This window comes from Methylibium sp., assembly GCF_035762065.1.
GTDB lineage: Bacteria > Pseudomonadota > Gammaproteobacteria > Burkholderiales > Burkholderiaceae_C > Methylibium.
Map to the genome: position 1 here is coordinate 1 of NZ_DASTPW010000010.1, position 54,517 is coordinate 54,517.

Consider the following 54,517-nt stretch of genomic DNA (forward strand, 5'->3'; position numbering starts at 1 on the left):
CGGCCATGTTGCCGACATTGGCGCCGCGGAAGCGGTAGATCGACTGGTCGTCGTCGCCCACCGCGAACAGGAAGGAGTTGCGGCCCAGGAGCTTCAGCCAGCGGTACTGCAGGCGGTTGGTGTCCTGGAACTCGTCGATCAGGATGTGGCGGAAGCGCCGGCCGTAGTGCTCTCGCAGAATTTCATTCCTCGACAGAAGTTCGTACGAGCGCAGCAATAACTCGGAAAAGTCGACCACTCCTTCGCGCTGGCATTGCTCGTCGTAGGCGGTGTAGAGCTCGGCGAAACGGCGCGTGTTGTCGTCGGCGGGCGGCACGTCGCGCCCGCGCACGCCTTCTTCCTTGTTGCCGTTGATGAAGTACTGCACTTCGCGCGGCGGGAAGCGCTCCTCGTCGACGTTCATGCCCTTCAGCAGGCGCTTGATCGCCGCGAGCTGGTCCTGCGAGTCGAGGATCTGGAACGCCGCCGGCAGGCCGGCCTCGCGCGCGTGCGCGCGCAGCATGCGGTTGCACAGGCCGTGGAAGGTGCCGATCCACATGCCGCGCGGGTTGATCGGCAGCAGCGTGGAAAGCCGCGTCAGCATCTCCTTCGCGGCCTTGTTGGTGAAGGTCACCGCGAGCACGCCGGCCGGCGAGACCTGGCCGGTCTGCACCAGCCAGGCGATGCGCGTGGTGAGCACGCGCGTCTTGCCCGAGCCGGCGCCGGCAAGGATCAGCGCATGGCCCGCAGGCAGCGTGACCGCGGCCAGTTGCTCGGGATTCAGGTGAGCGAGGAGCCGCGCGTCGACGGGCTCGTGATCGAACTGCGGCGCATCACGGCCGTCGGGGCGGGCTTGCATCGCGGGATTCTAGGAAGCGCGTCGATGCAAGACCCGCGGCGAATGCACGGCGCTCGGCTGGCTATCCTTCGGCCCATGGCGGACGCTTTGTTGATCGGCGTGTCGGCGCGCATCTACCACCCGAACGTGCCGCATGCGGACCTCGGCGGGATCTTCACGAAGACACTGCACTACCTCGAGCAGTCGGCGGCGCACTGGGTGATCGGCGGCGGCGCGCTGGCGCTGATGATCCCGCCGGTCGAGAGCGAAGGCCTGCTGCGCCGCATCGACGTGAGCCTGAGCGACTACGCCGAGCGGCTCGACGGCCTGGTGCTGCAAGGCGGCGCCGACGTCTCGCCCGCCTGCTACGGCGAGCGGCCGCTCGACCCGGCCTGGGCCGGCGACCCGGTGCGCGACCAGTACGAGATGGAACTGATCGACGCCTTCATCACCGCCGGCAAGCCGGTGCTCGGCATCTGCCGCGGCATGCAGCTGATCAACGTCGCCTTCGGCGGCACGCTCTACCAGGACATCGCGACGCAGCTGCCGAGCGCGATCGCGCACGTCGATCCGGCGCGCTACGACAGCCAGTTCCACCGCGTTCGCATCGCGCCGGGCAGCCGGCTCGCCGCGCTGTACCCGGGCTTCACGCATGCGGAGATCAACTCGATCCACCACCAGGGCATCAAGGAGCTGGGGCGCGAGCTGGTGGTCGAGGCGGTGGCCGAGCCCGACGGGATGATCGAAGCGGTGCGCTGGCAGGGGCCGAGCCACGTCTTCGCGATGCAGTGGCACCCGGAGTTCATGGCGCAGCGCGCGCTGCAGCCGGGGCAGCTCGACGGCGGGCCGATCCTGCGCGAGTTCCTCGGCGCGGCGCGCCAGCGGCGCGAGGCGAGCGGCGCCGCAGGCCCCGAAACCTAAAATCGCCGCCCACCCACCGGACGGCGCCTTGCGGGGCGCCGTTCTCCTTTTCGTGCCCGCCATGACCGAACTCGCCAAGTCCTACGAACCCGGCCCGATCGAAGCGAAGTGGGCGCCGTGGTGGGAGCAGCGCCGGCTGGCCGAGCCGACGCTCGATGCGGACAAGCCGTCGTTCTCGATCCAGCTGCCGCCGCCGAACGTGACCGGCACGCTGCACATGGGTCACGGCTTCAACCACACGATCATGGACGCGCTGACGCGCATGCATCGGATGCGCGGCTTCAACACGCTGTGGCTGCCCGGCACCGACCACGCCGGCATCGCGACGCAGATCGTCGTCGAGCGCCAACTGCAGGACGAAGGCAAGAGCCGGCACGACATCGGTCGCAAGAACTTCGTCGCGCGCGTGTGGGAGTGGAAGGAGGTCAGCGGCAACACGATCACCGGCCAGATGCGCCGGCTCGGCGACACGGTCGATTGGTCGCGCGAGTACTTCACGATGGACGCGACGCAGTCGGCCGTCGTCAATGAGAGCTTCGTTCGGCTGTACGAAGAAGGCCTGATCTACCGTGGCAAGCGGCTGGTGAGCTGGGACCCGGTGCTGCGCTCGGCGGTCTCCGACCTCGAGGTGGAAAGCGAGGAGGAAGACGGCTTCCTCTGGCACATCCGCTATCCGCTCGCCGACGGATCCGGCTCGTTGGTGGTGGCCACCACGCGGCCGGAGACGATGCTCGGCGACACCGCGGTGATGGTGCATCCCGAGGACGAGCGCTACACGGCCTTCGTCGGCAAGCAGGTGACGCTGCCGCTGTGCGATCGGACGATCCCCGTGATCGCCGACGACTACGTCGATCGCGCCTTCGGCACCGGCGTCGTGAAGGTGACGCCGGCGCACGACCTGAACGACTACGCGGTCGGCCAACGGCATGGGCTGCCGATGATCGGGATCCTGGCACTGGATGCGACGGTGAACGACCGGGCGCCCGAGGCCTACCGCGGGCTTGATCGCTTCGTCGCACGCAAGAAGGTCGTCGCCGATCTCGACGCGCTCGGGCTGCTGGTGGAGACCAAGAAGCACAGGCTCGTCGTGCCGCGCTGCGCGCGCACCGGCCAGATCGTCGAACCGATGCTGACCGACCAGTGGTTCATGGCGATGAGCAGGCCCGGCCGCGACGGGGAATCGATCGCGGGCCGCGCGGTGAAAGCCGTCGAGCGCGGCGACGTGCGCTTCGTGCCGGCGCAGTGGGTCAACACCTGGAACCAGTGGATGAAGAACATCCAGGACTGGTGCATCTCGCGCCAGCTCTGGTGGGGCCACCAGATCCCCGCCTGGTACGGCGAGGCGGGCGAGATCTTCGTCGCCCGCAGCGAGGACGAAGCGCGCGCGAAAGCCGAGGCCGCCGGCTACCGCGGCGAACTGAAGCGCGACGAGGACGTGCTCGACACCTGGTACTCCGCCGCGCAGTTCCCGTTCTCCACCGTCGGCTGGCCCGGCGAGACGATCGAGCAGAAGCTCTTCCTGCCGTCGAGCGTGCTGGTGACCGGCTTCGACATCCTGTTCTTCTGGGTCGCCCGGATGATCATGATGACGCTGCACTTCACCGGCAAGGTGCCGTTCCGCGATGTCTACATCCACGGCCTGGTGCGCGACGCCCAGGGCCAGAAGATGAGCAAGAGCGAGGGCAACGTGCTCGACCCGGTCGATCTGATCCAGGGCTGCGAGCTCGCGACGCTCATCAGGAAGAGCACGGTCGGCCTGCGCAAGCCCGAGCTCGCGCCGAAGATCGCGGCGCGCCTCACCAAGGAGTACCCGCAGGGCATGCCGGCCTACGGCGCCGACGCGCTGCGCTTCACGATGGCGAGCTACGCGAGCCTGGGCCGCGACATCGCCTTCGACACCAAGCGCTGCGAGGGCTACCGCAACTTCTGCAACAAGCTCTGGAACGCGACGCGCTTCGTGCTGATGCATTGCGAGGGCCACGACTGCGGCTTCAAGGAGCACACGGCCGACGAGTGCACGACCGCTGGCAACAGCGGTCAAGCCGCTGTTCTGTGCGGCTACCTGCACTTCTCGCAGGCCGACCGCTGGATCATGGGCGAGCTGCAGCGCGCCGAGGCCGCGGTCGCGCAGGGCTTCGCCGACTACCGGCTCGATCTCGTCGCCAACGCGGCCTACAGCTTCGTCTGGGACGAGTACTGCGACTGGTACCTCGAGATCGCCAAGGTGCAGATCCAGACGGGCGACGACGCGACGAAGCGCGCGACCCGCCGCACGCTGATCCGCGTGCTGGAGACGGTGCTGCGCCTGCTGCACCCGATCGCGCCCTTCATCACCGAAGAGCTGTGGCAGGCGGTCGCGCCGGTCGCGCAGCGTGCGGTGGCGGGCGGCGGCAAGTCGATCATGCAGGCGCCCTACCCCGTCGCGCAGCCCGAGCGCATCGATGCGAAAGCCGATGCCTGGATCGCGAAGCTGAAGGCCGCGGTCGGCGCCTGCCGCAACCTGCGCTCGGAGATGAACCTCTCGCCGGCCGAGCGCGTGCCGCTGCTGGCGCACGGCGATGCCGGCTTCGTGCGCCAGGCGGCACCCTTGCTGCAGGCGCTGGCGAAGCTCGCCGAGGTGCGCGTGTTCGACGACGAGGCCGCGTTCGCGCAGGCGACCGAGGCGGCGCCGGTGGTGATCCAGGGCGAGGCGCGGCTGGCACTGCATGTCGAGATCGACGTCGCGGCCGAACGCGAACGGCTCGGCAAGGAAGTGACGCGGCTCGAAGGCGAGATCGCGAAGGCGAACGCCAAGCTCGCGAACGAGAGCTTCGTCGCGCGTGCGCCGGCCGCGGTGGTGGCGCAGGAGCGCCAGCGGCTGGCCGACTTCGGCGAGACGCTCGAGCGCCTCAGGCGCCAGCGCGACCGCCTGGCTTCGTAGCGGCCGGCTGGTCGGCTTCGCCTTCGGCCGAGGCTTCCTCGAGCGCGCGCAGCAGCGCCTCGGCGTCGGCGTCTTCGAGTTCGGCCGGCAGCGTGTCGAGCACCGCGTCGCTGAGGGGCGCGTGGCTCGAATCGCGGTAGCTCGCGCCACCGCCGCGCAGTTCGTCGTCGAGCATGCCGAGCGGCGCCGGCTGCGAGACGGGGCCGTGCAGCGGGCTCGAGCCGGTCGACTCGAACGGGTAGGTGGCGCCGGGGGTCTCGTGAAGGATCTCGTGCAGCCGCTGCGCGACGGTCCACACGCTGCGCACGCGCGACTCCTGCGTGTAGCCGGCCAGCCGCGAACTGGCGTGCAGGTTGGGCACGCCGTGCAGCGGCCGGCCCGGATCGAACAGGCCGGGCTCGACGCTGTCGAGCCAGGCGCTGGCGAGCCGGCCGCTCTTCAGCGCCTCGGCCAGCGCCGTTTCGTCGAACAGCGCCGAATGCGAGGTGGCCAGCACCACCTGTCCGGGCTTGCACATCGGCAGGTAGCGTTCGCCGAGCAGGCCCTGGTAGCGGCTGTAGTAGGGCAGCTGGAGGCAGACGGCGTCGGCGGTTTCGAGCAGCTCGCGCAGGCTGATCGCCTCGATGCGCCAGCGGCCCCAGAGCAGGTCGCTGGCATGCACCGACGGGTCGTAGCCGACGAGGCGCGAGCCGAAGCCACTCAGCATCGCCGACAGAGAACGCGCCGCGGGCGCCAGGCCGATCAGCCCGACCGTGGCCGAGGCCAGCTCGCGCCCGACGCCGACCTCGGCACCGTCGAAGCCCGGGCGCATCAGCGCGATCAGCGCGCCGATCATGAACTCGGCTTCGGCCGGCGCGGTGGCCGCCGAGCCGCGCACCACCTCGATCGAAGCCTGCGCGCAGGCTTCGAGATCGACGTTGTCGAAGCCGGGCTCGATGCGGCCGATCGCGCGCAGCATCGGTGCGGCGTCGATCATCCCGGCATCGACGCGCAGGGCCGTCGGCAGGATCGCGGCGCGGGCGATCGCGAGGTTCTCGCGCAGCGCCTGCGGCTGGGCGGCCAGCTCCGGCGCATGGAGCACGTGGTAGCGCGCCTGGAGCCACTGCAGGACTTCGGTTTCTATCGGCTCGACGATCAGCAGGTCCATCGTTTGCTCAGCTTCGCGGCGCGGTGGAAATCACGCGCCGATACGCATGCCCAGGCCACGGCTCGGCGAGGCTACATGGGTGCGATGCCAGAATCAATCGAACTTCGACGGAGTGCAAACACGATGCTGATCAACAAGGCGATCTTCCCCGTGGCCGGACTCGGCACCCGCTTCCTGCCGGCCACCAAGGCGCAGCCGAAGGAGATGCTGCCGGTGGTGGACAAGCCGCTGATCCAGTACGCGGTCGAGGAGGCCTACAACGCCGGCATCCGCGAGATGATCTTCGTCACCGGCCGCAGCAAGCGTCCGATCGAAGACCACTTCGACATGGCCTACGAGCTCGAGATGGAGCTGGAGGCGGCCAACAAGTCGGACCTGCTCGCGCTGGTGCACCAGGTCAAGCCCGACGACATGGAATGCGTCTACGTGCGCCAGGCCAAGATGATGGGGCTGGGCCACGCGGTGCTGTGCGCCGAGCGCCTGGTGCGCAACGAGCCTTTCGCGATCCTGCTGGCCGACGACCTGATGGTCGGCGAGACGCCGATCCTGCGGCAGATGGTCGACCAGTTCGCCGACTGGCGCGCGTCGATCATCGCGGTGCAGGAGGTGCCGGCCGAGCAAACGCGGCGCTACGGCATCGTCGCCGGCACGCCGGTGAGCGACCGCATGATGGACATCTCGCGCATCGTCGAGAAGCCGGCGCCGGAAGTCGCGCCGTCGCGGCTGGGCGTCGCCGGCCGCTACATCCTGATGCCCGACGTTTTCAACGAGATCCGCAACCAGCCGCGCGGCGTCGGCGGCGAGATCCAGCTCACCGACGGCATCGCAGGGCTGCTGCGCCGGCAGAAGGTGTTCGCCTACACCTACGAAGGCAAGCGCTACGACTGCGGCAGCAAGGAAGGCTTCCTGCAGGCCAACGTGGAGCTGGCCTTGACACACCCGCAGGTCGGCGCGGGCTTCCGCGACTACTTGCGCTCGCTGTCGCTATGAGTCGGACCGTCGTCTAGCCGCAGCCGCCGCGGATCCGGCTTCGCCGGTCCGCCTGCGGCGCCCCTTGAGGGGAGCGGCGAAACCGAAACGGGGTGGTCAACGTCTGCGAAGGAAGTGGGTGAATTCGTCGCCGTTCGCCTGCTGCTCGAGCAGCTCGTTGCCGGTCTGACGCGCGAAGGCCTGAAAGTCGCGCACCGAGCCCGGGTCGGTCGCCAGCACCTTCAGCGTCTGGCCGCTCGACAGCTCCGCCAGCGCCTTCTTCGCCTTGAGGATCGGCAACGGGCAGTTGAGGCCCCGGGCGTCCAGTTCCTTGTGCGCTTCCATCGTGATTCCTGGCATCTGCGAACGACCGCGAAATTCTAGGCCGAGGGTTTCAGCGGCTCCATCCAGCGCGGCTCGATGCCGCGCCCACGCAGCCACTGCGCGAGCGCATAGCCGGTGCCGGCCGGCCAGCAGCGCACCTCCTGCGGCGCGAACAGGCGGTACTCGGCGAGTTCGGGCGACAGCACGATTTCGCCGCGCGCCTTCACGTGGTAGGCGACGATCAACTGATTCAGCCGCTGGAAGTCCCAAACGCCGATCGGCGTGACGGCGCCCACGTCGAGCGAGGTCTCTTCGAGGACCTCGCGCGCGACCCCCTCCTCCGGCGTCTCGCCCGCTTCCATGAAGCCGGTGACGAGCCCGAAGAACTTGCCCGGCCACAGCGCGTTGCGCGCGAGGAAGAGCTTGCCGTCGCGGTCCTCGCATTCGATGACCGCGGCAAGCACCGGGGTCGGGTTGTTCCAGTGCGTCCAGCCGCAGGCCGGGCAACGCAGCCGGCGCTTCGGGCCGCCGTCCTCCGCGAGCTCGATCCACTCGAGCGGGGTCGCGCAGTGCGTGCAGTAGCGGTACTCGTACTTCACGCCGGCTCCGGCGATCAGGCAGGGAACACGCCGGTGGAGAGGTAGCGGTCGCCGCGGTCGCAGACGATGAACACGATCGTCGCGTTCTCGACCTCGCGCGCCACTTCCAGTGCCGCCCAACACGCGCCCGCGGCCGAGATGCCGGCGAACAGGCCTTCCTCGCGGGCGAGCCGGCGGGCCATGTCCTCGGCGTCGGCCTGGCTCACGTTGATCGTCTCGTCGACGCGCTGCGGCTCGAAGATCTTCGGCAGGTAGGCCTCGGGCCACTTGCGGATGCCGGGGATGCGCGAGCCTTCGCTCGGCTGCGCGCCGACGATGCGGATCGCCGGGTTCTTCTCTTTGAGGAAGGTGGACACGCCGGTGATCGTGCCGGTCGTGCCCATGGCACTGACGAAGTGGGTGATCTGCCCCTGCGTGTCGCGCCAGATCTCGGGCCCGGTGGTCTCGACGTGGATGCGCGGGTTGTCGGCGTTCGCGAACTGGTCGAGCACGCGGCCCTTGCCTTCGCGCTGCATCTGCTCGGCGAGGTCGCGCGCGTACTCCATACCGCCGGCCTTGGGCGTGAGGATCAGCTCGGCGCCGAAGGCCTTCATCGTCTGCGCACGCTCGATCGAAAGATCCTCCGGCATCACCAGCAGCATCCGGTAGCCGCGGATCGCGGCAGCCATCGCGAGCGCGATGCCGGTGTTGCCGGAGGTCGCCTCGATCAGCGCATCGCCGGGCTTGATCTCGCCGCGTTCCTCGGCGCGGCGGATCATGCCGATCGCCGGCCGATCCTTCACCGAGCCCGCCGGGTTGTTGCCTTCGAGCTTGCCGAGGATCAGGTTGCCGCGGCGCTCGTTGTCCTCGCCGGGCACGCGCTGCAAGCGCACCAGCGGCGTGTTGCCGATGGTGTCTTCCACGGTCGGATAACGAGGCTTCGCGGCGCGTGGCATGGCGTTCTTCGGGCGTCGAAAGGTCGTTTGATTGTGGCAGCGCGACCCAAAGCCCTTGCCTTCGCCACGCCGCCGTGCGCGAGGCCGGATGGCAGAATCCGCGGCGTTCAGACACCGGCCCCGGTGGTGAAATCGGTAGACGCGCGGGACTCAAAATCCCGTTCCGCAAGGAGTGTCGGTTCGAGTCCGACCCGGGGCACCAGCCACCCACCTGACGAAGCCGAGCGCCGCCGCGCGACGCGCGTCGCTCAGCGCGCCCGACGAGCAGCATGCCTTCACTGCCACCGATCACCCAGGCCCTGATCCTGATCAACGTGGCGGTGTTCTGCCTCGATCAAATCCTGTTCGGCCCCTGGTTCACGCAGCTGTTCGCGCTGTGGCCGATCGGCGAGCGCTTCATGCCGTGGCAGATCGCGACCTACGCCTTCCTGCACGGCGGCATCGGCCACCTGTTCTTCAACATGCTGGGCCTGTGGATGTTCGGCGCCGAGCTCGAGCAGCTCTGGGGCCCGCGCCGCTTCGTCCAGTTCTACGGCTCCAGCGTGCTCGCGGCAGGGCTGACGCAGCTGCTGATCGCGGCGCTGCTGCAGTCGCCCTACCCGACCGTCGGCGCCTCGGGCGGGCTGTTCGGCCTCTTGCTCGCGTTCGGGATGCTGTTCCCGAACCGGACCATCATGCCGCTGTTCCCGCCGATCCCGATGAAGGCGCGCACCTTCGTGATCGTGTTCGGGGCCATCGAGCTGGCCCTGGGCTTCGCGCAACCGACCGGCGGCGTCGCGCACTTCGCGCACCTCGGCGGGATGCTCGGGGGCTGGCTGGTGCTGCGCTACTGGCGCGGGCAGCCGCCGTTCGGCAGGCGCTAGGCCGCCGCGCGGCGGCCGGTGCGCTCAGCACGGCCGCCGTTGCGTTCACTTCGTGCCGAAGATCCGATCGCCGGCATCGCCCAGCCCCGGCACGATGTAGCCGTGCTCGTTCAGGCGCTCGTCGACCGCGGCCACGGTGATCGGCACGTCGGGATGCGCCGCCTGCACCGCACGCAGGCCCTCGGGCGCGGCGAGCAGGTTCACCAGCTTCATGCTGGTGACGCCGGCGCCCTTCAGGCGCGACAGCGCGGCAAGCGCCGAGTTGCCGGTCGCGAGCATCGGATCGACGACGATCACCAGCCGCTCGCCGATGTCCTCGGGCAACTTCACGTAGTACTCCACCGGCTCCAGCGTCGCGGGGTCGCGGTAGAGGCCGATGTGGCCGACCCGTGCGCCGGGCAGCAGATCGATCATCCCGTCGAGCATGCCGTTGCCCGCGCGCAGGATCGACACGAGGCACAGCTTCTTGCCGGCGATCACCGGCGCGCGCGTCGTCGCGACCGGCGTCGTGATCGCGATCGACTCGGTCGCCAGATCCCGGGTCACCTCGTAGGCCAGCATCGCCGCGATCTCGCGCACGAGGCGCCGGAAGTTGTCGGTCGTCGTCTCCTGCATGCGCAGGTAGGTGAGCTTGTGCTTGAGCAGCGGGTGGTCGATCACGTGGACGGTCATCGCTCTGTCCTTTCGAGGCGTCATCGAGCCCGCGGCTTCAGCCCTTCGCGCACCGTCGGATGGCGCAGCGCGACCCGCAGCTCGGTTTTCAGCCGCCGGTTGTCGAGGCGGCGCGATTCGCTCAGGAAGCTCAGCGCCATGGGCCCGAGCCGCTCGCGCGCTTCGTCGCGGCCGATGCGCGGCGGGCGCGGCAGGCCGTGCAGGTCGGCGACGAGATCGAAGTGGTCGCCCATGCGCAGGTCGCCGTCGTCGCTGACGTGGACCGCGCGCTGCGGCTTCGCGCGCAGCAGCGCCGCGATGCAGGCGCGCGCCAGATCGTCGGCGTGGATGTGGTTGGTGAACACGTCGTCCTCGCGGCGGAGCACCGGCGTGCCCCGCACGACGCGCTCGCGCGGATCGCCGCCCTCGCGGTCGGGTGCGTAGATGCCCGGGATGCGCAGCAGGCTCACGTTCGCGCCGAAGGCCGCGCCGAACCATCGCAGGCGGCGCTCGGCATCGACGCGGCGGCGCGCGCGGTCGGTCGCGGGCGCGACCGTGCGGGTCTCGTCGAAGCGTGCGCCGGCCGCGTCGCCGTAGACGCCGCTGGTGCTGCCGTAGACGATGCGGCGCACGACGCCGCCGCGGGCCAGCGCGCGCAGCAAGGCGGCGGTGCGCGGATCGCCGGCGCCCTGGGCGGGCGGCGGTGCCAGATGAAGCACGCGGCCTGCCAGCGCCGCCAGGCGCCCGAGCGACCCCGGCGCGTCGAGGTTGCCGAGCAGCGGGCGGGCGCCGAGCGCGCGCAGCGCAGCCGCGTGGGCCGGCTTGGAAGTCAGCGCGCAGACGCGCCAGCGACCGCCGAGCTCGCGCAGCACGCGCTGCCCCACATCGCCGCAGCCGACGATCAGCAGACGCGCCCGGCGGAAGGCGCGTGGCGGCGAGGGCGACGGGTTCAGCATGGCGCCCTGCGCGCTTCGAGCCAAGGCCTCGAGCCGGCGAGCCGCGAGGGCCGGCGGGCACAATTCGAGGTCGTCGAAACACGCATCAGTCGAGGATAGCCAATGAGTTTCAAGGTCACGGTGCAGCCCGCCGGCCGCAGCTTCGACGTGGCACGCGACGAAGCGGTGCTCGCCGCCGCGATCCGCCAGGGCATCGGCCTGCCCTACGGCTGCCGTGACGGCGCCTGCGGCTCCTGCAAGAGCCGCCTGCTCGAAGGCCGCGTGATCCACGGCGCGCACCAGCTGAAGGCCCTGAGTCCGGCCGAGGAGGAAGCCGGCTTCGTGCTGACCTGCTGCGCGACACCGCAGACCGACCTGACGATCGAGGCCCGCACCGTCGCCACCGCCGGCGAGTACCCGGTGCAGAAGGTGCCTTGCCGCGTCGCGACGATCGCCCGTCCCGCGCCCGACGTCGCGGTGCTGACCTTGCAGCTGCCGGCCAACCTCGTCTTCAAGTACCGCGCCGGCCAGTACCTCGAATTCCTTCTGCGCGACGGCGCGCGCCGCAGCTATTCGATGGCGACCGCGCCCGGCGACGCGGCCGGCGGCACGGTCGAGCTGCACCTGCGCCACATGCCCGGCGGCAAGTTCACCGACCACGTCTTCGGCGCGATGAAGGAGAAGGAGATCCTGCGCATGGAGGGCCCGTTCGGCAGCTTCTTCCTGCGCGAGGAGATCGACAAGCCGATCGTGCTGCTCGCCTCGGGCACCGGCTTCGCGCCGATCAAGGCGATCGTCGAGCTGATGCGCCAGAAGGCCATCGCGCGCGACGCGGTGCTGTACTGGGGCTGCCGCAGCAAGGCCGATCTCTACATGCACGACTGGGCCGAGCAGGCCGCGGCCGCGATGCCGAACCTGCGCTACGTGCCGGTGCTGAGCGAGCCGAAGCCGGAAGACGCCTGGTTCGGCCGCACGGGCTTCGTGCACCGGGCGGTGATGGAGGACCTGCCCGACCTGAGCGGGCACGAGGTCTACGCCTGCGGCGCGCCGGTGATGGTGGATGCGGCGCAGCGCGATCTCGTCGAGCGGTGCGGCTTGCCGGCCGACGCGTTCTACGCGGACAGCTTCACCAGCGAGGCGGACAAGCACTAGTCCACCGGCGCGCACGCCCGACGCGCTCAGAACGGGTACTGCCGCCCCGTCGTCTGCACCGTCACCCAGCGCAGCTCGGTGAATTCGGCCACCCCGGCCTTGCCGCCGAAGCGCCCGAGTCCCGAGCCCTTGACGCCGCCGAAGGGCATCTGCGCCTCGTCGTGCACCGTCGGCCCGTTGACGTGGCAGATGCCGCTGTCGATGCGCTTGGCGACTTCGAAGGCGCGTGCGATGTCGCGGCCGAACACCGCGGCCGACAGGCCGAACTCGTTGTCGTTCGCGCATTCGACCGCCGCCTCGACGCCGTCGACCCGCACGATCGCCTTCACCGGCCCGAAGGTCTCCTCGTGGTAGATCCGCATCGCGCCGGTCACCCGATCGAGCAGCGTCGCCGGCATCAGCGTGTTCTCGGCCTTGCCGCCGCAGACCAGCTTCGCGCCCTTCGCGAGCGCGTCGTCGATCAGCGCGTTGCAGTGCTCGACGGTGCCCATGCCGATCACCGAGCCCAGCACCACCGGGCCCTTGCGCGGGTCGCCGAGCGGCAACGACTTCGCCTTCGCCGCGAACTTCGCGACGAAGTCGTCGGCGACCTTCGCATCGACGACGATGCGCTCGGTGCTCATGCAGATCTGCCCGCTGTTGGCGAAGGCGCCGAAGGCGCAGGCGGCGACGGCGGCGTCGAGGTCCGCGTCGTCGAGCACGATGAACGGTGCCTTGCCGCCGAGTTCGAGCACCGCCGGCTTCAGGTGCTTCGCGCAGGTCTGCGCGATGAGCTTGCCCACGCGCGTCGAGCCGGTGAAGTTGACGCGGCGCACCGCCGGGTGCGCGACGATCGCCTCGACCAGCGTGCCCGCATCGGCCGGCGCGTTGGTGAGGTAGTTGACGACACCGGCCGGGAAGCCCGCGTCCTGCAGCGATTCGATGATGAGCTGGTGCGTGCGCGGGCAGTTTTCGCTGCCCTTGAGGATCACCGTGTTGCCGCAGGCCAGCGGCGTCGCGATCGCGCGCACGCCGAGGATCACCGGCGCGTTCCACGGCGCGATGCCGAGCACCACGCCGGCCGGCTGGCGCAGGCCCATCGCGAGCGAGCCCGGCACGTCCGAGGGGATCACCTCGCCGCTGATCTGCGTGGTGAGCGCCGCGGCCTCGCGCAGCATGTCGGCCGCGAGGTGCACGTTGAAGCCGGCCCACAGCGCCGATGCGCCGGTCTCGGCGGCCATCGCCTCGGCGAACTGCGCGGCCTTGGCTTCGAGCGCGTCGGCCGCCTTCAGCAGAAGCGCGCGGCGCGCGCCGGGGCCCGTCTGGCCCCAGGTCTTGAAGGCCGCGGCGGCCGCGTCGGCGGCCATCGTCGCGTCGGCCACGCTGGCCGCGGGTGCGCGGGTGGCGACGCTGCCGTCGAGCGGATTGCGGCGCTCGAAGGCGGCGCCGTGCTGCGCGGTGACGGCCAGGCCGTTGATGAGCATGGAGAGGTCGGACATGGCGGGCTCCTGGGACGAGGGTGACGAGGACGAGGGCGAAGGCGAGGAAGAGGCAGGCGTTGAAGACGGCGCCGGCGTCGAAGCGGCCTGGCCCAGGTAAGCCTGCCTCACGATCGACGACCTTGCGAGCAGCGCGGCCGGCCCGCTCGCGACCAGCCGGCCCCGTTCGAGCACGTAGCCGCGGTCAGCCACCGCGAGCGCACGCCGCATGTTCTGCTCGACCATCAGCACGGTGGTGCCGGCGTCGGCGATGCGCCGGGCGATCGCGAGCAGTTCGGCGACCATCTTCGGCGCCAGGCCAAGCGAGGGTTCGTCGAGCATCAGCAGCTTCGGTGCGCTGATCAGTGCACGCGCGACGGCGACCATCTGCTGCTCGCCACCGCTCATCGTGCCGGCGAGCTGCTTCGCGCGTTCGGCGAGCCGGGGAAAGTCGCGCAGCGCCTGCGCGATGCGCCGTGCGCGCTCGGGCGCGCTCACGAGCCAGCCGCCGAGTTCGAGGTTCTCGGCGACGCTCATCTGCGCGAACAGCTGCCGGCCTTCGGGCACCAGCACGAGGCCGCGCTCGACGATCGCGCTGGTCGCGGTGCCGGGCGCGATCTCGGCACCGTCGAGCCTCACGACACCGCGCCGCGGGATCAGCCCGGCGATCGCCTTCAGAAGCGTCGTCTTGCCGGCGCCGTTGGGGCCGAGGATCACGGTGAGGCCCGGCTTCGCTTCGAGCGTCAGGCCGCGCAGCACCTCGAAGCCGCCGTAGCCGGCGCTCAGGCCGTCGATCTGCAGACGGGCGCCGCTCATGCCGCTGCCTCCGACAAGCCGGACGACATCGCAAGACCGCGCTGTCGGCAGCCCCGCCGCATGGGCTCGCTTCGATCCCCGCGACGCGGGGCCCCTCTTTGCCGGCTTCGCCGGCCCTGCGGAGCGCGGCTCATGCGGCGACCTCCTCGCCGAGGTAGGCCTCGATCACCTCCGCATGCCGCACCACCTGCGCGGGCGTGCCGTCGGCGATCTTGCGGCCCTGGTGCAGCACGAGCACGCGCTCGACGTGCGCGAGCAGCGTGGTCACCGCATGCTCGATCCAGATCACCGCGAGCTCGAGCTCGTCGCGCAGGCGGCGGATCAGCCGGGCCATCGTCTCGACCTCGCCTTCGGTCAGGCCGGCGGCGACCTCGTCGAGCAGCAGCAGCCGCGGCCGCGTCGCGAGCGCCATGCCGATCTCGAGCAGCCGCTGCTGCGAAGGCGTGACCGACGCGGCCGGCGCCGAGGCCAGCGCCTCGAGGCCGAGGAAGCGCAGGATCGCCGCCTCGTCGGCCAGCAGCGCCGGCGCGGCCCGGCGCCGGCCGGCGAAGCGCAGCCCGAAGCCGACGTTCGCGGCGACGCTGAACGACCCGAACACCCGCGGCGTCTGGAAGCTGCGCGCGATGCCTTCGCGCGCGAAGCGGTCGGGCCGCGCGCCGGTGAGATCGAGCCCCTGCGCGCGCAGCTGCCCGGCCGTCGGCGCGACGACGCCCGACAGCGCGTTGAAGAAGGTCGTCTTGCCGGCCCCGTTCGGGCCGATCAGCCCGACGAGTTCGCCGGGCGCGAAGGCCGCGCTGACGGCATCCACCGCGACCAGCCCGCCGAAGCGAACCGTCAGCTCGCGCGCTTCGAGCAGCGGGTGGCCGTTCATCGGCGCAAGCTCCACGGCGCGCGCAGCGATGCCGTGTCGAAGCGCGGCAGCCGCAGCGAGGCCAGCCCGCCCGGCAGGTAGAGCACGCACAGGATCAGCAGCAGGCCGAGCGTCATCATGTAGAGCTGCGGCATCGAGAGCCGAAGCGTCTCGGCCAGCAGGCTGAACGCCACCGCGGCGATCAGCGGGCCCCACAGCGTGCCGGCGCCGCCGATCAGCACGATCAGCACCGTCTGGAAACCGATGAAGGGGTTGAAGACGGTGTGCGGATCGATGTAGGTCCAGCGCACGCTCATCGCCGCGCCCACCGCGCCCGCGAAGGCCGCGCCGAGCGCGAAGCCGGCCGTCTTCACGAGCCGGGTGTCGACGCCCAGCGTCTGCGCGCGCTGTTCGTCTGCGCCGATGCCGGCCAGCGCGAGCCCGAAGCGGCTCGCGCGCACCGCGATCGCCGCGAGCACCGAGCCGGCCGCAAGGACCAGCACGGTCAGGTAGACGGTGTTCGGCTCGGGCACCGTCGCGAGCACGCGGCCGACGGTGCCGGTGACCTGCTTTTCCCAGGTGGTGACGGCGTGCGCGATCAGCTCGGTCATGCCGAAGGTCAGCACCGCGAAGTAGGTGCCGCGCAGGTGCAGCACCAGCAAGCCCATCACCGCGGCGACGAGCGCCGCGACCGCCGCGCCCAGCGCGATCACCAGCGGCCATGCGAGCTGGTCGAGCGTCAGCGCGCTCGCATAGGCGCCGAGCCCGAAGAACGCGGCGGTGGCGAGCGAGACGTAGCGCGTCGGGCCGCAGAAGAGGTTCCAGCTCGTCGCGAGCGCCGCGTACATCAGACAGCTCAAGCCGAGCGAGACCGCGAACGCGCTGCCCCAGGCCGGCAGCGCCAGCGCCCAGCCGACGAGGGCGAAGAGGATCAGCAGGTCGCGCTTCACCGAGCTCGCCTCATCGCGGGTTGAACAGGCCGTTCGGCTTCCACAGCAGCACCGCGATGAACACCGCGTACGACAGCAGCGACTTCAGCGACGGGCTGGTGTAGTGCATGCCGATCGCCTCGATCACGCCGAGCCCGAGCCCGCCGGCGAGCGCGCCGCCCATGCTGCCGAAGCCGCCGAGCGTGATGACGATCAGCGCGGTGACCGTGTAGGGCCCGCCCATCGACGGCGAGATCGTGTAGCTCATCGACAGCAGGCAGCCGGCGACGCCCGACAGGCCGAGCCCGATGCCGAACATCAGCGGATGCAGCCGTTCGGTGTCGATGCCGACCAGCTTCGCGCCGGTGGGCGACTGCATCAGGCCGCGCACGCCCTTGCCCAGCAACGTGGTGCGCAGCAGCGCGATCAGCGCCGCGCTCGCCGCGAGCGCCAGCACGAACAGCAGCAGCTTGTTGGCCGCGAAGCCGGCGCCGCCGATCGAGACCGGCTCGGCCAGGTAGTCGTAGCCGCGCAGGTCGCCGCCCCAGACGCTCTGCGCGAAGTTCTGCACCAGGAACATCAGACCGAAGCTGGCCATCAGGCCGCGGGCCTCGAAGATCTCCACGTTCGCCGAGCTTCGCGTCAGGGGCCGGATGCACAGCCGATGCACGACGAGGCCGACCGCGAACAGCAGCGCGAAGCTCCCCGGGATCATCAGCAGCGGCGAGACGCCCCAGCCGACGTGCGCGGCCCAGGTCGCGAAGGCGCCGAGCATCAGGAACTCGCCGTGCGCGATGTTGAGCACGCGCATCAGCCCGTACTGCAGGTTCAGCCCGAGCGCGACGAGCGCGTAGATGCCGCCGGTGATGAGGCCCGAGGCGATCAGCTCGAGCCAGGCGTGCAGGCTCATGCCGACAACGTCAGGTCCATGCCGGCTTCGGCGCGACCAGCGGCGCGGTCGCGTTCGACTTCGGCCACACCACCTCGAACTCGCCCTTCTGCCACTGGCTCACCGTGCCCGGCGTGCCGACGTTCTCGCTGCCGGCGAAGCGGATCTTGCCGAGGATGGTCGCGTGCTCGTTGCCGGCCACGTAATCGCGGATCGCCTTGCGGTCGAGCCCCGCCTTCGCGACCGCGGCGCTCAGGATCTCCAGCGAAGCCCAGGTCGCGCCGCTGGCCCAACGGTCGGGCTCCTTCTGGGCGCCGAACTTCGCGACGTGCGCGTCGTAGTAGGCCTTGGCGCCGGGGCTCGTCTTGCCGTTCCACGAGCCCATGCCGAGCACGCCTTCGGCGCCCGCGGCCATCACGTTGCGGTAGAGCTGGAACGCGGTGCCGACGCTCGCATAGAAGAAGCGCGGGTTGAAGCCGATCTCCTTGGCCTGCCGGCTCGCGAGGATGGTGTCCGGCGGGTAGCTCAGCGAGACGAAGGCGTCGGGGTTCTTGTCCTTGATCGAGCGCAGGACCGGCGACAGGTCCTTCACGCCGCCGGGGTAGCTCTTGTCCTCGACGATGCGCAGGCCCGCGCCCTGTGCCGCAACCTTCAGCGCCGCGTAGTTCTCCAGGCCGAACAGGTCGTCGACGTAGATGGTGGCGAGCGTCGTCGCGCCGCTGGCCTTCAGCATCGCGACCAGCGCGTCCATCATCGGCTTGGGTTGCTGCAGCATGAGGAAGAAATACGGCAGCTTCATCTCGACGAGCCGGCGGCTCAGCGCCGTCGGCGCGAGGAAGGGATAGCCGAAGCGGTTGGCGAGCGGCGCGACCGCGAAGTTCGCGTTGCTGCCCCAGGGCGGCAGCACCAGATCGACCTTGTCCGAGCCCATCAGCTTCTCGTAGGAGCGCACGCAGGTCTCGATGTCGCTGCGATCGTCGCTGCTCACCAGCTCGATCGGGCGCCGGCTGCCCTTGACGTTCAGGCCGCCCGCGGCGTTCTGCTGCTCGGCCCACAGCAGGTAGTTCGGCTCCTGGCTCACCTGCGCGCCGGTGGTCCACGGCCCGGTGCGCGCGATCGTGTAGCCGATGCGCACCGGCGTCGTCTGCGCGCGCAGCGCGGTGGGCAACGCCAGCGAAGCGGCGGCGGCCTGGACGATGCTGCGCCGGCGCACGCCGGCAGGCAGGGGGGCGGGGACGGTGCGGGTGCGGCTCATCGGCGTCTCCTCCTCGGCTCGGGCCGGCCGGGTCCGCGGATTCTCGAAAGCCGCCGCGCCGCGCGCTTCGCCAGCCATGCACGCGACTTGCCGAAGCGTGCACGGCAGCCTCGGACTTACCCGCAGCCGCCGGGCCGCACGGTGACTGGGCGCTACGCTTCGGCGGCGGGCCGCGCCGAGGACCCGCGCCGAGGAACCTCTGCCACACCGCGATGACCGCGCCTGCCCGCATCGTCACCACCGAGGCCGTGCCCGCGCGCGAGCGCGTGCGCGCCTGGGCCGAATGGATGGAGCGGCTGTTCCAAGGCCTGAAGTCCGACACCTACGGCGACACCGGCTTCGACGGCCGCGTCGCGACGCTGCATGCCGGCGACGTGGTGCTGTCGAGGCTGGAGGCGAACCGCCACCGCGTGAGGCGCAGCGCCTCGCTGACGCACGGCGAGCGCCTGCCCTACCTGAAGATCGTCGCGCCGTATGCGGGCTGTGCCGGCGTCGGCCAGCAGGGCCGCGAGACCTGGGTGACGCCCGACCAGTGGAGCATCTACGACACCACCGACAGCTACGCGGTCGCGAACCCGACGCCGCGCGTCGAGCACCTCATCGTGATGATCCCGAAGCAGCGCCTGGCCGACCGCGGCCTCGCGCTCGACCCGCTGATGGCGCGCCGGCTCGGCGGCTCGGGCGGCGTCGCGCGGCTCGCGCTGGAGACCATGCGCTCGGCCTGGCGCGAACTGCCCGGCATGAGCGACACCGCGGCGCGCGGCGTCGGCGACGCGATCACGCAGTTCGTGCATCTGGCGCTGCTCGACCTCGCCGGCGAGGGCACCGCGCTGACGCAGCGCGAGGCGCTGCGCGAACGCATCAAGCGCCACGTGCAGCAGCACCTGGGCGATGCGCGCCTGAGCGTCGATGCGCTCGCGCTGGCGCTCGGCTGCAGCCGGCGCCAGCTCTACAACGCCTTCAGCGAGGAGCCCGACGGCGTCGCCGGCTACATCCTGCGCCAGCGCCTGCTCGCCTGCCGCGCCGCCTTCGAAGACCGCGCGAACGCGCAGCGCTCGATCACCGACATCGCGCTCGCCTTCGGCTTCACGAACATGGCGCACTTCAGCCGCGTGTTCCGCGGCCGGCTCGGCGTCGCGCCGAGCGACTACCGGCGGGCGGTGGGGTGAGGCTCGCCTTCGAGGAAGGCTATTCCCCGAGGTAGGCCGCGCGCACCTTCGGGTCGTTGAGCAGCGCCTTCGCCTCGCCGCTCATCGTGACCTCGCCGGACTCCATCACGTAGCCACGGTTGGCAAGCGCGAGCGCGCGGCTCGCGTTCTGCTCGACCAGCAAGATCGTCGTGCCCTGCCGGTGGATGTCGTTGACCACCTCGAAGATCTTGTCGACCATGATCGGGCTGAGCCCCATGCTGGGCTCGTCGAGCAGCAGCACCTTGGGCTTGGCCATCAGCGCGCGCCCCATCGCCAGCATCTGCTGCTCGCCGCCGCTCATCGTGCCGGCCAGCTGGGCCCTTCGTTCCTTCAGACGCGGGAAGATCGCGAAGACCTTGTCGATGTCCGCCTCGACCTCCTTGTCGTCGCGGCAGAACGCGCCCATCTGCAGGTTCTCGGTGATCGTCATGCGGGTGAAGGTGCCGCGGCCCTCGGGCACCATCACCAGCCCCTGGCGCACCAGGTCCCACGGGCCCTGGCCCTTGATGCTGCGGCCCATGAACTCGATCTCGCCGGCGCCGGGCGGCTGCAGCCCGGTGATGGCCTTCAGGGTGGTGGTCTTGCCGGCACCGTTCGCACCGATGAGGCTGACGAGCTCGCCCTGATGCACTTCGAGGCTCGCGCCCTTGACGGCCTGGATGCCGCCGTAGGCGACCTTCAGGCCGCTGACTTTGAGGAGGGTGTCGGTCATGAGGTCGGTGCGCGATCAATGGGCGACGTGGGCGGCTCCGAGGTAGGCCTCAATGACCTTCTCGTTTCTCTGGACATCCGCGGGCGCGCCTTCGGCGATCGGCTTGCCGTAGTCGAGCACGGTGACGCGGTCGCACAGGCCCATCACCAGCTTCACGTCGTGCTCGATCAGCAGGATGGTGCGGCCGTCGTTTCTGATGCGGTCGATCAGCTCGCGCAGCACGACCTTCTCGGTGGCGTTCATGCCGGCGGCCGGCTCGTCGAGCGCGATCAGCTTCGGCTCCGTGGCGAGCGCGCGGGCGATCTCGAGGCGGCGCTGGTCGCCGTAGCTCAGCGTGCGGGCCTTGAAGTCGGCGTACTTGCCGATGCCGACGTAGTCGAGCAGCTGCCGCGCACGCTCGGCGATCTCCGCCTCCTCGCGCTTGAAGCGGGGCGTGCGCAGCACGGCGCCGACCAGGCCGCTGGTGGTGCGGATGTGCCGGCCGACCATGACGTTCTCCAGCGCGGTCATGTCGGCGAACAGGCGGATGTTCTGGAAGGTGCGCGCGATGCCGGCCTTCGCGACCTCGTGGACGGCGCTCGGCTTGTAGGGCTTGCCTTCCAACTCGAAGACGCCGCCGTCGGGCGTGTACAGGCCGGTGATGACGTTGAAGAAGGTGGTCTTGCCCGCGCCGTTGGGGCCGATCAGGCCGTAGACCTGGCCGCGTTCGATGGTGATGCCGACGTCGCTCAGCGCCTGCAGGCCGCCGAAGCGCTTGGAGACGTTGGCCACGCGCAGGACGGTGCGCTCGGGGTGGTTCATCGCGCGCCTCTTCAGGGGTTGATCGCCTGCGGCCGGGCGGCGGTCGCCTCGGCGTCGGTGAGCTTCGGCTGCGCCGACTTGCCGTGCTCGGGCGCGGGCCACAGCCCGCGCGGGCGCGAGAGCATCACGAGGATCATCGCCAGCGCGATCATCAATTGCCGCAGGATCGACGCATCGAGGCGGCCGTCGGTCATCTGCTGCAAGGGGCCGGCGACGTAGCGCAGCACCTCGGGCAAGGCCGCCAGCAGCACCGCGCCGACGATGACGCCCGGGATGTGGCCGATGCCGCCGAGCACCACCATCGCGACGATCATCACCGACTCCTGCAGCGAGAACGACTCGGGCGAGACGAAGCCCTGGAAGCTCGCGAACAGCACGCCAGAGACGCCGCCGAAGCTCGCGCCCATGCCGAAGGCGAGCAGCTTCATGTTGCGGGTGTTGATGCCCATCGCCTTCGCGGCGATCTCGTCTTCGCGGATCGCCATCCAGGCCCGCCCGATGCGGCTGCGCTCGAGGCGGTAGCAGATCAGCACGCTCACCACCACCAGCGCTAGGAACAGGTAGTAGTAGTTGGTGACGTTGTTGATCTTGAGTCCGAACAGCTCGTGGCGTTTGGCGAACTCGAAGCCGAAGAGCGTCGCGGAGTCGATCTGCGCCAGGCCCTTGGGGCCGTTGGTGATGTTGTAGGGCGCGTCGAGGTTGTTGAGGAAGACGCGGATGATTTCGCCGAAGCCGAGCGTGACGATCGCGAGGTAGTCGCCACGCAGCTTGAGCGTCGGGGCGCCGAGCACCACGCCGGCCAGCGCGGCCACCAGCGCGGCCAGCGGAATGGCCAGCCACAGGCTGATGTGCAGCCCCTCGGGGAAGGCCTGGGCGATGGCCGGGAAGGCCTCGGGCAGGTGCGTCGAGGCGAGCAGCGCGAACAGGTAGGCGCCCACCGCATAGAAGGCGACGTAGCCCAGGTCGAGCAGGCCGGCGTAGCCGACGACGATGTTCAGCCCGAGCGCGAGCAGCACGTAGAGCAAGGCGGTGTCGAGGATGCGCACCCAGGCGTTGCCGAACTGCTGGGCGACCAGCGGCAGCACGAGCAGGCCGATCGCGCACAGCACGAAGGCGAGCAGCTTGGGGCCGCTCGTGGCGGCATGGCGGGAGGACGAGGCGTTCATGGCGGCGTGGCCCTCTCAGGCGCGGTCGGCCACGCGCTCGCCGAGCAGACCCTGGGGGCGCAGCGTGAGCACGAGGATGAGCACGACGAAGGCGAAGATGTCCTGGTAGTGGCTGCCGAGCACGCCGCCCGTCAGGGCGCCGATGTAGCCGGCGCCGAGCGCTTCGATCAGGCCGAGCAGCACGCCGCCGACCATCGCGCCGGCCAGGTTGCCGATGCCGCCGAAGACGGCCGCGGTGAAGGCCTTCAGGCCCGGGAGGAAACCCATCGTGTGCGAGGCCGAGCCGTAGTTGGCGGCCCACATCACCCCGGCCAGCGCGGCGAGCGCCGCGCCGATGATGAAGGTGGCGGAGATGACGGTGTCGGGCTTGACGCCCATCAGCGAAGCCACGCGCGGGTTCTCGGCGGTGGCGCGCATCGCGCGGCCCAGCTTGGTCTTGTTGACCAGGTACATCAGCGCGGCCAGCGTGGCGACGGTCACGCCCAGGATCAGCAGCTGCACGTTGGTGATGACCGCGCCGCCAATGGCGTGCGGCTCGGTGGGCAGCAGGATCGGATAGCTCTTGATCGTCGGCTGCCAGATGATCATCGCGATGGTCTGCAGCAGGAGGCTCATGCCCATCGCGGTGATCAGCGGCGCCAGGCGCGGCGCATTGCGCAGCGGGCGGTAGGCGAGCTTCTCGATGACGAAATTGAGGACGCAGCACACCAGCACCGCACAGGCCAGGCCGATCAGCAGCAGCGCCCAGCCCGGCAGGCCCGCGTCGCCCAGCACGCGGATCACGCTCCAGCTCGTCAGCGCCCCCACCATCAGCACTTCGCCGTGCGCGAAGTTGATCAGGTTGATGATCCCGTAGACCATCGTGTAGCCCAGCGCCACCAGCGCGTACATGCTGCCCAGCACGAGGCCGTTGATGACTTGCTGAAGAAAGATGTCCATCGGCCGAAGCTCCTGCCCGAGCGACGCACCGGCAAGCCGATGTCGCGGGTTCTTGATCGTGGTTGACAAGCCTTCCGAAGGACGGCCGCGCATCCTTGGCTGAAAGGCGTTAGCAAAAAGCCCGCCAGCAGCGGGCTCGGTGGGCGGCAGTCTAGACAGCGCGGCAAAGCACCAAGCTGCGGGTCAACCCGGCTTGCGCACAGCAGGGCGCTCGGCGTTTTCGCGCCGCAGCGCTTCGAGCTTCTCGGCGATCTTGATTTCCATGCCGCGCTCGACCGGCCGGTAGAACACTTCGTCGACGCCGTCGGGCAGGTAGCGCTCGCCCGCCGCGAAGCCGCCGGCCTCGTCGTGCGCGTAGCGGTAGCCCTTGCCGTGATCGAGCTGCTTGGCGAGGCGGGTGGGCGCGTTGCGCAGGTGCAGCGGCACCGGCCGGCTGGTGTCCTTCGCGACGAAGGCGCGCACCGCGTTGTAGGCGCGGTAGACCGCGTTGCTCTTGGGCGCGACCGCGAGGTAGACCACCGCCTCGGCCAGCGCGAGCTCGCCTTCGGGCGAGCCGAGGCGCTCGTAGGTCTCGGCCGCGTCGAGCGCGAGGCGCAGCGCGCGCGGGTCGGCCAGGCCGATGTCCTCGCTCGCCATGCGCACGAGGCGGCGCGCGACATAGCGCGGATCGACGCCGCCGTCGAGCATGCGCACGAACCAGTACAGCGAGGCGTCCGGATCGGAGCCGCGCACGCTCTTGTGCAGCGCGCTGATCGCGTCGTAGAACTGGTCGCCGCCCTTGTCGTAGCGGCGCAGCTGCTCGCCGAGCGTCTGTTCGAGGAAGGGCTCGTCGATCGCGTCGCGGCCCGCGCCCGTCGCGACCGCGGCGACGTTCTCGTAGGTGTTGAGCAGCCGGCGCGCGTCGCCGTCGGCGTAGGCGATCAGCCGGGTGCGTGCCGCGGCGTCGAGCGACGGCGCGGCGAGCAGCGCGCGGCCGCGTTCGATCAGCTCGGCCAACTCGGCATCGCCCAGCGGTTCGAGCACGTGCACCGTCGCGCGCGACAGCAGCGCCGAATTCACTTCGAAGGCCGGGTTCTCGGTGGTCGCGCCGATGAAGGTGAACAGGCCCGACTCGACGTGGGGCAGGAAGGCGTCCTGCTGTGCCTTGTTGAAGCGATGCACCTCGTCGACGAAGACGATCGTGCGCCGACCCATGCCCTGCGCAACGCGTGCCTGCTCGACCGCCTCGCGGATCTCCTTCACGCCGCCGAGCACCGCGGAGATCGCGATGAACTGCGCGTCGAACGCATCGGCCATCAGCCGCGCGAGCGTGGTCTTGCCGGTGCCGGGCGGCCCCCACAGGATCATCGAGTGCGGCCGGCCGGACTCGAAGGCCGCGCGCAACGGCTTGCCGTCGCCGAGCAGCTTCGGCTGGCCGATCACTTCGGCGAGCGTCTTCGGGCGCAGCCGTTCGGCCAGCGGGATCGAGCCGTCGTGGGCCCGGTCGGCGAGGTCGCTCACGCCGCCTCCGCGCGCCCTACTGCGAAATCACGTCGACGCCGGCGGGCGGCGAAAAACGCAGCCGCTCGGCAGGCACCGCCGCATTCGCCTCGAAGCCCTTGAAGTCAAGCCGCGAGCGTTGTCCGAAGGCGTCGACGATCTCGATCGCCGCGAGCAGCGGGCCCTTGAAGCCGATCTTCAGGGACTGGAAGCTGCCGTCCTTGGTCTTCGGCAGCGCCTGGGCCCATTGCAGGCCGTCGGCATCGGGTAGCGGCTTCAGGTCGAAGTCCCGGTCGATCGCACCGCCGGCGAGCAGCGCGGCCGGCGTCGAACCGAGCGCGCGGTCGAAGGGCCGCACGGTGACCTGGTTCAGGTCGACGTCGTAGAGCCAGACCTTCTGGCCGTCGCCGACGATCGTTTGCGCGTACGGCTTCGCGTAGTCGAAGCGGAAGCGGTTCGGCCGCAGGAACTCGAAGCTGCCGGTGGACTTCTTCGTCTTCGCGCCGTCGGGCGAGGTGACCGTCTGGGTGAAGTCGGCCCGGCCGCTCTTCGCTTCGGCGACGAAGCTTCTCAAGGCGTCGAGGGCGTCGGCCCGCGCGAGCGGCGCGACGAGCAGCGCGATCGCGACGAGGGGCGCCAGCGCACGGCGTTTCATTCGCGTCATTCGGCCGAGCGCTGCGGAACGATCAGCTCGCGGTTGCCGTTGGTGGCCATGCTGGAAACGAGCCCCGATTTCTCCATTTGTTCCAGCAGCCGCGCCGCGCGGTTGTAGCCGATGCGCAGGTGGCGCTGCACCAGCGAGATCGAGGCGCGCTTGTGCTGCAGCACGATCGCGACCGCCTGGTCGTACATCGGGTCGCTCTCGCCGTCGCCGGCGCCACCCGGCACGCCGTCGAGGGCTGCGTCGTCGTCGAGCGTGCCGCCTTCGAGGATGCCTTCGATGTAGTTCGGCTCGCCCTGGCTGCGCAGGTAATCGGCCACGCGGTGGACCTCCTCGTCGCTGACGAAGCAGCCGTGCACGCGCACCGGCAGCCCGGTGCCGACGGCCATGTAGAGCATGTCGCCCATGCCGAGCAGCGCCTCGGCGCCCATCTGGTCGAGGATGGTGCGCGAATCGATCTTGCTCGAGACCTGGAACGCGATGCGCGTCGGGATGTTCGCCTTGATGAGGCCGGTGATCACGTCCACGCTGGGCCGCTGGGTCGCGAGGATCAGGTGGATGCCGGCCGCGCGCGCCTTCTGCGCGAGGCGCGCGATCAACTCCTCGATCTTCTTGCCGACGACCATCATCAGGTCGGCCAGCTCGTCGATCACGATCACGACGTGCGGCAGGCGCTCCAGCGGCTCGGGCTGCTCCGGCGTCAGGCTGAACGGGTTCGGCAGGTGCTCGCCCCTGCCCTGCGCATCGTCGACCTTCTTGTTGTAGCCGGCGAGGTTGCGCACGCCGAGCTTGCTCATCAGCTTGTAGCGGCGCTCCATCTCGCCCACGCCCCAGTTGAGCGCGTTGGCGGCCTGCTTCATGTCGGTGACGACCGGGCACAGCAGGTGCGGGATGCCTTCGTAGACGCTCATCTCGAGCATCTTCGGATCGATGAGGATCAGCCGGACGTCGCGCGCCTCGGCCTTGTAGAGCAGGCTCAGGATCATGGCGTTGATGCCGACCGACTTGCCCGAGCCGGTGGTGCCCGCGACGAGGCAGTGCGGCATCTTCGCGAGATCGGCGACGACCGGGCCGCCGACGATGTCCTTGCCGAGGCCGAGCGTGAGCATCGAGGACGCCGCGTTGTACGCCTCGCTGCCGAGGATTTCGGCCAGCCGGATCATCTGGCGCTTGGCGTTCGGCAGCTCCAGCGCCATCGTCGTCTTGCCGGGGATGGTCTCGACGACGCGGATGCTCACGAGGCTGAGCGCCCGCGCCAGATCCTTCGCGAGTCCGACCACTTGCGCGCCCTTGACGCCGACCGCCGGCTCGATCTCGTAGCGCGTGATCACCGGCCCCGGCGAGGCCGCGACGACGCGGACCTCGACGCCGAAGTCCTTGAGCTTCTTCTCGATCAGCCGCGAGGTCATCTCGAGCGACTCGGCGGTCACCGTCTCGGTACGACCCGGCGCCGCGTCGAGCAGATCGACCTGCGGCAGCTTCGTGTCGGCGAGGTCGACGAACAGCGGCTTCTGGCGTTCCTTCGCGACGCGCTCGCTCTTCGGCAGCTCGGCGACGGTCGGCTCGATCAGCACCGGCTCGATGGCCGCGGCGGGCCGCTCCACTTCGAGCTGGTGCTCGCGCTCGCGCTGCGCCTTGGCGCCGAGGCGGATGTCCTCGGCGCGATCGAGTCGCAGCTGCCGGCGTTCACGCCAGCCGTCGAACATCGAGCCGATGGCCTCGGCGACCGTCCCCCACGAGAAACGCAGCGCCAGCGGCAGGCCGAGCAGCAGCACCGCGATCCAGAAAACGCCGGAGCCGTCGAAGCCGATCGCGCGCAGGCTGAAGCCGCCGAGCAGATGGCCGACCAGCCCACCGCCGTGGCGGCCAGGCAGGCTGGCCTCGAAGTGCCAGAGGCGCGTCGATTCGAGCGCGCAGCTCGCCGAAAGCAGCAGCGCGATGCCGAGCCACAGCATCCAGGCCGAGCGCTCGTGAGGATCGGCCACGACGGCGTCGGGCGCGCGGTCCTTGGCGCTCGCGCGCAGCCAGCGCGCCAGCGCCGCGAGCCAGGAGGTCGCGCCGATGAGCAGCAGCCACCAGGCCGAATGGCCGAAGAAGAAGAACGCCAGATCGGCGAACCATGCGCCCGCGACGCCGGCACGGTTGCCCGGCTTGTCGAGCGTTCCGGAGGTGGACCACGCGGGGTCGTCCGCGCTGTGGGTTGCAAGCGCCAACGCGACCAGCAGCCACAGCGCCGCCCCGAGCACCACGACGACCTGCTGCCGCCAGTGCATCGGCGAAGGCTTGACGGGCGGCGCCGCGACGGCGGACTTGCGTGCTTTGGTGGGGCCTGCGGCGCGGCCCTCGGCCGGGCTGTCGATGCCCAGCGAACCGAGAGGAAAAGCCATGCGCGCGATTGTGGTGGATGGCTGCCGTCACGCTGCAACAACGCGCAGCGGTCGAGCTGCTGCGACGGCCGCGGTCCCTGGCGCGGGCGCTCGCTCAGCGGTGCGCGAGCCGCTCCATGATGTGGACCGAGCCGTTGTCCTGCGTCTGGATGAAGCCGCGCTCTTCGAGGTCCTTCATCACGCGGCTGACCATCTCGCGCGACGCGCCGACGACCTTCGCGAGATCCTGGCGCGAGACCTTGTTGCGGATCAGCTTGAACTCGGCGCCGTCCTCCGCCATGTCGAGCAACGCGCGGGCGACGCGGCCGTAGACGTCGAGCAGCGCAAGCGATTCGATCTGCCGGTCGGCCGCCCGCAGCCGCGCGACGAGGCCGCGCATGATCGCGTAGCTGAGGCTGGAGTTCTCCGGCAGGCAGCGCGCAAACTCGGCGCGGCCGAGCACCAGCACGTCGCACTGCACCTCGGCACGCACGGTGGCCGAATGCGGCTCGTTGTCGATCAGGCTCATCTCGCCGAGGTAGTCGCCGGGCTGCAGCACGGCGAGGATCACTTCGCGACCGCGGGCGTCGGCGGTGACGACACGGGCGCGGCCCGTCAGAAGGATGTACAGCGCGTTGGACTTCGTCCCCTGCTCGACGATCACTTCGCCGCGGCGGTAGCGACGCTTGACGACGCCTTCGGCGATCGACTGCGCCTGTTCGCCGGTCAACAGCGAGAACAGCGGCACGCGGCGGATCAGATCGAGGTTCGACAACATGGCCATCGCAGTCTTCCTTCTGGTGGTGATCGATGCATCGAGGCCATCCCAGGCCTCGAAATCTCCGCGCCCGCCCCCAATAAACTCCCTGTGCTGCGCGAAGCTCGTGACTCGTGAAATCTTGCCGAGCCGAATGTAGCCGAAGGCCAGTGCTCACTGGTCTTCTGATCCGCCCTGATGCAGGCGACTTTCCGGAACCCTTCTCGATGAGCACCACCACCCACGCCCAAGTCCTGATCCTCGGCTCCGGCCCGGCGGGCTACACCGCCGCCGTCTACGCGGCGCGCGCGAACCTTCAACCGCTGCTGATCACGGGCTTGGCGCAGGGCGGCCAGCTGATGACGACGACCGAGGTCGACAACTGGCCGGCCGACGTGCACGGCGTGCAGGGCCCGGAGTTGATGCAGCGCTTCCTCGAACACGCGGAGCGCTTCAAAACGAAGATCGTCTTCGACCATATCCATACGGTCGATCTTGCGAAGCGCCCGTTCATGCTGAAGGGCGACAGCGGCGTCTACACCTGCGACGCGCTGATCATCGCGACCGGCGCCTCGGCGATGTACCTCGGCCTGCCGTCCGAGGAGGCCTTCATGGGACGCGGCGTCAGCGGTTGCGCGACCTGCGACGGCTTCTTTTATCGCGACCAGGCGGTATGCGTCGTCGGCGGCGGAAACACGGCGGTCGAAGAGGCCCTTTACCTGTCCAACATCGCGAGCAAGGTCACGCTGATCCACCGGCGCGACAAGTTCAAGGCGGAGCCCATCCTCGTCGACAAGCTGATGGAGAAAGTGGCCGCCGGAAAGATCGAGCTGAAGCTCTTCCACGTGCTCGACGAAGTGCTCGGCGACGCGAGCGGCGTGACCGGCGTGCGCATCAGGCATACGCAGTCGGGAGCGACCGAGGACGTCGAACTCAAAGGCTGCTTCATCGCGATCGGTCACCGGCCGAACACCGAAATCTTCCAGGGACACCTCGAGATGAAGGACGGCTACCTCCTGACCCGAAGCGGCCTGCAGGGCATGGCGACGATGACCAGCGTGCCGGGGGTGTTTGCCGCCGGCGACGTGCAGGATCACGTCTACCGTCAGGCCATCACGAGCGCTGGCACGGGCTGCATGGCGGCACTCGACGCGCAACGCTTCCTGGATCAGGGCTCGACGGGCGTTTGGTAGCGGCAAGAGGCTGAGCGAAGGTTGCCGGCACGGCTTCGCCCGCTACAATCGCCGGCTTCGCGCGAGGCGGCCCGCCGTCTCGCCGAGCTGCACCCCCACTTTCACCGGAGAAGCGTCATGGCACGCGTCTGTCAAGTCACGGGCAAGCGCCCGGCCGTCGGGAACCGCGTGTCCCATGCCAACAACAAGACCAAGCGTCGGTTCCTGCCCAACCTGCAGTACCGCCGGTTCTGGCTCGAGACCGAGAACCGCTGGGTTCGCCTGCGCGTGACCAACGCAGCGCTGCGGTTGATCGACAAGGTCGGCATCGAGCAGGTCGTTGCCGACCTGCGTGCCAAGAACGCACTCTGATTTCTTAGGAGCCGATCATGGCCAAAGGCGGACGCGAAAAGATCAAGCTGGAATCCACGGCAGGGACCGGCCACTTCTACACGACCGACAAGAACAAGAAGACGACGCCCGACAAGCTTGAATTCATCAAGTTCGATCCGAAGGCGCGCAAGCACGTCGCGTACAAGGAAGTGAAGCTCAAGTGAGTGCTTGACGCTGTCGAGCACCAGCCAACAAAAAGCCCGCCGATCGGCGGGCTTTTTGTTGGGTGCTCGATCTTGCCGATCAGGCGTGCGCCGAGCGCAGCCGCAGCGCGAAGTCCTGCAGCGCGGTGATGCCGCTCTCTTCGGCGCGCTTGCACCACGACTGCAAGTCGGCCACCAGTTGCTCTGCCGAAACGCCGGTGCGCGTCCACAGCTGGCGGAGCTCCTCGCGCATCGTCACCAGCTTGTCGAGCACCGGATGCTCCGCGCGGGCACTGGCCAGATCGCCGTGCAGCGCCTGCGGGATGTTCTCGGCATCCCGGTGCAGCCAGCGCTGCGCGAGGCGAAGCTGACGGCTGCGCAGCGTGTCGTGCTCGCCCTTGGCCTTCAGCTTGGCCAGCTCGCTGCGGCAAACGGCCTTCAAGGCGCGTCCGTAATTCGCCATCAGCTCGTAACGGTGGGCAATGATGGCTTCGAGCGTCTTGTCGTCGGCCACTGGGCGGATGGATCCCAGCGCGAGCTTCGGCGCCGTCTTGCGCACCGTCGCGAGGCCCAGCTTCTCCATGCCGCGGATGTAGGCCCAGCCCACGTCGAACTCGAAAGGCTTGACGGAAAACTTCGCCGAGGTCGGGTAGGTGTGGTGGTTGTTGTGTAGCTCTTCGCCGCCGATCAGGATGCCCCAGGGCACGACGTTGCGCGACGCGTCCGGCGCCTCGAAGTTGCGGTAGCCCCGCCAGTGGCCGATGCCGTTGATGACGCCGGTGGCCCACCACGGAATCCAGGTCATCTGCACCGCCCAGACCGTCGCGCCGATCGCGCCGAACAGGTAGATGTCGAGCAGCAGCATGATGCCGACGCCCTGCCAGGTGAAGCGGCTGTAGACGTTGCGCTCCATCCAGTCGTCCGGCGTGCCGTGGCCGTACTTGACCATCGTCTCGGGGTTGCGCGACTCGGCGCGGTAGAGCTCGACACCGGTCAGCAGCAAGGCCTTGATGCCGCGCGTCTGCGGGCTGTGCGGGTCTTCCTCGGTCTCGCACTTCGCGTGGTGCTTGCGATGGATCGCGACGAACTCCTTGGTCACCATGCCGGTGCCGATCCACAACCAGAAGCGGAAGAAGTGCGCGACAGCCGGGTGCAGGTCGAGCGCCCGGTGCGCCTGCGCGCGGTGCAGGAAGACCGTCACCGCGGTGATCGTGATGTGGGTGGTGACCAGCGTGAACAGCAGGACTTGCCACCAAGTCGCCTCGAGGGCGCCGTGCGCGAGGCCGGCCACCAAGGCGTCCCAGATCATCGTCAATGAATCCATCAAGCGTCCTGTCGTGTCATGCAGATGTCAACCCTGCGGGATTGTAGGAGCCGCGTCTCGGCGGAAAGATCCCATGGCGGTGATCCGAGGGGATTTCCGGCCGGGTTGGTCACGCCCGGCGCTGCCAAAGGGCCGCGAAGAAGCCGTCGGTTCCATGGCGGTGCGGCCAAAGGCGAAGCACGTCGCCGTGCACGAGCGACTCCGCGGCATCCACCTTGGCCCGGCGCAGCGCGTCGGCGGCCGGCAAGGTTTCGAAGTCCCGATGCGTCTGCGTGAATGCAGCGGCAATGTCTTCGTTCTCGGCCGCGAGCAGGCTGCAGGTCGCGTAGACGAGGCGCCCACCCGGCTTCAGCAGCCGCGCGGCGCTGGCGAGGATCGCCGCCTGTTTCACCTTCAGCTCATCGATTCCCGCCGGCGCTTGCCGCCACTTCAGATCAGGGTTGCGCCGCAGCGTGCCGAGCCCGGAGCACGGCGCATCCACCAGCACCCGGTCGATCTTGCCGGCCAGCCGCTTGATGCGCTCGTCGCGCTCGTGCGCGATCTGTGCCGGGTAGACATTCGACAGCCCGCTGCGCGCAAGCCGGGGCTTCAGAGCGTCGAGCCGGTGGCCGGCCACGTCGAAGGCGTAGAGCCGGCCGGTGTTGCGCATGGACGCACCCAGCGCCAGCGTCTTGCCGCCGGCGCCGGCGCAGAAGTCCACCACCATCTCGCCGCGCCGCGCCTCGGTCAGCAGGCACAGAAGCTGGCTGCCTTCGTCCTGCACCTCGACGTCGCCCCGGCGAAACGCCTCGGTGCGCTGCAGCGCCGGCTTGCCCTCGATGCGCAGCCCCCAGGGCGACCACGGCGTCGGCGTCGCCTCGATGCCTTCGGCGCGCAACGCGGCCTGCGCCTCGGTGCGGGCGGTCTTCAGCATGTTGACGCGCAGGTCGAGCGGCGCCGGCGTCGCGAGCGCGATGGCGAGCGGCATGAACTCCGCATCGCCCATCGCCGCCTTCAACGGCTCGACCAGCCATTCGGGCAGGTTGTGCCGCAGCCGCTCGGGCAGGGTCTCGATGTCGATCGCGAGAGCCCGCTCGCGCCAGGCGCGCTCGTCTGGCGAAAGCGCCAAGGCGAACACCTGCGCGTCGCCCTGCCATGCCAGCACCGCGAGGCGCCGCTCGATCGGCCCGCTGCCGGACTGCGCGAGGTGCTGCCACAGCAGCCGCCGGCGCAGCACCGCATACACCGTCTCGGCCAGCGCATGCCGCTCGCGTTGCCCCAGCTGGCGATGCCGCGCGAAGAACGACGAGACGACCTGATCGGCCGGCGCAGCGAAGCCGAGGACCGCGCGCAGGAGTTCGGAAGCGAGGTCCAGCAGCGCCTTGATGTGCATCGCCGGGATTATCCCGGCTGCACTTCGCGCGGCGGTCTGCCTACAAGCCGCCGGCGCGCAGCGCCTCGCGCACCGCCGCGGCCTGCCGGCGCGACACCGCGAGCCACTCGTCCACCGGCGCGACGCGCACCGCCCAGGTCTCGGCGCCGTCGTCGCTTTCGCCGTCACCGGCGCCGGCGGGCCGGCGTTCGAGCGCGCGCACCGCCGCCTTCGCGACGACGGCGTTGCGATGCACGCGCAGGAAGCGCTCGCCGAGGCGCTGTTCGATGTCGCTCAGCGCATCGTCGAGCAGGTAGCTGCGCTCCGCGGTGCGCAGCGTCACGTACTTCAGCTCGGCCTTCAGGTACAGCACCTCGGACAGCGGCACCCGCACGATGCGCCCGCGCTCGCTGACGACGACCACCGGTGCCTTGGCCGCCGCCGAGGCACGCGCGGCGGCGTCGGCCGCGCGACGACGCGCGACGCGCTCCAGCGCCGCCTGCAGCCGCTCGCGCCGCACCGGCTTGGTCAGGTAGTCGGCCGCTTCGAGCTCGAAGGCCTGCAGCGCATGCTCGGCGTGCGCGGTGACGAACACCACCGCCGGCGCCTGCGCGCGCGAGCGCAGCTTCGACGCCAGCGCCGCGCCGTCCATGCCGGGCATCTGGATGTCGAGCAGCAGCACGTCGGCCTGGTGCGATTCCATCCACGCGAGCGCCGCCGCGGCCTGCGACATCTCGCCGACGACCAGCGCCGCCGGCGCACCCGGCGTCTCGGCGACATCGCGCACCAGCAGCGCCAGGCGCTGGCGCGCGAGCGGTTCGTCGTCGACGATCAGGACCCGCAGCGCCGGCTCGTTCATCGCGGGCTCCTCACATCGGCACCGCGATCAGCACGCGGTAGACGTCGCCGTCGAGGCCGGCGCGGAAGTCGCCGGCCACGTCGTGCAGCAGCCGCAGGCGCTCGCGCACGTTGCGCAGGCCGATGCCGTGACCCGGCACAGAGCCGCTGCCGGCGACGGTGTTGGCGACCAGGATCTCGGCCCGGCCGCGCCGCAGCCGCGTGCGAACGCGCACCGTGCCACCGGCCGGCGCGGGCTCGACGCCGTGCCGCACCGCGTTCTCAACGAGCGGCTGCAGCAGCAGCGCGGGCAGTCGCGCAGTGTCGGCGGCCGGATCGAGCTCCCACTGCAGTCTGAGCCGGTCGCCGAAGCGCACCTGCTCGATCGCGAGGTAGCGGCGCGCGAGTTCGACCTCGTCGTGCAGGCTCACCGTCGCCTGCGGCCCGTGTTCGGCGAGCGCGACGCGAAACAGCTCGGCCAGGTCTTCCAGCACCGCCTCGGCGCGGCGCGGATCGGTGCGCACCAGCGCGATCGCCGAGTTCAGCGTGTTGAACAGGAAATGAGGCCGGATGCGCGACTGCAGTTCGGCCAGCCGCGCGGTCGTCGCCGCCGGCAAGGCGAGCCGCGCGCGCTGGCGCAGCCACAGGAAGAAGGCTGCGGCCGTCACCGCGCCGCTGCCAGCGACGGCTGCGATACGCAAGGCGTGCAGCGACGCCGCAGGCCGCGCCTCGCCCCATTGCAAGGCCGACCAGAGCAGCCAGCTCGCGAGGGCGCAGGCCGCGCCGGCCGTGCCGACGAAGGCCCATTGCCACGCGGCGCCGAGCCCGATCAGCGGCTTCTGGATCGCGCACAGCAGCGCCAGCCACAGCAGCAGCGCCGGCAGCGCGAAGGCGGTGCCGGCCGCGAACTGCAGCGCCCAGTCGGCTGCATCGGCGACGAAGAAGGCGGCACCCAGCGCGAGCAGCACCTCGATGAACACGACCGCGCGCAGCACGACGCCGACGTGGCATACGTCGAAACCGGGCGGCTTCGCGAGCGCCGCAGCGCGGGGCTCGAAGCCCGATTCGCCGCCGAGCCCGCCGAAGCCGGTCCTCAAGGCCGACGCACGGCCGCTCGCGTTGCGAGACGTCGCTTGCTTCAGGTCGGCAGGTGCGTTCAAGGGCGGTCTCGATGCCGGGCCGGCGCAAAGCCGACTCCTACAATCGATTGTGTCCAAGCGATCGACGCCGCCGCAAGCCGCCGATCCGCTCTTCCCCACCGCCAGTGCCCGATCACGATGCCTCGTTCACGCCCGAATGCCCGCCACCTTGCCGTGACGCATCGCAGGAGCGCACGATGAGCCAGTTCGACCGCAAGACCGAAGCCTGGTCGGCGCTGTTCTCCGAGCCGGTGAGCGAGCTCGTGCAGCGCTACACCGCGAGCGTCGGCTTCGACCGCCGCCTGTGGCGCGCCGACATCGAGGGCTCGTTGGCCCACGCCGAGATGCTCGCCGCGCAACGGCTGATCACCGCCGAGGACCACGCGGCGATCGTGCGCGGCCTGCGGCAGATCGCCGAGGACATCGAGGCCGGCCGCTTCGAATGGAAGCTCGCGCTCGAGGACGTGCACCTGAACATCGAAGCGCGGCTGACCGCGCTGGTCGGCGATGCCGGCAAGCGGCTGCACACCGGCCGCTCGCGCAACGACCAGGTCGCCACCGACGTGCGGCTGTGGCTGCGCGGCGAAATCGACGCGATCGGCGCCTTGCTGCTCGCGCTGCAGCGCGCGCTGGTCGAGGTAGCCGAGCCGAACGCGGAGGTGATCCTGCCGGGCTTCACGCACCTGCAGGTCGCGCAGCCGGTGAGCTTCGGCCACCACCTGCTGGCCTACGTCGAGATGTTCGCGCGCGATGCGGAGCGCATGGCCGACGTGCGCAAGCGCGTGAACCGGCTGCCGCTCGGGGCCGCGGCCCTGGCCGGCACCAGCTACCCGCTGGACCGCGACCGGGTCGCCGCGACGCTGGGCTTTGAAGGCCTCTGCCAGAACTCGCTCGACGCCGTCAGCGACCGCGACTTCGCGATCGAGTTCACCGCGGCGGCCGCGCTGTGCATGGTGCATGTCAGCCGCCTGAGCGAGGAGCTGATCCTGTGGATGAGCCAGAGCTTCGGCTTCATCGACCTGGCCGACCGCTACTGCACCGGCTCGTCGATCATGCCGCAGAAGAGGAACCCGGACGTCCCGGAACTCGCGCGCGGCAAGACGGGCCGCGTGGTGGGCCACCTGATGGCGCTGGTCACGCTGATGAAGGGCCAGCCGCTGGCCTACAACAAGGACAACCAGGAGGACAAGGAGCCCTTGTTCGACACGGTCGACACCTTGAAGGACACGCTGCGCATCTTCGCCGAGCTGGTCGGCGGCATCGTCGTGAAGCCCGAAGCGATGGAGCGTGCCGCGCGCAAGGGCTACGCGACGGCGACCGACCTCGCCGACTACCTGGTGAAGAAGGGCCTGCCGTTTCGCGACGCGCACGAGATCGTCGCGCACGCGGTCAAGCACGCGATCGGCCAGGGCCTCGATCTCGCCGAGCTGCCGCTCGATGCGCTGCGCAGCTTCCACCCGTCGATCGAAGCCGACGTGCATGCGGCGCTTTCGCTGCGTGGCTCGCTCGATGCGCGTCAGGTCGTCGGCGGCACCGCGCCGGCCCAGGTGCGCGCGCAGATCGCTCGGCATCGCGCGCGCCTGGCCGGCTGAGCTGCATCCGCGCGCCGGCAGCTCGCGTAGAGCCGGCGATGCCCGCAAGAAGAAGCTTCCTCGCCGCCGGTGGCGGCCTGCTCGGCCTCGGCACGATCGCCGGCTGCTCGCCGCTGGGGACGATCAATGCGCTTGTGCCCGGCGACACGCACGAGCGCATCGCCGATCGCCGCTACGGCGACGACGAGCGCCAGCGGCTCGACCTCTACCGCCCGCTCGGCCGCGCGCCTGCCGGCGGCTGGCCTGCGGTGCTGTTCTTCTACGGCGGCTCCTGGAACAGCGGCGCGCGGGCCGACTACCGCTTCGTCGGCGAGGCGCTCGCCTCGCGCGGCATCGTCTGCGGCGTCGCCGACTACCGGCTCTATCCGCAAGTCGCCTACCCCGATTTCCTGCGCGACTGCGCGAACGCCGCGGCCTGGATCAGCACGGGCGCTGTGCACCTCGGCCTCGACGCGCGCCGGCTCTACCTGATGGGCCACAGCGCCGGCGCCTACAACGCCGCAATGCTCGCGCTCGACGCGCGCTGGCTCGAAGGTGCGGGGCTGGCGCCGGCACGCTTCGCCGGCTGGATCGGCCTGGCCGGGCCCTACGACTTCGTACCGATCGGCAACCGCGCCGTGCGTCCTGTGTTCCACCATCCCGACGTGCCGCGCGAATCGCAGCCGATCGTGCATGCGGACCGGCGCGCGATCCGCAGCTTCCTCGGAGTCGCCGAGACCGACAGCTTCGTGGATCCGCAACGCAACAGCGCGCGGCTGGCCGAGCACCTGGAGCGCGCCGGGACCGAGGTGACGCTGCGCTGGTACCCACGCGCGAACCACATGACGCTGGCGGGTGCCTTCGCGCGGCCGCTGCACTGGGTCGCGCCGGTGCTCGACGACGTCGAGGCTTTCGTCAAGCAGGCGTGAGTCAGCCGATCAGGTTGGCCACCGTCAGCAGCGCAAGCAGCAGCATCCAGAGCACGACCGAGCGCCACACCAGCCCGACGACGCTGCGCAGATGGCCGAACTCCGGCGTGAGGCCGGGCGTCGCCGCGGCAGCGACCGGCGGCGGCTCGGGCCCTTCCAGCGCGACCGCGACGTCGAAATCCGCCAGCGGCCCGGCCGGCCGCTGCACCTGCGGAGCGCGCCCGCCGAGCCGCACGCCGACGGCGCCGGCCGCGGCCGCCAGCACCACGCCGTCGTTCGACGACGGCCACAGCACCGCGTCGCGGCGCCAGCAGGCGATCGCCTCTTCGAAGTCGCCCACGACCGCGAAGCCGAAGGCCGTCATCCGCGACGGGATGAAGTCGATGCGCTCGAACATCCGCCGCGCGATCTGCGCCAGCCGCTCGTTGACCGGCACGCCGGTCGTCGCGCCGCGCTTGGCCCCGTGCCGCGCGACGAAGCCGGCCATCCGGTAGAGCACCGCGCCCGCCGGGCCGAAACCCAGGGTCGCCAGCACGATGAACCAGAAGAACACGCCGAACACGTGACGGTGCGCCGCGAGCAGCGATTGCTCGATCACGTGGCGCAGCAACTCGTCGCGCGGCAGATCGGCCGATTCGATGCGCTGCCATTGCGACAGCAGCCGGCGCGCCTCGATCTCGTCGCCGCGTTCGAGCGCGTCGCGGATGTCGGTGAAGTAGTGGCTGAACTGGCGGAAGCCGAGCGTCAGGTAGAGCACCGCGGCGTTCCACGCCAGCCCGAGCAGCACGTTGACATGCATCAGCGCGAAGTACACGAGCCACACCGCCACCGCCGGCACCAGCGTGGCGATCGTCCACACGACCCAGGCGTGATGCTCGCGGCCGGCATCGAAGTTGCGGCCGGTCCAATCGGCCCAGGCGGTCAGCGCGTCCTGGATCGCGTGGCGACGCGGCAGCGGGCGCAATTGCTCGAGGGCAAGGGCCAGCAGCACGGCGAAGAAGCTCATGCGATCGATGATAGCCAGCGCCTTTTGCTCGGCCGGCGTGGCCGGTGCCGCGGCTCAGGCGGCGAGGAAGCGGTAGAGGTTGCGCAGCATCGCCGCGGTCGCGCCCCAGATGAAGTACTCGCGCGCCTCCGTCGACTGCCCGGCTTCGCCGGCTTCGGCGACGCGGCGCCACGGCATCGACAGGAACTCGCGCCGGCCGACCGGGGACTCGAAGGCGTGGCGTCGGTGATGCGCCGGGTTCATCAGGAAGTCCAGCGGGACCTCGAACACTTCGGCGACTTCGAACGGGTCGGGCCGCAGCGTGAAACCCGGCGAGACCAGCGCGACCACCGGCGTGACCACGAAGTTGGTGACCGTCGTGTAGGTCGGAAGCTCGCCGATCAGCTCGACGTGCTCGCGCGCGAGGCCCACCTCTTCCTCGGCCTCGCGCAGCGCGGTGTCGGCCGCGCTCGCGTCCTGGGGCTCGCTGCGGCCGCCGGGAAAGCTGATCTGGCCGGCGTGGTCATGCAGGTGATCGGTGCGCAGCGTCAGCAGCAGCGTCAGGCCGCGCTCGCGCGTCACCAGCGGCAACAGCACGGACGCCGCCGCGGGCTCGCGATCGATCAGCCGGCCGTCGCCGGGGAACTCGACCTGCCAGGCCGGCTGCGCAAGGAAGCGCGCGCGCAGCGCGCCGGCGGTGAGACGGGCGGGATCGATCGCGAGCAGATCACTATCGGCGCCGGTGACCGGCACCGCGCGCGGGTCGAGGATCGGAGGGCGCTGCATGCGACGAGCTTATCGAGCCTCAAAAAAACGAAGCCGCCCGCAGGCGGCTCGTTCGAAGCAGCGCCTCGTCAGGCCAGCTTTTCCTTGATCCGAGCCGACTTGCCGCTGCGCTGACGCAGGTAGTACAGCTTCGCGCGGCGCACGTCGCCACGGCGCTTGACCTCGATCGACGCGATCAGCGGGCTGTAGAGCTGGAAGGTGCGCTCGACGCCTTCGCCGCTGGAGATCTTGCGCACCGTGAAGCCGCTGTTGAGGCCGCGATTGCGCTTGGCGATCACCACGCCTTCGTAGGCCTGCAGGCGCTTGCGGGTGCCTTCGACGACCTTGATGCTCACGATCACCGTGTCGCCCGGCGCGAACGGCGGGAAGGTCTTGCCGAGTCGAGCGATTTCTTCCTGCTCGAGCGTCTGGATCAGATTCATGGGGACTCCTGCGATCGTGCCGGGCGGTGTTGGAGGAGGAGTTCGGACGCGGCGCGCCGAAAGCCGGGCAGAGGATCGAAAAGCCGCGAAGTATAGGTGCTCAGCCCTTCGCGGCCGGGACTGCGCTGCGCAGCCAGGCTTCGTCGGCGCTCGAGAGTCGCCCGGCCGCGCGCGCCGCGGCGATCAGATCCGGCCGCCGGGCCAGCGTCAGCGCGAGCTGCTGCTCCCGGCGCCAGCGGGTGATGTCGGCGTGGTGGCCCGAGAGCAGCACCGCCGGCACCGCGTCGTCGCCCAGCCGCTCCGGCCGGCTGTAGTGCGGGTGGTCGAACAGGCCGTCGGCGAAGCTGTCGCGCTGGTGCGAGGCCGCGTCGTTGAGCACGCCCGGCTGGAGACGCGCGACGGCATCGAGCAGCGCCAGCGCCGCCGGCTCACCGCCCGACAGCACGAAGTCGCCGAGGCTCAGCTCCTCGTCGACGTGCCGGTCGATGAAGCGCTGGTCGACGCCTTCGTAGCGGCCGCAGACCAGCACCGCGCCGTCGCCCTGCGCCAGCTCGCCGACGCGCCGCTGATCGAGCCGCGCCCCGGTCGGGCTGAACAGGATCACCGGTGCCGGCTTCGACCGGGCCGCCTGTGCCGCGGCAAGCGCGCGCGCAAGCGGCTCGACCAGCATCACCATGCCGGGCCCGCCGCCGTATGCGCGGTCATCGACGCGGCGGTAGGCGTCGTCCGCGAAGTCGCGCAGCGCCCAGGGCACGACCTGCACCGGTCCGCCTTCGGCGAACGCACGCCGCGTGACGCCGACCGCCAGCCAGGGTGCGAACAGTTCCGGGAACAGCGTCAGCAAGTCGAAGCGCATGGCGCTCAGCCTTCGTGCCAGTCGGCGCCCCAGTCGACGACGATGCGGCGCGCCGCGAGGCTGACCTCGTCGACGTAGTGCGCGACGAAGGGAATCAGCCGCTCGACCCCGTCCTCCGACTCGATGCGCAGCACGCTGTGCGCACCGGTATCCAGCAGGTCGGCGACCCGGCCCAGCACGACGCCCTCGCGATTGAGCACCTCGAGGCCGATCAGATCGACCCAGTAGTACTCGTCGGCGTCGGCGGTCGGAAAGCTCGAGCGCGCGACGAACACCCGCCAGCCGCGCAGCGCCTCGGCGGCGTCGCGGTCCTCGATCTCGCGCGACTGCGCGACGATCACGTCGGCCTGCTCGCGAGCGGAGGTGATGCGCAGCAAGCGGCGGCTTGCGCCGCGCGCGCCGTCGGGCGGCTGCAGATGCCAGCGGCGCGACGAGAACAGCGCCTGCGGATCCTTCGCGAAGGCCTGCACCTTGATCGCGCCCTTGACGCCCCAGGCGTCGAGCACGCGGCCGACCTCGATGGCGTCAGCCGGCCAGGCTTCTTCGGCTTCAGCGGCGCCGGGGCCGCTCATCACGAGGGCCTCACCGGCGGGAGGCTCGCTCAGGCCGCGGCAGCGGGTGCCGCAGGCGCGGCAGCGAGCTTGGTCTTCGCGTCCTTCACCAGACGCGCGACGGTCGGCGACATCTGCGCGCCGTGCTGCACCCAGTGATCGACACGATCGAAGGCGACGCGCAGCGGCTCTTCGCCGCCGGTGGCCACCGGGTTGTAGAAGCCCACGCGCTCCAGGAAGCGGCCGTCGCGGCGGTTGCGCTGCGGGGCGGCGACGATGTTGTAGAAGGGGCGCTTCTTGGAGCCGCCGCGGGCGAGTCGGATGACGACCATCTGGATTCCTCGATTCGGTTGGTTGATCGCGCCGAGCCGGGGACACGTGCCGGTGGGTTGGATCGGGGAGTCTCCGGCGCCGTAGATACGCCCCGCATCGAGCAGGACCGTCGCCGAAAAAGCCGCGGATTATAGACTCGCGCCCCATGCCGGCCACCCCTTCGCCCAGCGCCCGGACCTTGATCCGCCCGAGCCGCGCCGACGACGCCGAAGCGCTCGCCGCGATCTACGGCTGGCACGTCGAGCACGGCACCGGCACCTTCGAGCTCGAGCGCCCCTCGCCCGACGAGATGGCCCGCCGCCGCGACGAAGTGCTCGGCCGGGGCCTCCCCTGGCTGGTCGTCGAAGCCGAAGGCCGGGTCCTCGGCTATGCCTACGCGAACTACTTCCGCCCGCGCATGGCCTATCGGTTCGCGCTGGAGGACTCGATCTACCTCGCGCCCGAGGCGCAGGGCCGTGGCCTCGGCCGGCTGCTGCTGGCCGAGCTGATCGCGCGCTGCGAGGCGCAAGGCGCGCGCCAGATGCTCGCGGTGATCGGCGACAGCGCGAATGCCGGCTCGATCGGCCTGCACCGCGCGCTCGGCTTCGTCGACGCCGGCGTACTGGCCGCCAGCGGCTGGAAGTTCGACCGCTGGCTCGACGTGGTGCTGATGCAGCGCGCGCTCGGCCCGGGCGCGTCGACGCCGCCCGGCGATCGCGGATGAGGCCGCGCCGCTCGAAAACGCTCGCGACCTGGCTCGCCGTGCTGGCCGGCGCGCTTGGTGGGCACCGCTTCTACCTGCACGGCGCGCGCGACGTCGCCGGCTGGGCCCATGTGCCGGCTGCGCTGCTGGGCGCATGGGGCGTCGCGCGCATGCTGTCGCTCGGCCACGACGACCGCCTCGCCTGGCTGCTGATCCCGCTGCTCGGCGCGGCGATCAGCGCCGGCATGGTCGCGGCGCTCGTCTACGGCCTGACACCGGACGAACGCTGGAACGCGCGCCACGGCGAGGGCCGCAGCGGCTGGCTCGCGGTGTTCGGCGTGCTGGCTGCGCTGATCGTCGGCGCGACCGTGCTCATCTCGACGATCGCCTTCGCCAGCCAGCGCTACTTCGAAGCGCAGGGCCTGAGCGGCACGCTCGGCCAGTAGCGCGGCTCGCGCGGCACCGCAGTGCGGCTCGCGCGGCCGCGGCGGCGTCAGGCGAACAGCGCGCGGTGCTGCTCGCGCAGCGCGGCCTTCTGCACCTTGCCCATCGCGTTGCGCGGCAGCTCGCTGGCGACGATCACCCGCTTGGGCACCTTGAAGCCGGCGATGTGCTGCTTGAGGCTCGCGATCAGCGCCGCCTCGTCGAGCTTCGCGCCGCGCCGCTCGATCACCACCGCGACCACCGCCTCGCCGAAATCGGCATGCGGCACCGCGATCACCGCCGACTCCTCGACGCCCGGCTGCTCGTTGAGAAAGCCCTCGACCTCCGCCGGGTAGACGTTGTAGCCGCCGGTGATGATCAGGTCCTTGCTGCGCCCGACAATGGTGAGGTAGCCGTGCTCGTCGAAGCGGCCGACGTCGCCGGTCTTGAACCAGCCGTCGGCGGTGAACTCCTCGGCGGTCTTCTGCGGCATGCGCCAGTAGCCGGCGAAGACGTTCGGGCCCTTGACCTGCACGTCGCCGATCTCGCCCGGCGCGAGATCGCGCTCGCCGTCGCGCACGCGCAGCTGCACGCCCGGCAGCGGCCGGCCGACGGTGCCGCCGACGCGGCCGATGCGCTGCGGGTCGTCCTGGTCGCGGCAGGGGTTGGAGGTGAGCATCACCGTCTCGCTCATGCCGTAGCGCTCGAGGATCGTGTGGCCGGTGCGCTCCTGCCAGGCGCGGAAGGTCTCGATCAGCAGCGGCGCCGAGCCCGAGACGAACAGCCGCATGCGCGAGCAGGCCTCGCGCGTCAGGCCGGGCTCCTGCAGCAGCCGCACGTAGAGCGTCGGCACGCCCATGAACACGGTGGCTCGCGGCAGGCGTTCGAGCACCGCGCGCGGATCGAACTTCGCAAGCCACAGCATCGGGCTGCCATTGAGCAGGGCGCCGTGGGCGGCGACGAACAGGCCGTGCACGTGGAAGATCGGCAGCGCGTGGATCAGCACGTCGTCCGACCGCCAGTCCCAGTAGCTTTTCAGCGTGCGCGCGTTCGACAGCAGGTTGCCGTGGCTCAGCATCGCGCCCTTGCTGCGGCCGGTCGTGCCGGAGGTGTAGAGGATCGCCGCGAGGTCGCTCGACGCGCGCGGTACGGCCTCGAAGCGGTCGGGCATCTGGGCCGCGCGTTCGAGCAGGCTGCCGTCGCGTGCCTCGCCCAGCGTGAACACGTTCTTCACGCCGCGCTGGAACGCGAGCTTCGCGACCCAGCCGAAGTCGCGCGGCGCGCACACCAGCACGGCTGGTTCGGCATCGTCGACGAAGTACTCGAGTTCCGCGCGCCGGTAGGCGGCATTCAGCGGCAGGTAGACGAAGCCGGCGCGCAGCGTCGCCAGGTACAGCAGCAGCGCCTCGACCGATTTCTCGGTGTGCACGGCGACGCGGCTGCCCGGCGCGAGGTCGAGCGACACCAGCAGGTTCGCGAGCATCGCGCTGGCGCGATCGATGTCGCGCCAGCTGTAGGCCAGGCCGGTGTCGGTTTCGATCGCGAGGCGATCCAGGTCGTGCGGAAAGCCCCCGCGCAGCGCGCCGTAGAGGTTGTGATCGTCCACGGCGTCCTCAGTCGAGCTTGGCGCCCGAAGCCTTCACCACTTCGGCCCAGCGCTTGATCTCGGCCTCGACGAAATTGCCGAAGGCAGCGCCGGTCAGTGCCGCCGGCTTGGAGCCGAGCTGGACCCAGGTGTCCTTCAGCTCGCCGCCGATCGTGCGCGTGACCTCGCCCGCCATCCGCTCGATCAGCTCCTTCGGCGTGCCCCTGGGCGCCCACAGGCCGTACCAGGTCGCGACCTGGTAGGTCGGCACGCCGCCCTCGCCGGCCGTCGGGATGTCGGGGAAGCCCGGCGAGCGCTGCTCGGCCGCGACCGCCAGCGCCTTGATGCGCCCGTTCTTGATGTGCACCGCCGAAGAACCGAGGCCGTCGAACATCACGTCCACCTGGCCGGCGATCAGGTCCTGCAGCGCCGGCCCCGCGCCGCGATAAGGGATGTGGGTGATGAAGGTCTTGGTCTGCAGCTTGAACAGCTCGCCGGCCAGGTGATGCGAAGTGCCGTTGCCGGCCGAGCCGTAGTTGAGCTTGCCCGGGTTCGCGCGCACGAACTTCAGCAGCTCGGGCAGGTTGGCGGCCGGCACGCGCTGCGGATTCACCACCACCACCTGCGGCACTTTCGAGACCAGCGCGACCGGCACGAGATCGCTGCGGATGTCGTAGTCGAGCTTCGGGTAGACCGAGGGCGCGATCGCGTGATGCACCGCGCCGAGGAACCAGCTGTAGCCGTCGGGCGCCGACTTCGCCGCGATGCCGGCGCCCACCGTGCCGCCGGCGCCGCCGCGGTTGTCGACCAGCACCTGCTTGCCGAACTGGCGGGTCAGCGCCGCCGACAGCGGCCGCGCGAAGGCGTCGGTGCCGCCGCCGGCCGGAAAGGGCACGATCAGCGTGACCGGCTTGCTCGGCCAGGCGGCCTGTGCCGCCGCCCAGGACGGCACGGCGAGCGCGGCAGGCGCCGCCATCAGGCGGCACAGGGCCGCGCGGCGGCCGCGAGAAGGAACTTCGGTCATCGCATGTCTCCGTCGTTGTCGTCGATCGGGCCCTGGGCTCGGCCCCGCTTCAAAGCTGACGCGCCACGCGCCGCGAGCTCACCACTTCGCCGTGCGCGAAGCGTTCATGCTGCGACTCGACCGCGTCGAGGTTGTAGAGGTAATTCACCATCATCCCGAGCGACTGGCGCAGGCCCTTCGCGCTGCAGTCGCCGGCCCAGTTGAGGCGCTCGAGCCGCGCACCGTTGTTGAGGTGGAATTTCGCGACCGCGTCGCCGCCGGGCGTCACCGTGGCGCGCGCCAGGTAGTGCGCGGCGAGGCGCTCGATCGCAGCGCGGCCCGCGGCCGAGACGCGCTCCGGCGCGAAGCCGGCACCCAGGCCGGCGAGATCGGCACCGAACTCGGCGACCAGCGCCGCATCGGCCGCGGCGAGCTTCGCGCGCTGGCGCGCCGGCAGCGCCTCGCGCCCGGCGACGCGGGCAGCGTCGCGACGCAGCCAACCGGCGAAGCCCGGCATCGGCGAAAGCGTGCAGAAGGTGCGCAGCTGCGGCAGCTCCTGCTTCAGCCGTTCGGCGACGCGCTTGATCAGGAAGTTGCCGAGCGAGACGCCCTTCAGCCCCGGCTGGCAGTTGCTGATCGAGTAGAAGGTGGCGACCTTGTAGTCCGCCGGCGGGCCCGGCGGCGAGCCCGGGTCGATCAGCGGGCCGACGGCCGCGGGCATCTCGGCCAGCAGCGCCACCTCCACGAAGATCAGCGGCTCGCCCGGCAGCTGGGGATGGAAGAACGCGAAGCAGCGGCGGTCCGGCTGCAGGCGGCGGCGCAGGTCGGCCCAGCCGGCGATCGCGTGCACCGCCTCGTGTTCGATGATCCGCTCCAGCAAGGCCGCGCTCGAGCCCCAGTCGACCCGCTGCATCTGCAGGAAGCCGGCGTTGAACCACGAGGACAGCAGGTGCTGGAAGTCGGCCTCGACCGCGGCGAGCTCGGGCCGCGTCTTCAAGGCTGCGAGCAGCGAACGCCGCAGCGCGACGATCGCGGCAACGCCACCTTGCACCCGGCTCAGCCGGCGCAGCAGCTCCTGGCGCGGCGGCTCGGCGCGCAGGGTCAGCTCGATCAGCCCCGCGGCCGAGGGCGCGGCCGCGTAGCGCTGCGCCGCTTCGAGCACCGCGCCGGGGTCCGGCCCGAAGCGCGATTCGAGCAGCGCGAACAGCGCCGCGTGCTGCGAGGCCGGCAGCAGCGCCAGCTCGGCCAGCAGTTCGCCGGCGATCACGAAGGCGTTCGCGTCGCCCGGCTCGGACAGCAGCCGCGCGCTGGTCCGCGCGATGCGTTCGAGGCGCCGGGCGTCGTCGAGCGCCGGCGCAGGCGGCGACGATCCGGCGGACCGGCGGCCCCGGCGCAGGCCGGCCGAAGCGGTACCCGGCGCCGTGTTCACGCGAGCGCCTTCGCACGCCGGGTCGGCTTGCGCATCGCACGCCTCGGCGCCTGCTCGGACGCCCGCAGCGCCTTGAGCGCCTGCAGCTGGGCCATCAGGTGGCCGTGCATCAGCCGGCCGGCGCGCTCACCGTCGCGCGCGAGCAGCGCCTCGATCAGCGCACGGTGCTCGCCGATCGAATCGTCGATGCGCCCCGGGTGGTGCAGCTGGCGGCCGCGCAGCAGGCGCATGAAGACGCGCAGCTGGTCGGTCGCCCGCGCGAGCCACGGGTTCGCGGCCAGCTCCTGCACGCGGCTGTGGAAGACATGGTTGGCACGGTAGTAGCCGTCGAGGTCGCGCGCGGCGGCGTGGCGTTCGAGCACGTCATGCAGCCGGGCGAGATCCTGCAGCTGCGCGTCGCTCGCCCGCAGCGCCGCCTCGCGCGCGCACTCGCCTTCGAGCAGCGCCATCACCGGGAACAGCCGCTCGGCGTCGTCCTCCGAGATCTCGGTGACGCAGCAGCCGCGGCGCGGCGTCGCGCTGACCAGGCCTTCGGCCACCAGCACCTTCAGCGCCTCGCGCACGGGGGTGCGGCTGATCGCCCACTCCGACGCCAGCGCGCGCTCGTCGATCCACTGGCCGGGCGCGAGCCGGCGCTCGAAGATCGCCGCCCGCAGCCGCGAGGCCACTTCCTCGTGCAGGGACACCGGGCGGATCGCGCCGGAAGAAGCATTCCAATCGCTGAGGTCGGCCATGGCGTTCGCGGGTTGCCGGGACCGTAGCCGACAAAATTCATAATTACAAGAGCCGTCACCGGCTCGGAAACCCGACATGTTTCAACCCTCGCAAGACGACGTGCGGCGCTTCTTCTGCAGCGTGGCCGCGAAGCGCAAGGCCGGCATGCCGCTGACGCCGATCGAGGCGCAGGCGGCCGACTGGATCGCCGAGCACCCCGAGTACGCGGCCGACTTCGCCGATGCCGAGGCGGCGGTCGCGCGCAGCTACAAAGTCGAAGACGGCCGCACCAACCCCTTCCTGCATCTGTCGATGCACCTGTCGATCACCGAGCAGCTGTCGATCGACCAGCCGCGCGGCATCAAGCCGGCCTACGAAGCGCTGCTTGCGCGGCTCGGCTCGGCGCACGAGGCGCAGCACGCGGTGATGGACTGCCTGGGCGAGACGATCTGGGCCTCGCAGCGCAGCGGCCTGCCGCCGGACGGCGCGGCCTACCTCGACTGCGTGCGCCGGCGCGCGGCGCGCTGAGCGCAGCTGCCGCAGCGCGTCGACCGTCGGCCATGGAAAAAGCCGCCGGACCTTGCGGTCGGGCGGCTCGATGCCGGGCCGGCGGTGCTTACTTGAAGCGCGACTGCGGCACGGTGCGCATGTCGGACGGCAAGGTGCTGATGTAGTCGGCGATCGCCTTCAACTCCGCCTGGGACAGCGGCTTGGCCTGCGAAGCCATGATGGCGTTGGCGCGGCCGACCAGCGGGTTCTTGTCGGTCTGGTAGGCCTTCAGCGCGACGTAGAGGTAGTCGGCGTACTGGCCCGAGAGCTTCGGGTAGCTGGCGTCGATCGGCTTGTTGAAGTTGGCGCCGTGGCAGGTCGCGCAGACCTGCACCTTCGCGGCGATGGCCTGGTCGGCGGCCTTGGCCGGCGCCTCCGGCACCGCGGCCTGCGCGTCCACCTGCTGCGCGTAGTAGGCCGAGAGGTCGGCGATGTCCTGCTCGCTCAGCGATTCGGCGACGCCGCGCATGCTCGGGTGCTTGCGCTCGCCCTTCTTGTAGGCGTTCAGAGAGGCCGCGAGGTAGGCCGCGTTCTGCCCGCCGATCTTCGGCACCTTGTAGATCTCGGGGAAGCTGGCCTGGTAGCCCTCGATGCCGTGGCAGCCGACGCACATCGCGTTCTTCTTCGCGCCGGCCGCCGCGTCGCCGGCCTTGTTCTGCGCATGCGCCGGAGCGGCCCAGACGGCCAGCGAGGCGAGGAGCGCGAGCGTCGCGCGAAGCGAATTCTTCATGGTGAGCAAGGCAATCAAGACGCCGGCGTCGGCGGGTTTGGAACGGCGGCGGAGTATAGGGGGACCCCTATACTGAATCGGACCTCCCAAGCACATCGGCGCGCGCCTCGCGTGAGCCTTTCTCCCATGAAGTTTCAAGGCTCCGACCAGTACGTCGCGACCCCCGACCTGATGCTCGCGGTCAATGCCGCGATCGCTTTGAAGCGGCCCTTGCTGATCAAGGGCGAGCCGGGCACCGGCAAGACGATGCTCGCCGAGGAAGTCGCCGCCGCGCTGAAGCTGCCGCTGCTCCAGTGGCACATCAAGAGCACGACGAAAGCGCAGCAGGGCCTGTACGAATACGACGCGGTGAGCCGGCTGCGCGACAGCCAGCTCGCGGATGTCGAAAGTTCGGCCAAGGTCAAGGACATCCAGAACTACATCGTGCGCGGCACGCTCTGGCAGGCCTTTGCGGCCGAGCAGCCCACCGCCTTGCTGATCGACGAGATCGACAAGGCCGACATCGAGTTTCCGAACGACCTGCTGCGCGAACTCGACCGCATGGAGTTCCACGTCTACGAGACCCGCGAGCTCGTGAAGGCGAAGCACCGGCCGCTGGTGTTCATCACCAGCAACAACGAGAAGGAGCTGCCCGACGCCGTCCTGCGCCGCTGCTTCTTCCACTACATCAGGTTCCCCGAGGCCGAGACGATGCGGCGCATCGTCGACGTGCACTTTCCCGGCTTGAAGAAGGAGCTGCTCGCCGCCGCGCTGAAGAGCTTCTACGACGTGCGCGGCCTGCCCGGCTTGAAGAAGAAGCCGAGCACCAGCGAGCTGCTCGACTGGCTGAAGCTGCTGGTCGCCGAGGACATCCCCGCCACCGCGCTGCACAGCGCCGACGACAAGGTCGCGATCCCGCCGCTGCTCGGCGCGCTCTTGAAGAACGAGCAGGACGTGAGCCTGTTCGAGAAGCTCGTCTTCATGCAAAGCCGCAACCGCTGATGGAACCGTCGCTGCGCAACGCGATGCGTGAAGGCCTGGCCGACGCGGTCGGCTTCGTCGTCGGCGCGCTGGCCGGCTGGTGGCTCGGCGCCCAGTTCGGCTTCGACTTCGTGCGCTCGGCCGGCTACGACGCGAAGGCGATGGTCGGGCTGGTCTTCATCGCGCTCGGCTGCGGCGCGGGCCGCTGGCTCGCGCGGCGCTGGATCCTGCGGCGATGAGCGCGGCGCCCGCGGCCTGGCCCGAACCGGTCACCTTGACCGGAAGGCACGCGCGGCTCGAGCCGCTCGCGCTCGACCATGCCGTCGCGCTGGCCGACGCCGCGAACGACGGCGAGCTGTGGAAGCTCTGGTACACGAGCGTGCCGGCACCGCAGGACATGCACCGAGAGATCGAGCGCCGCCTCGCGTTGCAGGCGGCCGGCTCGATGCTGCCGTTCGCGGTGTTCGATGTCGCCGGGCGGGCCGTGGGGATGACGACCTACATGAACATCGACGCGAAGCACCGCCGCGTCGAGATCGGCTCGACCTGGTACGCCGCCAGCGCGCAGCGCACGCCGCTGAACACCGAGTGCAAGCTCATGCTCCTCGGCCACGCCTTCGATGCGCTCGACTGCATGGCGGCCGAGTTCCGCACCCACCGGCTCAACACGCAGAGCCGCCGCGCGATCGAACGGCTCGGCGCGCAGCTCGACGGCATCCTGCGCGCGCACAGCCGCGCGGCCGACGGCACGGTGCGCGACACCGCCGTCTACAGCATCACCGCGGCCGAATGGCCCGCGGTGCAGTCGCACCTGCGCTGGCAGCTCGCCAAGCCGCGCTGAGCTCGCATGGCCACCGCGACCGACGGCACCTGGCTGCCCGGCATCGGCGACGCGACGCCGGCCGGCTGGTTCACCGTCGTCGCCTATGCGGCGGCGGCCTGGTGTTGCTGGCGGCTCGTGTCGCGCAAGGGGCTGCAGCGCGCGCCGATGCCGCTGGCGCAGCAGCGCTTCTGGTGGCTGCTGACCGCGGTGATGGCCTTCCTGAGCGTGAACAAGCAGCTCGACCTGCAGACCGCCTTCACCGAAATCGGCCGCGCCGTCGCGTACGCCGGCGGCTGGTACGAGCAGCGCCATCAGGTGCAGGTCGTCTTCATCGCCGGCGTCGCGGTGCTCGGCGCCTTGCTGCTCGCGGCGCTGTGCCAGGTCTCGCGGCCGCTGACCCGCGACCGCGCGCTGGCGCTCGGCGGCCTGGTCTTCCTCGGCAGCTTCGTCGTGATCCGCGCGGCCTCGTTCCATCACGTCGACCTGCTGATCAACGACACCGTGCTGGGGCTGCGCTGGAACGCCGTCTTCGAGCTGACCGGCATCGGCCTCGTCGCCGCCGGCGCGCTGCAGGCGTGGCGGCACGCGCCGGCATCTGAACGGCCGGCGTCGCCGGCCGCCCCACGCGCAGCGCCGGTGCGCGCCGCTTTCACGCCCTACCGGGGGCCGGCCACGCAGGCACGCAGCGCGGCGCCGAAGCCGCGGCAAGCGGCCACGCCGCGCAGCGCCTCCGGCGACGACCGCCCGGTGCGCTCGCCCGGCGATCCGCGCAACCGCTGAGGCAGGAGCCGCACGATGCTGATCGACTTCTTCTACACGCTGCGCGCCGCCCGGCTGAAGGTCAGCGTCACCGAGTACCTGAGCCTGCTCGAAGCGCTGAAGCTCGACGTGCTGGCGGATGACGAAGGCCCGTCGATCGACCGCTTCTACGTCCTCGCGCGCACCGCGCTCGTCAAGGACGAGGCGCAGTTCGACAAGTTCGACCGCGCCTTCGCCGCGTACTTCAAGGGCGTCGAGATGCTCACCGACTTCACGCTCGAGGTGCCGCTCGACTGGCTGCGCCAGACGCTGGAGCGCGAATTCACGCCCGAGGAACTCGCCGCGATCGAGACGATGGGCTGGGACGAGCTGATGCAGACGCTCAAGCAGCGCTTCGAGGAACAGAAGGAACGCCACGAGGGCGGCAGCAAGTGGATCGGCACCGGCGGCACCTCGCCCTTCGGCCACGGCGGCGCGAACCCGCAGGGCATCCGCATCGGCGGCGCGGGCCGCACCAAGAGCGCGGTGAAGGTCTGGGAGCAGCGCGCCTACCGCGACTACGACGACGGCAAGGAGCTCGGCACCCGCAACATCAAGGTGGCGCTGCGCCGGCTGCGGCGCTTCGCGCGCGAGGGCAGCGAGCTCGAGCTCGATCTCGACGGCACGATCCACGGCACCGCGGCGAACGCCGGGCTGCTCGACATCCGGATGATTCCGGAGCGCCACAACAAGGTGAAGGTGCTGCTGCTGATGGACGTCGGCGGCACGATGGACGAGCACGTGCATCGCGTCGAGGAACTCTTCAGCGCGGCCAAGAGCGAGTTCAAGCACCTCGAGTTCTATTACTTCCACAACTGCGTCTACGACTTCGTCTGGAAGAACAACCGCCGTCGCTTCGCCGAGAAGCTGGCCACCTTCGACCTGATCCGCAAGTACAACCGCGACTACAAGCTCGTCTTCGTCGGCGACGCGACGATGAGCCCCTACGAGATCCTGCAGCCGGGCGGCAGCGTCGAATACAACAACGAGGAGCCGGGTGCCGAATGGCTGCAGCGCCTGACGCACGCCTTCCCGAAGTACGCCTGGATCAACCCGGAGCCGCAGGGCGTGTGGGGCTACCGGCAGAGCATCGCGATCGTCCAGCAGCTGATGGGCCAGCGCATGTTCCCGCTGACGCTCGGCGGGCTCGAAGGCGCGATGCGCCTGCTCACCAAGTAGCGCGCGCGTCCGTTCGACGCCGTCGCGCGCGCCGGCCTGGGCTGCGACCCGGCATGGCATGTGCCCGAAGGCGAAGCCTCCGACATCCAGCGTCGGTCTATCGCACCAGCCACACTCGCATCGATGACGACCGGGCGCCGTGACCCTCCCCGTTGGCCGCGGCTCCGGCTCGCATCGATGCTGCTGACGGTCGCGGTGATCGCGGCGCCCGCTGCCTTCGCGCAGACGCCGGGCGACGACGAAGACGCCTCGGCTTCGGAGCAGCGCCGCAACGAGCGGGTGCGCGGCGAAGCCGATGCGCCGGCCGCGAGCGCCGAAGCCGCGAGCGCGCCCGAGCGCACCGAAACCGCCACGACGCGGCTCGACGCGGTCAAGGACGGCGCCTACGCGCTCGAGTTGCGCGGCCCGAGGCGCGTGCGGGAACTGCTCGCGCGTCATCTCGACCTCGCGCGTTTTCGCACGCAGACCGACATCGCGCCGGTCGAACTCGGCCGGCTGATGGCCGCGACGCCCGCCGAGGTGCGCGCGCTGCTCGAGCCCGAAGGCTGGTTCGAGGCGCGCGTGGACGTGCAGCGCGTGCCGGCGCCCGAAGGCGGCGGCGTGCCGACGATCCGGGTCGAGGTCGATCCCGGGCCGCCGGTGCTGGTCGGCCGGCTCGACTTCCAGTTGCGCGGCCCCTGGTCGGCCGCGCTGGACGACAACGATCCCGAGAGCGAGCGCCTCGCGCGCCGCTGGGCGCGGCTGCAGCGCGGCTGGGCGCTGCCGAGCGGCCGCGTCTTCACGCAAAGCGGCTGGAGCGATGCGAAGAACGCGCTGCTGATCGCCTCGCGCTCGCGCGGCTACGCGAACGCGCGCTATGCCGACACGCTGGCCGACATCGACGTGCCCAAGCGCCGCGCCGACCTCTCGGTCGCGCTCGACAGCGGGCCGCTGTACCGGCTGGGCGAGGTGCGCGTCGAGGGGCTGCAGCGCACGCCCGCGTCCGCCGCGCTGAACCTGCGGCCCTTCGAGCTGGGCAGCGTCTACACCGAAGGCGCGCTGCTCGACTACCAGGAGGCGCTGCAGAAGGTCGGCCTCTACGAGGGCATCGCGGTCGAGCTCGACCTCGATGCGCCGGACCCGGCGAACGCGGTGGTCATCGCGCGGCTGCGCGAGGCGCAAGCGCAGAACGCGAGCTTCAGCGTGGGCTTCTCCAGCAACACCGGCCCGCGCTTCGGCGTCGAGCACACGCATCGGCGCTTCTTCGGCCGCGACCTGGTGGCCTCGAGCAAGCTGCGCTTCGGCCGCGACGAACGCACCGCCTCCTTCGACCTGCTCACCTACCCGAAGGAAGGCGGCGTGCGCGACCTCGCCGGCGTCAGCTACGAGTACCTCGATGCCGGCGGCGCGCTGACGGTGACGCAGCGCGCGCGCATCGGCCGCCAGCGCGAGACGCAGCGCATCGACCGCCTCGTCACCTTCGAATACCTGCAGACGCGGCTCGAGACCGCCACGCGCAGCGGCACCGACCGCGCGCTGTGGGGCAACGTCGCGTGGTCGCACCGCGACGTGAACAACCTGAGCTTCCCGACGCGCGGGCTGATCGTCGGCGCGCAGGCCGGCGGCGGCGCGGCGCGCGATGCCGACGGCGAACAGGGCCCGTTCGCGCGCCTGCAGCTCGGCGCCACCTGGTACCGGCCGCTGGTCGCCGGCTGGCTCGGCCAGTTCCGCGGCGAGGTCGCGCAGGTGGTCAAGAAGGAGACGCAGGGCGTGCCCGACGCGCTGCTGTTCCGCGCCGGCGGCGACGACTCGGTGCGCGGCTACGGCTACCGCACGCTCGGCCCGGTGCGCGACGGCGCGGTCGTCGGCGGACCGGTGCTCGCCACCGCCAGCGTCGAGGCGATGCACCGCTTCACCGACGCGCGCGGCTCGCGCTGGCGCGACTGGTACTACGCCGCCTTCGTCGATGCCGGCAACGCGGCCGACGACTGGAACGAGCTCGACCCCGCGCTCGGCTACGGCGTCGGCGTGCGCTGGCGCAGCCCGATCGGGCCGCTGCGCGTCGACCTCGCCTACGGCGAACGGGTGCGCAGCGTGCGGCTGCACATCAGCGTCGGCGTGAGCTTCCGGTGAGCACGGCATGAGCGAGACGCCCGAAGGTCGCACCTCGCTCGCACCGCCGCCGGCGGCGCCGCCGCGCAAGCCGCGGCTGTTCGGCAAGCTGACGCTCGCGCTGCTGCTGGCGCCGCCGGTCGCCGCGCTGGCGGCGATCGGCGCGCTGTGGCAGGGCCTGCACACCGAGGCCGGCACGCGCTGGTGGCTGGCGCGCATCGCGCGCCACGTGCCGGCCGTCGCGATCGACGCGCCGCGC

The 54,517-nt window shown here is 70.5% G+C and carries 56 protein-coding genes, 1 tRNA gene and 1 pseudogene (1 of these 58 cut by a window edge); 22 read left to right on the forward strand and 36 right to left on the reverse strand.

Translation table 11 applies throughout. The features are described 5' to 3' along the window. Positions 1–838 (reverse strand): UvrD-helicase domain-containing protein (locus tag VFR90_RS03330; RefSeq protein WP_326404584.1); only part of this gene is annotated, 838 nt, incomplete at its 3' end. Positions 839–913: 75 nt separating this feature from the next. On the opposite strand from VFR90_RS03330, the gene VFR90_RS03335 reads away from it, so the two are divergent. Together VFR90_RS03335 and VFR90_RS03340 are read left to right on the forward strand one after the other, a co-directional pair. Then, complete coding sequence (locus VFR90_RS03335; protein ID WP_326404585.1) at positions 914–1,738, forward strand: gamma-glutamyl-gamma-aminobutyrate hydrolase family protein; 825 nt, start codon at positions 914–916, stop codon at positions 1,736–1,738. Between the two features lie 61 nt (positions 1,739–1,799). Further along, complete coding sequence (locus VFR90_RS03340; RefSeq protein WP_326404586.1) at positions 1,800–4,658, forward strand: valine--tRNA ligase; 2,859 nt, start codon at positions 1,800–1,802, stop codon at positions 4,656–4,658. Here the strand turns inward: VFR90_RS03340 and VFR90_RS03345 are convergent. After that, on the reverse strand, positions 4,627–5,805 hold the full coding sequence (locus tag VFR90_RS03345; RefSeq protein ID WP_326404587.1) for an NAD(P)-dependent oxidoreductase: 1,179 nt from the start codon (positions 5,803–5,805) through the stop codon (positions 4,627–4,629). The genes VFR90_RS03340 and VFR90_RS03345 overlap by 32 nt on opposite strands. Before the next feature lie 123 nt (positions 5,806–5,928). On the opposite strand from VFR90_RS03345, the gene galU reads away from it, so the two are divergent. Beyond that, the gene (galU, locus tag VFR90_RS03350) at positions 5,929–6,795 is read left to right on the forward strand and encodes a UTP--glucose-1-phosphate uridylyltransferase GalU (protein ID WP_326404589.1); all 867 of its coding nucleotides are present in this window, start codon (positions 5,929–5,931) and stop codon (positions 6,793–6,795) included. A gap of 96 nt (positions 6,796–6,891) precedes the next feature. On the opposite strand, the gene VFR90_RS03355 is transcribed toward galU, so the two are convergent. Genes VFR90_RS03355 through cysM form a run of 3 tightly spaced genes read right to left on the reverse strand, consistent with a single transcriptional unit; the run spans position 6,892 to position 8,632 of the window. Next, positions 6,892–7,119: a sulfurtransferase TusA family protein gene (locus tag VFR90_RS03355; protein WP_326404590.1), complete on the reverse strand. Its 228-nt coding sequence runs from the start codon at positions 7,117–7,119 to the stop codon at positions 6,892–6,894. A gap of 35 nt (positions 7,120–7,154) precedes the next feature. Continuing rightward, the gene (locus VFR90_RS03360; RefSeq protein ID WP_326404591.1) at positions 7,155–7,697 is read right to left on the reverse strand and encodes an NUDIX domain-containing protein; all 543 of its coding nucleotides are present in this window, start codon (positions 7,695–7,697) and stop codon (positions 7,155–7,157) included. Positions 7,698–7,711: 14 nt separating this feature from the next. Further along, the gene (gene cysM / locus VFR90_RS03365) at positions 7,712–8,632 is read right to left on the reverse strand and encodes a cysteine synthase CysM (protein ID WP_326404592.1); all 921 of its coding nucleotides are present in this window, start codon (positions 8,630–8,632) and stop codon (positions 7,712–7,714) included. A gap of 117 nt (positions 8,633–8,749) precedes the next feature. Here cysM and VFR90_RS03370 point away from each other — a divergent pair. After that, positions 8,750–8,834 (forward strand) — tRNA-Leu (locus tag VFR90_RS03370). Between the two features lie 67 nt (positions 8,835–8,901). Then, complete coding sequence (locus VFR90_RS03375; RefSeq protein ID WP_326404593.1) at positions 8,902–9,495, forward strand: rhomboid family intramembrane serine protease; 594 nt, start codon at positions 8,902–8,904, stop codon at positions 9,493–9,495. A 45-nt stretch (positions 9,496–9,540) separates the two neighbouring features. Here the strand turns inward: VFR90_RS03375 and upp are convergent, their stop codons facing one another. Both upp and VFR90_RS03385 read right to left on the reverse strand, forming a co-directional pair. Next, complete coding sequence (upp, locus tag VFR90_RS03380) at positions 9,541–10,167, reverse strand: uracil phosphoribosyltransferase (RefSeq protein WP_326404594.1); 627 nt, start codon at positions 10,165–10,167, stop codon at positions 9,541–9,543. Between the two features lie 20 nt (positions 10,168–10,187). Continuing rightward, positions 10,188–11,102 carry an NAD-dependent epimerase/dehydratase family protein gene (locus tag VFR90_RS03385; protein ID WP_326404595.1) on the reverse strand — a complete coding sequence of 305 codons (915 nt, stop codon included), beginning with the start codon at positions 11,100–11,102 and terminating at the stop codon, positions 10,188–10,190. Between the two features lie 102 nt (positions 11,103–11,204). Between VFR90_RS03385 and VFR90_RS03390 the strand changes: the two genes are divergently transcribed. Beyond that, a complete protein-coding gene (locus VFR90_RS03390; protein ID WP_326404596.1) occupies positions 11,205–12,233 on the forward strand; it encodes a CDP-6-deoxy-delta-3,4-glucoseen reductase in 1,029 nt (342 codons plus the stop codon). Between the two features lie 26 nt (positions 12,234–12,259). Here VFR90_RS03390 and VFR90_RS03395 read toward each other — a convergent pair whose 3' ends face one another. The 6 genes and pseudogenes from VFR90_RS03395 to VFR90_RS03420 all read right to left on the reverse strand — a co-directional run bounded on the left by VFR90_RS03395 (position 12,260) and on the right by VFR90_RS03420 (position 18,429). Beyond that, positions 12,260–13,711, reverse strand: coding sequence for an aldehyde dehydrogenase (locus tag VFR90_RS03395; protein ID WP_326404695.1), 1,452 nt, complete (start codon positions 13,709–13,711; stop codon positions 12,260–12,262). 315 nt (positions 13,712–14,026) lie between these two features. Then, positions 14,027–14,506, reverse strand: a pseudogene (locus VFR90_RS03400) (ABC transporter ATP-binding protein); the annotation flags it as partial. Between the two features lie 130 nt (positions 14,507–14,636). Then, positions 14,637–15,377, reverse strand: a complete 741-nt coding sequence (locus VFR90_RS03405; RefSeq protein ID WP_326404597.1) for an ABC transporter ATP-binding protein — start codon at positions 15,375–15,377, stop codon at positions 14,637–14,639. After that, a complete protein-coding gene (locus tag VFR90_RS03410; protein WP_326404598.1) occupies positions 15,374–16,306 on the reverse strand; it encodes a branched-chain amino acid ABC transporter permease in 933 nt (310 codons plus the stop codon). The genes VFR90_RS03405 and VFR90_RS03410 overlap by 4 nt, the downstream gene beginning before the upstream one ends. A 10-nt stretch (positions 16,307–16,316) precedes the next feature. Further along, on the reverse strand, positions 16,317–17,195 hold the full coding sequence (locus VFR90_RS03415) for a branched-chain amino acid ABC transporter permease (RefSeq protein ID WP_326404600.1): 879 nt from the start codon (positions 17,193–17,195) through the stop codon (positions 16,317–16,319). A gap of 10 nt (positions 17,196–17,205) precedes the next feature. After that, positions 17,206–18,429, reverse strand: coding sequence for an amino acid ABC transporter substrate-binding protein (locus VFR90_RS03420; protein ID WP_326404601.1), 1,224 nt, complete (start codon positions 18,427–18,429; stop codon positions 17,206–17,208). A 212-nt stretch (positions 18,430–18,641) separates the two neighbouring features. Between VFR90_RS03420 and VFR90_RS03425 the strand changes: the two genes are divergently transcribed. After that, positions 18,642–19,598, forward strand: coding sequence for an AraC-like ligand-binding domain-containing protein (locus VFR90_RS03425; protein ID WP_326404602.1), 957 nt, complete (start codon positions 18,642–18,644; stop codon positions 19,596–19,598). Positions 19,599–19,617: 19 nt separating this feature from the next. Here VFR90_RS03425 and VFR90_RS03430 read toward each other — a convergent pair whose 3' ends face one another. The 8 genes from VFR90_RS03430 to VFR90_RS03465 all read right to left on the reverse strand — a co-directional run bounded on the left by VFR90_RS03430 (position 19,618) and on the right by VFR90_RS03465 (position 28,527). After that, positions 19,618–20,331, reverse strand: coding sequence for an ABC transporter ATP-binding protein (locus VFR90_RS03430; RefSeq protein ID WP_326404604.1), 714 nt, complete (start codon positions 20,329–20,331; stop codon positions 19,618–19,620). Between the two features lie 15 nt (positions 20,332–20,346). Further along, a complete protein-coding gene (locus VFR90_RS03435; protein ID WP_326404605.1) occupies positions 20,347–21,132 on the reverse strand; it encodes an ABC transporter ATP-binding protein in 786 nt (261 codons plus the stop codon). 11 nt (positions 21,133–21,143) lie between these two features. Beyond that, positions 21,144–22,298 carry an ABC transporter permease subunit gene (locus VFR90_RS03440; RefSeq protein ID WP_326404606.1) on the reverse strand — a complete coding sequence of 385 codons (1,155 nt, stop codon included), beginning with the start codon at positions 22,296–22,298 and terminating at the stop codon, positions 21,144–21,146. A gap of 15 nt (positions 22,299–22,313) precedes the next feature. Beyond that, positions 22,314–23,237 carry a branched-chain amino acid ABC transporter permease gene (locus tag VFR90_RS03445; protein WP_326404607.1) on the reverse strand — a complete coding sequence of 308 codons (924 nt, stop codon included), beginning with the start codon at positions 23,235–23,237 and terminating at the stop codon, positions 22,314–22,316. Between the two features lie 183 nt (positions 23,238–23,420). After that, entirely contained in the window at positions 23,421–24,737 is a 1,317-nt protein-coding gene (locus VFR90_RS03450; protein WP_326404609.1) for a replication-associated recombination protein A, read from the reverse strand. A gap of 16 nt (positions 24,738–24,753) precedes the next feature. Continuing rightward, positions 24,754–25,371: an outer membrane lipoprotein periplasmic chaperone LolA gene (lolA, locus tag VFR90_RS03455; protein WP_326404611.1), complete on the reverse strand. Its 618-nt coding sequence runs from the start codon at positions 25,369–25,371 to the stop codon at positions 24,754–24,756. Positions 25,372–25,376: 5 nt separating this feature from the next. Further along, entirely contained in the window at positions 25,377–27,764 is a 2,388-nt protein-coding gene (locus VFR90_RS03460) for a DNA translocase FtsK (protein WP_414676483.1), read from the reverse strand. A 94-nt stretch (positions 27,765–27,858) separates the two neighbouring features. Further along, positions 27,859–28,527, reverse strand: a complete 669-nt coding sequence (locus VFR90_RS03465; RefSeq protein ID WP_326404613.1) for a Crp/Fnr family transcriptional regulator — start codon at positions 28,525–28,527, stop codon at positions 27,859–27,861. 200 nt (positions 28,528–28,727) lie between these two features. Here VFR90_RS03465 and trxB point away from each other — a divergent pair, with 200 nt between their 5' ends. From trxB to rpmG, 3 genes are all read left to right on the forward strand, one after another. After that, the gene (gene trxB / locus VFR90_RS03470) at positions 28,728–29,693 is read left to right on the forward strand and encodes a thioredoxin-disulfide reductase (protein WP_326404614.1); all 966 of its coding nucleotides are present in this window, start codon (positions 28,728–28,730) and stop codon (positions 29,691–29,693) included. Between the two features lie 117 nt (positions 29,694–29,810). Beyond that, entirely contained in the window at positions 29,811–30,044 is a 234-nt protein-coding gene (rpmB, locus tag VFR90_RS03475; protein ID WP_326404616.1) for a 50S ribosomal protein L28, read from the forward strand. A 17-nt stretch (positions 30,045–30,061) separates the two neighbouring features. Beyond that, positions 30,062–30,229, forward strand: coding sequence for a 50S ribosomal protein L33 (gene rpmG / locus VFR90_RS03480; RefSeq protein WP_326404617.1), 168 nt, complete (start codon positions 30,062–30,064; stop codon positions 30,227–30,229). Between the two features lie 79 nt (positions 30,230–30,308). On the opposite strand, the gene VFR90_RS03485 is transcribed toward rpmG, so the two are convergent. The 4 genes from VFR90_RS03485 to VFR90_RS03500 all read right to left on the reverse strand — a co-directional run bounded on the left by VFR90_RS03485 (position 30,309) and on the right by VFR90_RS03500 (position 34,880). Beyond that, positions 30,309–31,532, reverse strand: a complete 1,224-nt coding sequence (locus VFR90_RS03485; protein WP_326404618.1) for a DesA family fatty acid desaturase — start codon at positions 31,530–31,532, stop codon at positions 30,309–30,311. 109 nt (positions 31,533–31,641) lie between these two features. Continuing rightward, on the reverse strand, positions 31,642–32,904 hold the full coding sequence (locus tag VFR90_RS03490; RefSeq protein ID WP_326404619.1) for an RsmB/NOP family class I SAM-dependent RNA methyltransferase: 1,263 nt from the start codon (positions 32,902–32,904) through the stop codon (positions 31,642–31,644). 40 nt (positions 32,905–32,944) lie between these two features. Beyond that, the gene (locus tag VFR90_RS03495; RefSeq protein WP_326404620.1) at positions 32,945–33,742 is read right to left on the reverse strand and encodes a LytTR family DNA-binding domain-containing protein; all 798 of its coding nucleotides are present in this window, start codon (positions 33,740–33,742) and stop codon (positions 32,945–32,947) included. Between the two features lie 10 nt (positions 33,743–33,752). Next, the gene (locus VFR90_RS03500; RefSeq protein WP_326404621.1) at positions 33,753–34,880 is read right to left on the reverse strand and encodes a sensor histidine kinase; all 1,128 of its coding nucleotides are present in this window, start codon (positions 34,878–34,880) and stop codon (positions 33,753–33,755) included. 176 nt (positions 34,881–35,056) lie between these two features. Here VFR90_RS03500 and argH point away from each other — a divergent pair, with 176 nt between their 5' ends. Both argH and VFR90_RS03510 read left to right on the forward strand, forming a co-directional pair. After that, positions 35,057–36,451, forward strand: coding sequence for an argininosuccinate lyase (gene argH / locus VFR90_RS03505; protein ID WP_326404622.1), 1,395 nt, complete (start codon positions 35,057–35,059; stop codon positions 36,449–36,451). Between the two features lie 38 nt (positions 36,452–36,489). Then, complete coding sequence (locus VFR90_RS03510) at positions 36,490–37,359, forward strand: alpha/beta hydrolase (protein WP_326404623.1); 870 nt, start codon at positions 36,490–36,492, stop codon at positions 37,357–37,359. 1 nt (position 37,360) lies between these two features. Here the strand turns inward: VFR90_RS03510 and VFR90_RS03515 are convergent, their stop codons facing one another. The 6 genes from VFR90_RS03515 to rpsP all read right to left on the reverse strand — a co-directional run bounded on the left by VFR90_RS03515 (position 37,361) and on the right by rpsP (position 41,291). Then, positions 37,361–38,365, reverse strand: coding sequence for a CobD/CbiB family protein (locus VFR90_RS03515; protein ID WP_326404624.1), 1,005 nt, complete (start codon positions 38,363–38,365; stop codon positions 37,361–37,363). 54 nt (positions 38,366–38,419) lie between these two features. Beyond that, a complete protein-coding gene (locus VFR90_RS03520) occupies positions 38,420–39,130 on the reverse strand; it encodes an NUDIX hydrolase (RefSeq protein WP_326404625.1) in 711 nt (236 codons plus the stop codon). A gap of 68 nt (positions 39,131–39,198) precedes the next feature. Beyond that, a complete protein-coding gene (rplS, locus tag VFR90_RS03525; RefSeq protein WP_326404626.1) occupies positions 39,199–39,552 on the reverse strand; it encodes a 50S ribosomal protein L19 in 354 nt (117 codons plus the stop codon). Positions 39,553–39,652: 100 nt separating this feature from the next. Then, on the reverse strand, positions 39,653–40,408 hold the full coding sequence (gene trmD, locus VFR90_RS03530; protein WP_326404627.1) for a tRNA (guanosine(37)-N1)-methyltransferase TrmD: 756 nt from the start codon (positions 40,406–40,408) through the stop codon (positions 39,653–39,655). A 5-nt stretch (positions 40,409–40,413) separates the two neighbouring features. Further along, positions 40,414–40,980, reverse strand: a complete 567-nt coding sequence (rimM, locus tag VFR90_RS03535; RefSeq protein ID WP_326404628.1) for a ribosome maturation factor RimM — start codon at positions 40,978–40,980, stop codon at positions 40,414–40,416. Positions 40,981–41,009: 29 nt separating this feature from the next. Next, positions 41,010–41,291 carry a 30S ribosomal protein S16 gene (gene rpsP, locus VFR90_RS03540; protein ID WP_326404629.1) on the reverse strand — a complete coding sequence of 94 codons (282 nt, stop codon included), beginning with the start codon at positions 41,289–41,291 and terminating at the stop codon, positions 41,010–41,012. A gap of 146 nt (positions 41,292–41,437) precedes the next feature. Here rpsP and VFR90_RS03545 point away from each other — a divergent pair, with 146 nt between their 5' ends. Further along, the gene (locus VFR90_RS03545; RefSeq protein ID WP_326404630.1) at positions 41,438–41,995 is read left to right on the forward strand and encodes a GNAT family N-acetyltransferase; all 558 of its coding nucleotides are present in this window, start codon (positions 41,438–41,440) and stop codon (positions 41,993–41,995) included. Next, positions 41,992–42,420 (forward strand): hypothetical protein, encoded by a 429-nt coding sequence (locus VFR90_RS03550; protein ID WP_326404631.1) that lies wholly within the window; start codon positions 41,992–41,994, stop codon positions 42,418–42,420. Before VFR90_RS03545 ends, VFR90_RS03550 begins: the two co-directional genes overlap by 4 nt. Before the next feature lie 47 nt (positions 42,421–42,467). On the opposite strand, the gene VFR90_RS03555 is transcribed toward VFR90_RS03550, so the two are convergent. The 4 genes from VFR90_RS03555 to VFR90_RS03570 are packed head-to-tail and all read right to left on the reverse strand — an operon-like array spanning position 42,468 to position 47,148. After that, positions 42,468–44,003 carry a malonate--CoA ligase gene (locus VFR90_RS03555; protein ID WP_326404632.1) on the reverse strand — a complete coding sequence of 512 codons (1,536 nt, stop codon included), beginning with the start codon at positions 44,001–44,003 and terminating at the stop codon, positions 42,468–42,470. 7 nt (positions 44,004–44,010) lie between these two features. After that, positions 44,011–45,006: a Bug family tripartite tricarboxylate transporter substrate binding protein gene (locus tag VFR90_RS03560; RefSeq protein ID WP_326404633.1), complete on the reverse strand. Its 996-nt coding sequence runs from the start codon at positions 45,004–45,006 to the stop codon at positions 44,011–44,013. Between the two features lie 49 nt (positions 45,007–45,055). Continuing rightward, on the reverse strand, positions 45,056–46,414 hold the full coding sequence (locus tag VFR90_RS03565; protein ID WP_326404634.1) for a malonyl-CoA decarboxylase: 1,359 nt from the start codon (positions 46,412–46,414) through the stop codon (positions 45,056–45,058). Further along, a complete protein-coding gene (locus VFR90_RS03570; RefSeq protein ID WP_326404635.1) occupies positions 46,411–47,148 on the reverse strand; it encodes a GntR family transcriptional regulator in 738 nt (245 codons plus the stop codon). Before VFR90_RS03570 ends, VFR90_RS03565 begins: the two co-directional genes overlap by 4 nt. 76 nt (positions 47,149–47,224) lie before the next feature. Here VFR90_RS03570 and VFR90_RS03575 point away from each other — a divergent pair, with 76 nt between their 5' ends. Beyond that, positions 47,225–47,656, forward strand: a complete 432-nt coding sequence (locus tag VFR90_RS03575) for a DUF1841 family protein (RefSeq protein ID WP_326404637.1) — start codon at positions 47,225–47,227, stop codon at positions 47,654–47,656. Positions 47,657–47,744: 88 nt separating this feature from the next. Here VFR90_RS03575 and VFR90_RS03580 read toward each other — a convergent pair whose 3' ends face one another. After that, positions 47,745–48,407 (reverse strand): c-type cytochrome, encoded by a 663-nt coding sequence (locus tag VFR90_RS03580; protein WP_326404638.1) that lies wholly within the window; start codon positions 48,405–48,407, stop codon positions 47,745–47,747. Positions 48,408–48,533: 126 nt separating this feature from the next. On the opposite strand from VFR90_RS03580, the gene VFR90_RS03585 reads away from it, so the two are divergent. From VFR90_RS03585 to VFR90_RS03615, 7 genes are all read left to right on the forward strand, one after another. Then, positions 48,534–49,388: an AAA family ATPase gene (locus VFR90_RS03585; protein WP_326404640.1), complete on the forward strand. Its 855-nt coding sequence runs from the start codon at positions 48,534–48,536 to the stop codon at positions 49,386–49,388. After that, a complete protein-coding gene (locus VFR90_RS03590) occupies positions 49,388–49,606 on the forward strand; it encodes a hypothetical protein (RefSeq protein ID WP_326404641.1) in 219 nt (72 codons plus the stop codon). Before VFR90_RS03585 ends, VFR90_RS03590 begins: the two co-directional genes overlap by 1 nt. Next, on the forward strand, positions 49,603–50,208 hold the full coding sequence (locus VFR90_RS03595; protein WP_326404642.1) for a GNAT family N-acetyltransferase: 606 nt from the start codon (positions 49,603–49,605) through the stop codon (positions 50,206–50,208). Before VFR90_RS03590 ends, VFR90_RS03595 begins: the two co-directional genes overlap by 4 nt. Positions 50,209–50,214: 6 nt before the next feature. Next, positions 50,215–50,970 (forward strand): hypothetical protein, encoded by a 756-nt coding sequence (locus tag VFR90_RS03600; protein WP_326404643.1) that lies wholly within the window; start codon positions 50,215–50,217, stop codon positions 50,968–50,970. A 15-nt stretch (positions 50,971–50,985) separates the two neighbouring features. Continuing rightward, the gene (locus VFR90_RS03605) at positions 50,986–52,167 is read left to right on the forward strand and encodes a vWA domain-containing protein (RefSeq protein ID WP_326404644.1); all 1,182 of its coding nucleotides are present in this window, start codon (positions 50,986–50,988) and stop codon (positions 52,165–52,167) included. Positions 52,168–52,344: 177 nt separating this feature from the next. Then, positions 52,345–54,279 (forward strand): autotransporter assembly complex protein TamA, encoded by a 1,935-nt coding sequence (locus VFR90_RS03610; RefSeq protein ID WP_326404645.1) that lies wholly within the window; start codon positions 52,345–52,347, stop codon positions 54,277–54,279. A 7-nt stretch (positions 54,280–54,286) separates the two neighbouring features. Further along, positions 54,287–54,517, forward strand: the beginning of a protein-coding gene (locus VFR90_RS03615; RefSeq protein WP_326404646.1) for a translocation/assembly module TamB domain-containing protein. 4,155 nt of this gene lie beyond the right edge of the window; 231 of the gene's 4,386 nt are visible here — the first part of the coding sequence; it begins with the start codon at positions 54,287–54,289; its stop codon lies beyond the right edge, outside the window.

Coding starts and splice junctions, on each gene's coding strand:
- VFR90_RS03570 (WP_326404635.1), bottom strand. CDS start 47,148: ATGGCCGACCTCAGCGATTGGAATGCTTCTTCCGGCGCGATCCGCCCG.
- VFR90_RS03345 (WP_326404587.1), bottom strand. CDS start 5,805: ATGGACCTGCTGATCGTCGAGCCGATAGAAACCGAAGTCCTGCAGTGG.
- rpmG (WP_326404617.1), top strand. CDS start 30,062: ATGGCCAAAGGCGGACGCGAAAAGATCAAGCTGGAATCCACGGCAGGG.
- VFR90_RS03390 (WP_326404596.1), top strand. CDS start 11,205: ATGAGTTTCAAGGTCACGGTGCAGCCCGCCGGCCGCAGCTTCGACGTG.
- galU (WP_326404589.1), top strand. CDS start 5,929: ATGCTGATCAACAAGGCGATCTTCCCCGTGGCCGGACTCGGCACCCGC.
- VFR90_RS03435 (WP_326404605.1), bottom strand. CDS start 21,132: ATGAACCACCCCGAGCGCACCGTCCTGCGCGTGGCCAACGTCTCCAAG.
- argH (WP_326404622.1), top strand. CDS start 35,057: ATGAGCCAGTTCGACCGCAAGACCGAAGCCTGGTCGGCGCTGTTCTCC.
- VFR90_RS03580 (WP_326404638.1), bottom strand. CDS start 48,407: ATGAAGAATTCGCTTCGCGCGACGCTCGCGCTCCTCGCCTCGCTGGCC.
- VFR90_RS03445 (WP_326404607.1), bottom strand. CDS start 23,237: ATGGACATCTTTCTTCAGCAAGTCATCAACGGCCTCGTGCTGGGCAGC.
- VFR90_RS03355 (WP_326404590.1), bottom strand. CDS start 7,119: ATGGAAGCGCACAAGGAACTGGACGCCCGGGGCCTCAACTGCCCGTTG.
- trmD (WP_326404627.1), bottom strand. CDS start 40,408: ATGCGCTTCGACTTGCTGACGCTGTTCCCGGAACTGTTCGCACCCTGG.
- upp (WP_326404594.1), bottom strand. CDS start 10,167: ATGACCGTCCACGTGATCGACCACCCGCTGCTCAAGCACAAGCTCACC.
- VFR90_RS03425 (WP_326404602.1), top strand. CDS start 18,642: ATGACCGCGCCTGCCCGCATCGTCACCACCGAGGCCGTGCCCGCGCGC.
- VFR90_RS03510 (WP_326404623.1), top strand. CDS start 36,490: ATGCCCGCAAGAAGAAGCTTCCTCGCCGCCGGTGGCGGCCTGCTCGGC.
- VFR90_RS03490 (WP_326404619.1), bottom strand. CDS start 32,904: ATGCACATCAAGGCGCTGCTGGACCTCGCTTCCGAACTCCTGCGCGCG.
- VFR90_RS03465 (WP_326404613.1), bottom strand. CDS start 28,527: ATGGCCATGTTGTCGAACCTCGATCTGATCCGCCGCGTGCCGCTGTTC.
- VFR90_RS03550 (WP_326404631.1), top strand. CDS start 41,992: ATGAGGCCGCGCCGCTCGAAAACGCTCGCGACCTGGCTCGCCGTGCTG.
- VFR90_RS03415 (WP_326404600.1), bottom strand. CDS start 17,195: ATGAGCCTGCACGCCTGGCTCGAGCTGATCGCCTCGGGCCTCATCACC.
- VFR90_RS03440 (WP_326404606.1), bottom strand. CDS start 22,298: ATGAACGCCTCGTCCTCCCGCCATGCCGCCACGAGCGGCCCCAAGCTG.
- VFR90_RS03590 (WP_326404641.1), top strand. CDS start 49,388: ATGGAACCGTCGCTGCGCAACGCGATGCGTGAAGGCCTGGCCGACGCG.
- rimM (WP_326404628.1), bottom strand. CDS start 40,980: ATGAGCGGCCCCGGCGCCGCTGAAGCCGAAGAAGCCTGGCCGGCTGAC.
- VFR90_RS03395 (WP_326404695.1), bottom strand. CDS start 13,711: ATGTCCGACCTCTCCATGCTCATCAACGGCCTGGCCGTCACCGCGCAG.
- VFR90_RS03545 (WP_326404630.1), top strand. CDS start 41,438: ATGCCGGCCACCCCTTCGCCCAGCGCCCGGACCTTGATCCGCCCGAGC.
- VFR90_RS03495 (WP_326404620.1), bottom strand. CDS start 33,742: ATGAACGAGCCGGCGCTGCGGGTCCTGATCGTCGACGACGAACCGCTC.
- rplS (WP_326404626.1), bottom strand. CDS start 39,552: ATGAATCTGATCCAGACGCTCGAGCAGGAAGAAATCGCTCGACTCGGC.
- VFR90_RS03485 (WP_326404618.1), bottom strand. CDS start 31,532: ATGGATTCATTGACGATGATCTGGGACGCCTTGGTGGCCGGCCTCGCG.
- VFR90_RS03515 (WP_326404624.1), bottom strand. CDS start 38,365: ATGAGCTTCTTCGCCGTGCTGCTGGCCCTTGCCCTCGAGCAATTGCGC.
- VFR90_RS03560 (WP_326404633.1), bottom strand. CDS start 45,006: ATGACCGAAGTTCCTTCTCGCGGCCGCCGCGCGGCCCTGTGCCGCCTG.
- VFR90_RS03460 (WP_414676483.1), bottom strand. CDS start 27,764: ATGGCTTTTCCTCTCGGTTCGCTGGGCATCGACAGCCCGGCCGAGGGC.
- rpsP (WP_326404629.1), bottom strand. CDS start 41,291: ATGGTCGTCATCCGACTCGCCCGCGGCGGCTCCAAGAAGCGCCCCTTC.
- lolA (WP_326404611.1), bottom strand. CDS start 25,371: ATGAAACGCCGTGCGCTGGCGCCCCTCGTCGCGATCGCGCTGCTCGTC.
- VFR90_RS03595 (WP_326404642.1), top strand. CDS start 49,603: ATGAGCGCGGCGCCCGCGGCCTGGCCCGAACCGGTCACCTTGACCGGA.
- trxB (WP_326404614.1), top strand. CDS start 28,728: ATGAGCACCACCACCCACGCCCAAGTCCTGATCCTCGGCTCCGGCCCG.
- VFR90_RS03585 (WP_326404640.1), top strand. CDS start 48,534: ATGAAGTTTCAAGGCTCCGACCAGTACGTCGCGACCCCCGACCTGATG.
- VFR90_RS03335 (WP_326404585.1), top strand. CDS start 914: ATGGCGGACGCTTTGTTGATCGGCGTGTCGGCGCGCATCTACCACCCG.
- VFR90_RS03405 (WP_326404597.1), bottom strand. CDS start 15,377: ATGAACGGCCACCCGCTGCTCGAAGCGCGCGAGCTGACGGTTCGCTTC.
- VFR90_RS03340 (WP_326404586.1), top strand. CDS start 1,800: ATGACCGAACTCGCCAAGTCCTACGAACCCGGCCCGATCGAAGCGAAG.
- VFR90_RS03605 (WP_326404644.1), top strand. CDS start 50,986: ATGCTGATCGACTTCTTCTACACGCTGCGCGCCGCCCGGCTGAAGGTC.
- VFR90_RS03430 (WP_326404604.1), bottom strand. CDS start 20,331: ATGACCGACACCCTCCTCAAAGTCAGCGGCCTGAAGGTCGCCTACGGC.
- VFR90_RS03600 (WP_326404643.1), top strand. CDS start 50,215: ATGGCCACCGCGACCGACGGCACCTGGCTGCCCGGCATCGGCGACGCG.
- VFR90_RS03610 (WP_326404645.1), top strand. CDS start 52,345: ATGCTGCTGACGGTCGCGGTGATCGCGGCGCCCGCTGCCTTCGCGCAG.
- rpmB (WP_326404616.1), top strand. CDS start 29,811: ATGGCACGCGTCTGTCAAGTCACGGGCAAGCGCCCGGCCGTCGGGAAC.
- cysM (WP_326404592.1), bottom strand. CDS start 8,632: ATGCCACGCGCCGCGAAGCCTCGTTATCCGACCGTGGAAGACACCATC.
- VFR90_RS03575 (WP_326404637.1), top strand. CDS start 47,225: ATGTTTCAACCCTCGCAAGACGACGTGCGGCGCTTCTTCTGCAGCGTG.
- VFR90_RS03375 (WP_326404593.1), top strand. CDS start 8,902: ATGCCTTCACTGCCACCGATCACCCAGGCCCTGATCCTGATCAACGTG.
- VFR90_RS03385 (WP_326404595.1), bottom strand. CDS start 11,102: ATGCTGAACCCGTCGCCCTCGCCGCCACGCGCCTTCCGCCGGGCGCGT.
- VFR90_RS03520 (WP_326404625.1), bottom strand. CDS start 39,130: ATGCAGCGCCCTCCGATCCTCGACCCGCGCGCGGTGCCGGTCACCGGC.
- VFR90_RS03420 (WP_326404601.1), bottom strand. CDS start 18,429: ATGAGCCGCACCCGCACCGTCCCCGCCCCCCTGCCTGCCGGCGTGCGC.